Genomic DNA, 57,219 nt, shown 5'->3' on the forward strand with positions numbered 1-57,219 from the left:
TTTTATCGATTGCCTTGTCAAACGTGGGGCGGAATTCATCATCCTCCCCAATCTCCAGGTGATCTTCTCTGCCCAACATGACCACTCCGCGACCGGGGCCTCCCACGGTTGATCACCCTTTTGATGGACTCACAAAATGCACGCTTCAATAAAGCTCAAGCTGGCTTCAGCATTCGGTTTCATCATCATCATGCTGCTTGCGACCGCCACCTATGGCATTTTCAGTCTCGGCAGCCTGAACGAAACACTTGAAAATGTGTTGCGAGGGCCGGCACTGCGTCTGAAACTGGCTCAAAACCTCAACAATGAGCAGCTCCAGCAGATCCGCCAGCAAAAAAACCTGCTTTTGGCGGCAAACCCGGGGGAGATGCAGGGATATATCGCCAAGAGCGACGACGCCCGCCGAACCTTCGACGAGACGTTCAAATCGGTGGAAGCCCTCGCAACCGAGCAGGGTAAGGCCCTGTGGGCCAAGCTTGCCGGCTTCACGGCGGAATTCCGCAAGCAGGATGACCGTATCCGCAGCCTGATGCTGGGTGGAGATACCGCCGCCGCACTGCGTATCTCAACCAACGAGGCGCGCACCGTCACCAACGAGATCGACGTATTGCTCAGCGACGTGGTCAAGCTTGAGGAAGGCCGCCTCAATGATGCCGACAAGCAATCCGATCTGGACTACGCCCAGACCCGTCTGATCATGATCTCGGTCGCAGGCGCCGCCTTCCTGATCGCCGTGCTGGCCGCTCTCTGGATCGCCCTTTCGATCAACAGGGGCCTGCGCAACGCGGTGACGGCGGTCCAGAACGTTGCCGACGGCGACCTGACCAGGTTTGCCACGATCACCAGCAAGGACGAGATCGGCGAACTGCTCGGCTACGTCAACACCATGATCGAGCGCCTGCGCGGCGTGGTCGGCGACGCTCTTGCCGCTTCCGACAACGTCTCTTCGGGCAGCCAGGAACTTTCGGCAAGCTCCGAACAGCTGTCCCAGGGCGCCACCGAACAGGCTTCCGCCGCCGAAGAAGCTTCCGCCTCGATGGAGCAGATGGCCGCCAATATCAAGCAGAACGCCGACAACGCCGCCCAGACGGAAAAGATCGCCCGCCAGTCGTCCCGTGATGCGGAGAACTCCGGCCAGGCCGTCGGCCGCGCGGTCCATGCGATGCGCACGATTGCCGAGAAGATCTCGATCGTCCAGGAAATCGCCCGCCAGACCGACCTTCTCGCGCTGAACGCTGCGGTGGAAGCCGCCCGCGCCGGCGAACACGGCAAGGGTTTTGCGGTCGTCGCCTCGGAAGTCCGCAAGCTCGCCGAACGCTCCCAGGCTGCCGCCGCCGAAATCAGCGCTCTCTCGGGCGATACGGTGCAGGTCGCGACCGAAGCCGGCGAAATGCTCAACAAGCTGGTGCCGGATATCCAGAAGACGGCCGAACTGGTCTCGGAAATCTCCGCCGCCTGCCGCGAGCAGGATATCGGCGCCAGCCAGATCAACGAGGCGATCCAGCAGCTCGACAAGGTGACCCAGCAGAATGCCGGCGCCTCGGAAGAAATGTCGGCGACATCGGAAGAACTTGCTTCGCAGGCCGAAGAACTGCAGGCCTCGATCGCCTTCTTCCGGGTCGACCAGGCCGGCGGCAAAAAGCCGGCCAAGCGGGCTCCGGCCGCCGTTGTCGCCCACAAGCCGATGGCCCGGCCAGCACAGATGCACCGCCCGGCGGCACATCAGGCTCACAAGGGCGACCATTCGGTACTCAGCCAGCAGGCCCGCGCCAAGGGCTTTGCCCTCGACATGTCGATGGGCGGGCCGGATGCAGACGACGCGGACTTCCGCGAAAGCGCCTGAAGGAATTGAAGCGTTCCCGGATTGACAGGAATCCGGGAACGTCTCCCGCATGCAGGCGGGAGAATATCCGGGCAACCGGACGATCGCAGAAGGGTGAATGTATCGGTCTTCTCGTTTTTCAAACGCTCCCTGCCCACCGGCAGGGGAGCACTGACTGATGCACTTTATTGCCTTGAGGGGATAGGGCTATGCGATTTACGATTAAGCTAAAACTCGGACTGGCTTTCGGTCTGATGATCTGCCTTCTGGCAGTTACTGCCGGCTATGGAATTTACAGCCTCGCCAATCTCAATTCGGCCATCAGCGCGTTGATCGCCGGCCCGGCATTTCGGCTCGAAGCGGCCGAGAACCTCTCGGCTACGCAGTTGCGTCTCGCCCGCGCGCAGATGAACCTGGCGACGTCGGAAACGGCGGAGGAGATTGACAAGTACATCCAGGCCAGCGACCGTAACCGGGGCCTTTTCAGCGAGACGCTGAAGAAACTCCAGGATGCTTCCGTCACGGACGAGGCTCGCAAGGCCTGGGTAGATGTCGCGACGAAGGCCGAACGGCTCTTCCGTATCGACGATGCAATCCGCTCGGCGGTACGCAACGGGAAGACCGATCAGGCCCTCGTCCTTGCAAAAGGCGACGGTCGCGCCGTCATCGACGACATCGAAAAGACGATCCAGTCGCGCGTGGACGCCAACAAGGACCTGATGGAACAGGCCGACCGCGATACGGACGAGCAATACCAGACGACCCGAAACTTCATAATCGGCCTGACGGTTATTGCGCTGGTGATTGCGATCGTCGCCGCCCTGTGGATTGCACTCGGCATCGGCAAAGGCCTGCGCAAGATCATGGATGCCGTCAATGCGGTGGCCATCGGCGATCTCAACCAGGAGGTCGAGATCAAGACGAACGATGAAATCAAGGATCTGGTCAACACCCTCAACGTGATGACCGGCAACCTGCGCAACACCGCAAACATCGCCGACCAGATTTCGAACGGCGATCTTACCGTCTCGCCGAAGCCGCTGTCCGACAAGGATACCTTGGGCCTCGCCCTCGAAAGCATGGTCGAGCGTCTGCGCGGTGTGGTTGCGGATGCGCTTGCGGCAGCCAACAACGTCTCTTCGGGCAGCCAGGAACTTTCGGCAAGCTCGGAACAGCTTTCCCAGGGTGCCACCGAACAGGCTTCCTCGGCCGAAGAGGCCTCCGCTTCGATGGAGCAGATGGCCGCCAACATCAAGCAGAACGCCGACAACGCCGCTCAGACGGAAAAGATTGCCCGCCAGTCGTCGAAGGACGCGGAAGCGAGTGGCGAAGCCGTCTCCCGCGCCGTCGGTGCCATGCGCACGATCGCCGAGAAGATCTCGATCGTCCAGGAAATCGCCCGCCAGACCGACCTTCTCGCGCTGAACGCCGCGGTGGAAGCCGCCCGCGCCGGCGAACATGGCAAGGGTTTTGCGGTCGTCGCTTCGGAAGTCCGCAAGCTGGCCGAACGCTCCCAGGCGGCCGCCGCCGAAATCAGCTCGCTTTCGGGCGAAACGGTACAGGTCGCGACCGAAGCCGGCGAAATGCTCAACAAGCTGGTACCGGACATCCACAAGACGGCCGAGCTGGTCTCGGAAATCTCCGCCGCCTGCCGCGAGCAGGATATCGGTGCGGCTCAGATCAACGAGGCGATCCAGCAGCTCGACAAGGTGACCCAGCAGAATGCCGGCGCCTCCGAGCAGATGTCGGCCACCTCCGAAGAGCTCGCCGCCCAGGCCGAAGAACTGCAGGCCTCGATCGCCTTCTTCAAGGTCGACCGCGGCAATGCCAAGGCCCGGCTTCAGCCAGGCGCCAAGGCTCCGGCAACATCGAAGCTCGGTGCAAGACAGCCCCAGAAGGGTCCTGCGCCTCGTCCGGTCGGCCATTCCGTCGCATCCCAGCAGGCACGCGCCAAGGGATTTGCCCTCGACCTGTCGATGGGCGGCCCCGATCAGGACGACGACGATTTCCGGGAAAGTGCCTGAGCATTTCCTGACCAATGCGCGGGGCCGCCGGCCGGCCCCGCGACAGCCAGCGTGATTGCGTTGGTGCGAACAACGAAGAGGCTCCTGCCGCCGGGTTATCGGCCTTACTGTCAGGCTTTTTTCGATCGCATCTCAGAAATGTAAGCAGCTTTGTCGGCTTTTTGAACGAATTCGGAGATATAAGATGCGGTTTACAATCAAACTGAAATTGGGATTGGCTTTCGCCCTCCTGACCCTGTTGCTGGTCGGCATCGCCGTCTATGGCAGCCTGAGCCTCGGCAACCTCAACGAGGCGAGCACGAAGATGGTCGATGGACCCGTGCGCCGTCTGGAACTTGCGCTCACTGCCAATGTGGCCGAGGTCGATGCGATACGCGCCCAGAAGAACGCGCTTCTCTCCGCCAACCTGGCGGATGCGGCGAAGTTCCACAAGGAAGCGGACGACAACGCCGAACTGATGTTCAAGGCCGTTCAGGAAGGGCTTTCGATCGCCTCTGCGGAAGGCAAGCCCTATTGGGAAAAGCTGCTGACGATCGGCAAGCAGTTCCAGCAGAAATCCGACCAGTTGCAGGCTATTCAGGCACGCGGCGACCAGGCAGGCGCGATGGCGCTTTCCATGGGCGATCTGCGCACCATGACCGTCGATATGGGCGAGGCCATCAAGGTTCTCCTCGATATCCAGCGCCGGGGCATGGCAAATACCGAAAAGGCGAACCAGGAACTGTTCTCTACGACGATGATGGTATTGAGCGTGGCCTCCGTTGTCGCCGTCCTGCTCGCCATCGGCGCGGCTTTCTGGATCACGCTCGGCATCAACAACGGCCTCAAGAAGATTGCGGCCGTCGCCAATGCCGTGGCCATCGGCGATCTCAACCAGAAGGTTGAAGTCAGGACGAATGATGAGGTCAAGGACCTGATCGATACCGTCAACGTGATGACCGGCAACCTGCGCAATACGGCAGCGATCGCCGAACGCATCTCCGAAGGCGACCTTTCCGTCGACGCCAAGCCGCTTTCCGATAAGGATACGCTGGGCATCGCCATGCAGAGCATGGTCACAAACCTGCGCACGACCGCGCATGTCGCCGACCAGATCGCCAACGGCGACCTGACCATTTCGCCGAAGCCGCTCTCCGACAAGGACATTCTCGGGCTTGCGCTGCAGAGCATGGTGGAACGCCTTCGCGGCGTCGTCGCCGATGCGCTTGCGGCATCGAACAACGTCTCGTCCGGCAGCCAGGAACTTTCGGCAAGCTCCGAACAGCTTTCCCAGGGTGCCACCGAACAGGCTTCCTCGGCCGAAGAAGCCTCCGCTTCGATGGAGCAGATGGCGGCCAACATCAAGCAGAACGCCGACAACGCCGCCCAGACCGAAAAGATCGCCCGCCAGTCGTCCCGCGACGCCGAAACATCCGGCCAGGCCGTGGGCCGCGCCGTCGGCGCGATGCGCACGATCGCCGAGAAGATCTCGATCGTCCAGGAAATCGCCCGCCAGACCGACCTTCTCGCCTTGAACGCCGCGGTGGAAGCCGCCCGCGCCGGCGAACACGGCAAGGGTTTTGCGGTCGTCGCCTCGGAAGTCCGCAAGCTCGCCGAACGCTCCCAGGCGGCCGCTGCGGAAATCAGTGCTCTCTCGGGCGAAACGGTGCAGGTTGCGACCGAAGCCGGCGAAATGCTCAACAAGCTGGTACCGGACATCCACAAGACGGCCGAGCTGGTCTCGGAAATCTCCGCCGCCTGCCGCGAGCAGGATATCGGCGCCAGCCAGATCAACGAGGCGATCCAGCAGCTCGACAAGGTGACCCAGCAGAATGCCGGTGCCTCCGAACAGATGTCGGCAACCTCCGAGGAGCTCGCCGCCCAGGCCGAAGAACTGCAGGCCTCGATCGCCTTCTTCAAGGTCGATCGCGCCGGATCCAAGCAGCGGAGCCAGCCGGCACCGGCCGCCAAGCCCGCACCGGCAAAATCCAGGCCCCAGCCGGCATCCAAGGCCTATCCGGCCGGGCATTCGGTCACGGCACAACAGGCCCGCGCGAAAGGCTTTGCTCTCGACCTCTCGATGGGCGGCCCGGATGCGGACGATGACGATTTCAGGGAGAGCGCGTAATGGCAGGAACATCCTCCGAATCCCAGTTCGTAACCTTCAGCCTCGGCGACGAGATTTTCGCGGTCCCCGTCGAGGTGGTCCGCGAGATCCTCGACCACGAGGAGCCGTTCAAGATCCCGCACGGCCCGGAATACCTGCTCGGCCTGCGCGATGTGCGCGGACAAGGCGTGCCGGTGATCGACCTTCGTCTTCGCCTGGGCATGACGAGAACCGTCAGGACGCCGCATACGCGTATCCTGGTGCTCGACGTGCCGGTCGCCGATCGTGTCCTGGTGCTCGGCCTGGTGGCCGACCGGGTCTTCGAGGTCGTGCCGTTCCGCCGGGAACAGATCGAGACGGCGCCGGATATCGGCGTGCGCTGGCGCTCCGACTATATCGCCGGCGTGGTGCGCCGGGAGAGCGGCTTCGTCGTCGTCGTCGACCTTGCGCGGCTGTTTTCGGATTCCGGATCGGCGCTCGCCGATATGGGGCAGCAGCCCCAGGTGGCATGAGCGACCAAAGAGGTCAGTTCGTTGAATAGGTTCGTTGTACGGGGGTATGCGTGAGTGTAGCATTGAGGAGCCAGCCGCTCGATGACAGGCTGAGCAAGCGCAACTTCGACCTTCTGGCCAAGTACATCTACGACTATAGCGGCATCAAGATGCCGCACAGCAAGATGACCATGCTGGAAGGCCGGCTTCGCCGTCGCCTGCGCGTCACGGCGATGCCGACCTTCGACAGTTATTGCGACTATCTGTTCAAGCACGGCGGCATCGAGGCGGAATCGATCTTCCTCATCGATGCGGTGACCACCAACAAGACGGATTTCTTCCGGGAGCCGAAGCATTTCGACTACATGGTGCAGACGGCATTGCCGGACATCCTGAAAAACTATAGCGACCGGCGCATCCGCACGTGGAGTTCCGCCTGCTCGACGGGCGCCGAACCCTATACGATGGCGATGGTGCTTTCGGAGTTCCTGCGTTCGGCGGCGCCGGAAAAGGACTATTTCGTGCTTGCCACGGATCTGTCGACCGACGTTCTGCAGAAGGCCCAGCGCGGTATCTACCAGAGCGAGCTCCTGGCACCTGTTCCGACCGAGATGATGAGCAAGTACGTCATGCGACCGTCCGACAACAGGCGGCAGGAAATGCGGATTTCGCCGAAACTGCGCTCCCGCATCGGTTTTGCCCGGCTGAACCTGATGGACGATGCCTATCCGATCGGCGACCTGATGCACATGATCTTCTGCCGCAATGTGCTGATCTATTTCGACAAACCGACCCAGCAGCATGTGCTCTCACGTCTTTGCGAGGCTCTGCTTCCCGGAGGTTATCTGTTCATCGGTCATTCGGAAACCGTGACCGGCTTCGATCTGCCGATCCGGCAGGTGGCAAATACTGTGTTCAAACGGGTATGAACCATGAGCGGCAAAATCCGAGTTCTGATCATCGATGACTCCGCCAGCGTCCGCCAGACCCTGACGTCCGTCCTGTCGGCGGACCCGGATATCGAAGTCATTGGGGCGGCCAGCGATCCCTTCATGGCGGCGCGCAAGCTGCGCGAGGAAATTCCCGACGTCATCACGCTCGATGTGGAAATGCCGCAGATGGACGGCATCACCTTTCTGCGCAAGCTGATGTCGCAGCATCCCATCCCGGTGGTGATGTGCTCGTCGCTGACGGAAACCGGTTCGGAAACGTTGATGCAGGCGCTCGAAGCCGGCGCCGTGGACGTGATCCTGAAACCGAAGATCGGCGCGGCCGACCATCTCGCCGAATCCGGCGAGCGGATCCGCACCGCGGTCAAGGGAGCCGCGCGCGCACGGGTCGGCCGGCTGCGGCCGTCGCGCATCGGCGAAGGCAGCACGACAGCCAAGCTGACGGCCGATGCGGTGCTTCCGCCGCCCAAGATCGGAGCCATGGCCAAGACCACCGAAATGGTCGTCTGCGTCGGCGCCTCGACCGGCGGCACCGAAGCGCTGCGCGAGCTTCTCGAAGCCCTGCCGGCCAACTCCCCCGGCATCGTCATCGTCCAGCACATGCCGGAAAAGTTCACCGCCGCTTTCGCCAAGCGCCTCAACAGCCTCTGCGAAGTCGAGGTCAAGGAAGCAGTCGACGGCGACCCGGTGTTGCGCGGCCATGTGCTGATCGCGCCCGGCGACAAACACATGCTGCTCGAACGGCGCGGCGCGCGTTACGAGGTCTCGATCCGCTCCGGCCCGCTCGTCAGCCGCCATCGGCCCTCGGTCGACGTGCTGTTCCGGTCGGCCGCCCGCTCGGCGGGCGCCAATGCGATGGGCGTGATCATGACCGGCATGGGCGACGACGGCGCCCGCGGCATGAACGAGATGCATCAGGCCGGCGCCTATACGGTGGCCCAGGATGAAGCGTCATCGGTGGTCTTCGGCATGCCCAAGGAAGCCATCGCCCATGGCGGCGTCGAAAAGGTCGTACCGCTCGAACAGATCGCCCGGGAAATCCTCGCCGCCGACCGTCGGCGGTAAGATCTGCCATCCAAATTTTTACGCCTCGTTAACCATGTTTGGCAAGAATGGGACAACGCATCATGAGGGTGCGGTGAAAGAGCGATTTGACGCTCGTAGCCGGACAGGGACCCACGATGCCAGTCATTACCTTTGCCAACACCAAGGGCGGAGCAGGCAAGACCACCGCCGTACTCCTTCTTGCCACCGAACTCGTTGAGCAAGGCTACCGCGTCACCATCCTCGACGCCGATCCGCAATACTGGATCACCCGCTGGCACATGCTTTCGCCGCGCAACGACAAGCTCAACGTCATTTCCTACGTGACGCAGGCCTCGATCGACCGGCATATTTCCGAGAACCGCCACAAGACCGATTATTTCGTGCTCGACCTGCCGGGCGCGCAGAGCCCGCTGCTGGCCAAGGCGATCGGTCTTTCGGACCACGTGCTGATCCCGATCCAGGGCTGCGCCATGGACGCCCAGGGCGGCGCCAACGTGCTCGAACTGCTGCGCTATCTCGAAGAGAAGGCCAATCTGCGCGTGCCGCATTCGGTGGTGCTGACCCGCGTCAACTCGATGGTCACGACCCGCGCCCTGCTCGCGGTCAAGATGCTGCTCGCCGAACGCAAGGTCGAAGTGCTCGACACGCCGATCATCGAGCGCGCCGCCTTCCGCGACATCTTCGATCTCGGCGGCACGCTCTACACGATGGACGAGAATCGCATCAGCAATCTCGACAAGGCGCGGCAGAACGCCCGCCTGTTCGCGCTCGAAATGCTCCGCCGCGTGCCGCTTCACAAGCGCGCTGCGGCTTCCGGCCGCTTCATCCGCGCCGCCTGATCAGCCCTTGCCGTTCAGCACGATCTGCAGCTTGACATCCGAAGGATGTCCGGCTGCGGCGCGCTCGAAGGCCTTGATCGAATCCCCGAAATCGAAGGTGCCGGTGATCAGCGGCTTCAGGTCGACCTTGCCCGAAGCGATCAGCTCTAGCGCCCGGTCGAAGATGTTGGCGTAGCGGAACACCGTCTCGATGCGCACCTCCTTGGAGATCGCGCTCGCCACGTCGAACGGCACCGGCTCGACGGGCAGGCCGACCAGAACGAAGGCGCCGCCCGGCCGCACCAGGTCGAACATGCCGGCATAAGCCCGCGAGCTGCCGCTCGCCTCGAATACGACATCCGCACCCCAGCCGCCGGTCTGTTCCGCAATGACTTCCGCGAACGGCCGTTCGGTGATGTTGACGGGGATGATGCCCGAATAGCGCCCGGCGATCTTCAGCTTGTCGGGGCTCAGATCCGAGATGAAGACGCGGGCGCAGCCGCCGGCAAGCGCCGCCAACGCCACCATGATGCCGATCGGGCCGGCGCCGATCACCGCCCCGACATCGCCGGGCTGGATGCGGGCACGGCTCGCGGCCTGCATGCCGATCGCAAACGGCTCCACCATGGCCCCTTCCGCAAACGAGACGTTGTCGGGGAGCTTGTAGGTAAAGGCGGCGGGGTGAACGACTTCCGGCGTCAGCACGCCGTGGATCGGCGGCGTCGCCCAGAAACGGACGTCCGGATCGACGTTGTAGAGACCGAGCTTGGAGGCGCGCGAGGAAAGGTTCGGCACGCCGGGTTCCATGCAGACACGGTCGCCGACCTTCAGGCTCCTCACCTCGCTGCCTATCTCGACGACGATCCCGGCCGCCTCGTGGCCGAGCACCATCGGTTCGCGCAGCACATAGGGGCCGATCGCGCCGTGGGTGTAATAGTGCACGTCGCTGCCGCAGACGCCGACCGTATCGATGGCGATCTTCACGTCGCCCGGCCCGACCTCGGTCGGGAGATCGATCTCCCGCAGCGAGAGGACGCCTTTTTTCTCGAGCACCAGTGCCTGTTGCATGGGATGTTCCTTCATATTCCATTTTGACGCTGGCCGAGTTTCCGGGCGGGATCAAGGCGAACGCAGGCCGCGCTCTCAGCCGCGGCCTGCGTAGGGCATGCCGTTTGCCATCACCGTCATGAACAGGACATTGGCCTCCAGCGGCAAACCGTCCATGTAAAGCACGGCATCAGCCACATGTTTCGGGTCCATGACCGGCTCCACGGCGGTGGTCAGATCGGCCTGCAGAGCGCCTTCCTTCATCCGCACCGTCATCGGCGTGTCGGCATTGCCGATATCCACCTGGCCGCAGACGATGTTCATCGCGCGCCCGTCGAGCGCGATTTGGCGGGTCAGGCCGGTGATGGCGTGTTTGGTGGCGGTGTAGGCGGCCTGGTACGGGCGCGGCACATGCGCCGAGATCGAACCGTTGTTGATGATCCGTCCGCCGCCCGGGGTCTGCCGCCGCATCATTCCGAAGGCAGCGCGGGCGCAATAGAAGGCGCCGTTGAGGTTCAGATCGATGACCTCCCGCCAGGTCTCGAGCGGCAATTCGTCGATCGGAACGGCCGGCGTGCCGCGGCCGGCATTGTTGAACAGAAGGTCAAGCCGGCCATAGGCCTCTTGCGTCGCCGCAAACAGAGCATCCACGGCCGCCGGATCGGTAACGTCGGTCGGAACGACCAGCGATTCGCCGCCGGCAAGATCCGCCGTACCCCGCAATTCGCTCTCGCGCCGGCCGGCAAGCACGGTTCTATAGCCTGCTTTCAAAAGCCCGATGGCGACGGCCCTGCCAACGCCCGAACCGGCACCGGTTACGATTGCCACTTTCGACATGTCCACTCCTCCTACCTTGGTGGTGGACGTTATAGTCGGCTATCGGCGCGGGCGTCGAGTGGCATGTCCGAGAGAGAACGTCACTTGAGGGATTTCTTGGTGACGGTCACCGTGCCGGCATCGGCATCGACCACGACCCAGTCGCCGGTCTCGATCACATCGAGCGGGTCCTGGTCCAGCTCGGTGATCGCCGGAACGCGGGTGACCACGGCGCCGAGCGCGATCTTGGTCGTCATCCGCGTAAAAATCATCGCCGCCGGCTGGACGCCATTCAATCGCGTCATGTGGAAATAGGCCGACCAGCCGGAAGAGCCCTTGGCGCCGGGGAAAACCAGGATCTTGCCGGCAAACGAGACGCCGCGCATCTCGTGCCGCCGCTCGATCACCGTGCCGGTGCGCTCGTTGATGCCGCCCCAGCCGGAGATCGTCTCGGTCGTGACAAGCGCCTCGCCCTCGGCGCGGCCGGCCACCACTTTGCGGCCCTTGAGTTCGATGATTTCGGGTTTTGCGTCGGTCGAAATATCCATCAGGCCCTCCCGTTCCACTGGCCGGTCAGGGCCGCATCGACGCAATCGCTGACCGAGCCGAACCAGCCCTGCACGCCGGTGATCGCCGGCAGGTAATGCGCCTGCTTGGCGGAATCGGTGGCGATCACCTTGGTTCCCGCCGGCAGGCGGCGGGAAATGGCGGGACAGGTGTCGCTCATGACGACGCCGCCCGCTTCGCGGATGGCGTCGATATAACCGTTGCGCTCGGCGACCTGCTTGATCGCCCGCGGCGTGTGCACCCAGAGCTGCACGTCCGAATGGATCCTCTTGTTCTCCAGCATATGGGCGATCAGCGCCATCTGGTCGATGGAATTGTGCGGACAGCCGAGCATGATGAAATCGACCTTCTTTTCGGTCGAGCTCTGCAGCTTCTCATAGGTCTCGCGCCGTTCCCTGGCGCCGTAGCGGAACGTGCCCTTGACCTTGCGGCCGCCGAAGGCTTCCTCGATCGAATCCGCTTCCGGGGTGATGCCCGGAATATGGTACATCTCGACCCCGCCCGACGAAGCCGCGGCTGCGCCAAAATGCTTGAGCTTGATCAGGTCGGGCTGGCGGCCGATACCCTTCAGCACCGGGATCTCCTCGCCGATCACTTCGCCGATGTAATAACCGAGCAGGCCCCAGTCCATCATGTCGTCGACCTCGATATCGAGCTCGACCAGATGGGTGCCGCGGCGGTTTTCGGTGATGTGGAAACCCCAATAGGGAATGCGGCCGGTCAGCGCGGCCGCCCCGGTGCTTTCCTTGCCCTCGACATTGGTGCGGGCACCGAGAACCGAATTGCAGTAAATGACGGCCGACGATTCCATCCAGGCGCAATGCTCGCCCTTCACCGGCACGTTGCCCACCTGATAGGGCGTGCAGGTGGCGAACATATTGACACCGCGCCGCCCCAGGTACTTTTCATTGGCGCGCTGCATATCGACCAGCGCCTTGTCGACGCCCTGCAGTTCCCAATTGTCGTTGTCGATGCCGGTGATCAGCTGGCAGGTATGCGCCACCATGTGCGGCACCTCGACCACTTCGTCGCTGTCGAGGTTCAGCTCGGAATAGACGTGCTCCATGCCCTTTTCGGCAATCGCCTGCACCGAGGGCGTCGAGGCGTTGAAGGCGCCGGCGACATTGTTGGTCTCGACCAGCCGCTCGGCGCCGAGCGCCTCGCCGTAGCGGACGAGCAGGTCCATGGCCCGCGCCTTGGCGCGGCCGTGTTCGCCGTCATACATAGCCTTTTCGTGATCTGTCAGGTTCATCGCGTCCTCCTCACGATGCGGCACGCATCTCTTCGTCCGTCCATCGATAATGCTTCTTTTCGACATTGTCGGAAACCCGTTCGCGCAATGCCGCGAGATCGATCTGGTGCACGCTGCCGGTTCCGGCGAGGTCGAGCGCGTTGGCGGCGGCCATGCCCATGGCGATGCAGGGACCCATGACCCGGATGCTCGAAAGGGCAGCGGAATCCGCATCGACGCAGCGGCCGGCGGCGGCGATGTTGTCGCATTCGTCCGGCGTCAGGCTGCCGAGCGGGATGTAATGGGCATGCTGTTCGTCGAAGGTGATCCAGTGGTGGCCGTCGCCGTGGTCGTGCAGTTCGATCGGCCAGGCGGTGCGCGCGACTGCATCGTCGAACCTGGTGCCGGCCTTGATCTCGTCAACGGTGAGGTGATGACTGCCGGCGATCCAGCGGGTCTGGCGGATGCCCGGCAGGCCGAAGGAGCGGATGCGGGCATTGCCGAAACATTCCGGGAATTCCGTCTTCAGGAACTCCACGGCGCGCGCCGCCTGATCCTTGCCTTCGAGCGCCTTTTTCGACGCCTCGACCGGATCGAGCGGCGTTTCCACATGGGTCATGTTCATGGCGGCGATGCCGCGGCCGGGAATGGTGAAACCTAGGCCTTCGCGGCGCAGCAGGCCATAATTTGCCGCCTTTTCCTTCATCCGGTCGGCGATCTCATAACGGGTCGGCTGCCTGGCTTCGTCGATGTTTTCCAACACCACCATCTGGGTGCCGAAGACGCCGCCCTTTTCCGGCTGGCGGCAAGCGAAACCGGCCTGCCAGACGAGCGCGGCATCGCCGCTCGCCTCCACCCATCCGGTCGCCTCGATCGAGACGCCGCCGTAGCGGGTCATGAAATCGGTCTGGACGACGCGCCGGCCTTCCACATGCACGTCGAGGATCTGCGCGCCAAGCACGACCTCGATACCGGCTTCGAGAATGCTCTGTTCCATCCAGCGGCCGAGGACGACCTCGTCGTAATAAACGACCGTCGTGTTCGGCCCGTGGCGGTAATAGATCGACCGGTCCTGGCTTTCGAGATGGGCGAGCAGCTTGTCGGCGACACCGTAGGTGAACTGGTAGCCATGCGTACCGTTCGAAAACAGGCCGCAGAAGGTGGCGATGATCGAGTTGACGGCCTGCCCGCCGAGCGCCGCCTGGCCATCGACGATCACCACCTTGCGGCCGAGCCGGGCTGCCTCGAGCGCGGCGGAAATCCCGGCGATGCCGGCGCCGACGACGCAGATATCCGCCTTGAGCTTGCGGAACGGCGCCGACTTCTCGCGCCTGACGATCCGCGTCTCCCTGCTCAGCGTTTCCGCCATCAAAGCCTCCCACAACAATGCCGCGCCCTCCAGGCGCTTCGGCAATGATCGTAACCCAAGCCGCATCGCCTTGAACCCGGCAAGTGATGCGATCAGCTTTCTTGTTTTGAGAAAGATAACGGCCGGGAATCTCGGTGGCATGGCGTCAAACAGAACGGTCGGCACGGGCGAGGAAGCTGCCGACGCTTTCGGGGACGTTCTCAGAACGCCGGAATGACCTGATCCGGCACCCCTTCGGCGAACCGTTTCTGCACGTAGGATACGAACTCCGACACCACGACCTTGTTCATCTTGATCCTGGGCACGGAGGCCTTCACCCAGAGCGGCTCGACCGGGAATTCCGGCATGACCTCCTGGAGCAGGCCGCTATCGAGATCCGATTGCGCGAGGAACCTCGGCAGGATCGCCAGGCCCAGCCCCTGACGGGCGGCGGCGAGCAGGACGCGGCTGTCATTGGCGGTGAAATTCGAGGTGATTTCGACGTTGAGCGTGCTCGTCTCCATCTGAAAGGTCCAGGTCGTGCCGATCGTATGGAAGGTGATGCATGCGTGGCCGACGAGTTCGGTCGGCATCTTTGGTCGCTTTCGGCTGGCGAGATAACCGGACGAGGCACAGAGAACACGTGGATAGGGACAAAGCGGGTGGTCTATCACATAGGCATAGGATTGCGGCAGCGCACCGATCGCCACGTCGAACCCCTCTTCCAGCGGATTGACCGAGCGGTCGATCAGCACGACCTCCATCTTTACCCGCGGATTGGCGGCCTGGAATGCGGCGCAGATATCCCCGAAGAACATCGAGGTGAGCGTCGTCGGCGCCTTGATGCGCAACGATCCGGTCAGCCCGAGCTCATGCGTATTGGGCGTCGCCAGCGTCTCCTCGATCTCGCCGACCAGAAGCTGCAGGCGCGGCCGCAGCCGCTCGCCGTCGAGGGTGAGCGCCAGCCGCCTGGTGGTGCGTACGAAAAGCTGGGTGTTCAGATGCTCTTCGAGCCGCTTGACGCGCTTGGTGATGACCGAGGTCGCGACGCCCAAGTCACGGCCGGCGGCGGAAAAACTGCCGGCGCGGGCGGTTGCCAGGAATGCGCCGATGTCGAGAAGTATGTTCACTGTCTTTCTCGTTTCGAGAAAAAGTCCTGACCGGCATCACGCACATATTTTCCGCGGTTTCGCAACTCCCGCCGCATGGCGCGCAAGCGGTCGGCTCAGCCGCAGCGGGCGCTATGGAATGCGAACTGCGCGGAAAGGCTTTCCACCGCCCTCGTCTCGGACATGCGCAGCGCCATCCAGGCCGAAACCGCCGCCCAGGCGGCCCGCATGTAGCTGTCGGCGCGGTAGAGGGCCGCATCCGGATCGGCCTGCATGGCGCTCATCCTGTCGCTCAACAGCTCGAACCCGTCGAGGATGGCGAGGACGGTATCCGACGCCTGCGGGTGCTCGGCGGAATAGGCGTCGATCTCGTCGCGGGCCTTCTGCAGGAAAAGCGCGAGCCCCCTGCCCTCGTCGCGCCAGAGGCGGCGGGTCAGGAAATCCAGCGCCTGCATGCCCGTGGTGCCCTCGTAGATGGTCATGATGCGGGCGTCGCGCAGATATTGTTCGAGCGGCCAGTCGCGGGTGTAACCGACGCCGCCCAGCACCTGGATCGCCGCATTCGCCGTCTCGAAGCCCGCCGCCGCGCCAAAATTCTTGATCAGCGGCAGCATCCAGCCGGTGAAATCGTCGAGCCCGGATTCGGGCTCCAGCCTGGCGATATCCATGGTCGTGGCAAGTTCGAGAATGGCGGCGCGCAGGATTTCGGTGGAGCTGCGGATTTCATATAGCTGGCGCTGCACATCCGGATGGCTGGAAATCGGCACCGGCGGCTGGTCCGGCCGGCCGCCCTGGCGGCGTTCCCTGGCATAGTCCTCGGCGACATCGGCGGCCGCGGACGCGATGCCCAGCCCCTGGCAGCCCGTCAGCAGCCGCATCAGCTCGATCATGGTGAAAAGCTGCGGCAGGCCGCGACCTTCGCGGCCGAGCATGATGCCACGCGCGTCTTCGAACCGCATGGCGCAGGTGGGCGAGCCGTGCAGACCCATCTTTTCTTCGATCCGATCGACCGAAACGCCGTTCGGCCCGCCATCGACGAGGTTCGGCACCAGAAATAGGCTGATGCCTCGCGTGCCCGGCTCTCCGTTGGTACGGGCAAGCAGGCAATGGCCGATGCGATCGGCCATGTCGTGGTCGCCGAAGGAAATCCAGATCTTCTGGCCGGTGACCAGCCATTCGCCATCGCGCAACTCGGCTTTGGTGCGCAGCCGGCCGACATCGGACCCCGCTTCGGGTTCGGAAATGCAGATCGTCGCCGCCCATTCGCCGGTGGCGAGCTTCGGTACCCATTCGTTTGCGGTCGCCTCGTCGGCCGCTTCGGCCAGAAGATGGGCTGCCGCACGGGTCGAACCCGCCGCCATCATCAGCGCCACGCAGCCCCGCTCGAACAACGGCGAGCAGGCGGCATGCAGCGTGAGCGGAACAGACTGTCCGCCAAATTTTTCGGGGACGTCCATGCCGAGCCAGCCGGCCTGCGCATACTGCCGGAACGCATCGGCAAACCCGTCCGGCGTCTTGACCCGGCCGCCGACGACCTGCGCGCCGATCCGGTCGCCCACCGCATTCAGCGGCGCGAGCACGCCCTCGGCAAAGCTGGCGGCCTCGTCGAGGATCGCCGCGAGGGTCTCGTCGTCGCAATCCTCCCGAAGTTCCTTGAGCCGATGCCAGCCCGGCGTCAGGGCGAGAAGTTCCAGTGTCCGGTCTGCCTGATCCGCAAACGACATGATCGTCACCGCGGCTGCATGCGCAGCGCGCCGTCGAGCCGGATCACCTCGCCATTGATATATTGGTTCTCGATCACGAACCGCACCGCGTCGGCGAATTCACCGGGATCGCCGAGACGCGAAGGATAGGGGATGGCTGCTGCAAGGCTATCCTGCGCTTCCTGCGGCAGCTCGTATAGCAGCGGCGTCAGGAAGATGCCGGGAGCAACCGTGTTGACGCGGATGCCGAAGCGGGAGAACTCGCGTGCCGCCGGCAAAGCCAGCGAAACGATGCCGCCCTTGGAGGCCGCATAGGCTGCCTGACCGACCTGCCCCTCGAATGCCGCGACCGAGGCCGTGTTGACGATCACGCCGCGCGCCTTGTCGTCGCGCTCGGGCAGGCCTGTCATGCGCTCGGCGGCAAGCCGCATCATGTTGAACGTGCCGATCAGGTTGACGCGGATCACCCGCTCGAAATCGGCAAGCGGCATAGGACCGTTCTTGCCGACAATGCGCCCCGCCGTGCCGATGCCGGCGCAGTTGACCAGGATGCGCAAGCCGTCACCGGCCTTGGCGGCAACGTCGAGCGCTCTTGCCGCATCATCCTCGCTGGTCACGTCGCCCGAAAGCGCCACGCCGCCGATCTCGCCCGCGACCTTTTCGGCCGCCGCCTGGTTGCGGTCGAAGACATGCACCAGGGCACCGAGCTTCGCGAGCAGCCGTGCCGTCGCTTCGCCCAGCCCCGATCCGCCGCCGGTGACGACAGCGCTGGTTCCGTCGATCCTCATGCCGCCCGCTCCTTGCTAACCTTGATCACGCCTGGCGCATCCGCATACAGTTCCTCGACGAGATCGCCGCGATGGGCGAGCACGGCGCGCTGGTTGATCGACCCCTTGTCGGTTACTTCGCCCTTTTCGAAGCGCAGCGGCTGGGTCATCAGCATGATGCGCATCACCCGCGTCGCCGAACCGCTCGACTGGCGCTGGTGATCCTTCAGCCGCTCGGCAATCGCTGCCCTCACCTTCGGATGGGCAACCACCGCCTCGTCGGAAAGATCGGTTTCACCGCCGATCAGTTCGCGCAGGGCCGGCATGAAGGGAACCGCAAGCGCCCCGAGCTCGGCCCGGTTCTCGCCGGTGATGACCGCATCGCGGATCAGCCCGCCGAACTGGTTGACGAGCTGGGCGCGCAGGACCCCGACCGCCACCCAGGTGCCGGTCTGCAGCTTGAAGTTCTCCGCCGTGCGTCCGTCGAAGTAGAAACCCTGGCGCGGATCGCCGGGGACGGCAAATTTCACCGCATCGCCGATCCGGTAGAAACCTTCCTCGTCGAAGGCTTCCCTGGTCAGCTTCTCGTTGCGCCAGTAACCCGGGGTTACGTTCGGGCCCTTGAGGCGCAGTTCATACTTGTCGTCGATCGGCACCAGCTTCATGGTAACGCCCTGGCCGGGAACGCCGATATTGCCGGGCTTTTCCTGCGGGTCGGTGCAGAAGATCGCGAACGGCGCGGTCTCGGTGGAGCCGATGCCGGTGCCGAGCGGCACCTGTTCGCCGATCGTCATTTCGGAAAGCTCGATCAGCGCGTCCCAGGTATGCTGCGCCATGCCGGCGCCGGCATACATGAGCAGTTTCAGGTCCTTGAAGAAGGTTTTTCGAAGCCCCTCGTCCTCACGCATCGCCTGGATCAGCATCTCGTAACCGGCCGGCACGTTGAAATACCAGGTCGGAGAGATTTCCTTGAGGTTGGCGATCGTCTGGGCCATCAGCGCCGGGCTCGGCTTGCCGCGGTCGATGTAATAGGTGCCGCCGTTATAGATGGCGATGTTGAACACCTTGTTGCCGCTGGCGGTGTGGTTCCAGGGCGCCCAGTCGACCAGAACCGGCGGCTCGTCCCGGAAATAGGAATAGCAGTCGGTCACCATTTCCTGATTGGAGCAGAGCATGCGCTGGGTCTGGATGACCGCCTTGGGCGAGCCGGTGGTGCCCGAGGTGAACAGGAATTTCGCCACCGTATCCGGCCCGACCGCATCGAAGGCCCGGTCCACGGCTTCGGTCGGCTCGGTCTTGAGAATATCGTCGAGGAGATAGGTATTGGGCCGGTCTTCGGGCAGGTTGTGCATCCCGGCAAAGGGAATATCCGCTCCGAAAGCCGTATCGACGGCCTTGCGGAAGGCCCCCGCATCGTCGGCGAAGATCAGGCCGGGGGTGATCTGTTTTGCGATATCGTACAGCTTCGAAAAATCGGAGGAGATCGTCGCATAGGCCGGCGCGATCGCTGCGGACGGGATACCGACATGCTGGGCGCCGAGCGCCATCAGCGCATGTTCGATGGAGTTTTCCGAAAGGATGACCAGCGGGTTTTCGGCCGAAAGCTTCATGTCCAGCAGGAACTGGCCGATGCGCCGCACCTGATCGAGCGCTTCCGCAAAGCTCACCCTGCGCCACTCGCCCGCCCCCTCGCGATCGGCCATCCAGGTACGGTCGGGCGCGGTTTTCGCCCAATGGACCAGCCGCTCGTTGATTTTGTCGGGATAGGGACCGAGCGGATCCTCCCGCCAGACCACGAATTCGCCGTTCGGCCGCTCTTCCCAGCCGACCACGGGCGACCACAGCTTTACGTCACGCACAGGTTTGGCGCTCATGACTTCTCCTCCCAGACGTCAATGCTCCCTCTCGGGCTCCCAAAATTTGTTTACAAAGAAACAATCTCCATGTAAACGATCAAAAACTGATGACGGGCTATGGGAGTGTCCGTTGCTGGAGGAGAATGCATAAAATGGCCGATCAGACGGCAACCAGCTTCGTAACCTATGAGCTCAAGGGCAACATTGCCCATATAGGTCTCAACCGACCGGAAAAGCGTAACGCGATCAGCGACCGCTTTGTCGAGACGATCGCGGAAAACATCGCGCGTGCCGAAAGCGAGGCGAAGGCCGTCGTGCTCTTCGGACATGGCGATCATTTCTGCGCGGGGCTTGACCTTGCCGAACACGTCAAGAAAACGCCGATCCAGGGCGTACACGGTTCGCGCCGGTGGCATGCGGTATTTGCCGGCATCGAGCACGGCACGATCCCGTGGATCTCCGCCCTGCATGGCGCGGTCGTCGGCGGCGGCCTGGAACTGGCGTCTTCCACCCATATCCGCGTGGCCGACAAGTCCGCCTTCTTCGCGCTGCCGGAAGGCCAGCGCGGCATTTTCGTCGGCGGCGGCGGTTCGGTGCGCGCCGCGCGGCTGATGGGCGTCGCCCGTATGACCGACATGATGCTGACCGGACGGGTCGCCTCGGCTGAAGAGGCCGAGCGCTGGAACCTTGCGCAATACGTCGTCGAAAAGGGCATGGCCCGGCAGAAGGCGCACGAACTTGCCGAAGCGGCCGCGAGCAATGCGGAAATCTCCAATTACGCGGTCATCAACGCACTGCCGCGCATTCAGGACATGGCGAAGGAAGACGGGCTTTTCGTCGAGTCCTTCATTGCCTCGTTTACTGCCACCAGCCCGGAAGCAGAGGAGCGTCTGCGCGCGTTCCTCGAAAAACGCGCCGCAAGGCTGAAGGCGCCGGGTTCGGCATAAGGGGACTGCTCGATGGACATGCCGATCCGCACGGCAGACGAGGTCGATCTCGACCGGCTCAATTCGGCGCTCGGCTTCCTGATGCGGCTGGCGCAGCTCAAGATCTACGAGCGGTTTTTCGAAGAGGTCGGCGAGCACAACCTGAAGCCCGGAGAATTCTCCGTGCTTTGGGTCATCCTGCACAATCCCGGCATCCGCCAGAGCGTGCTCGGCCAAAGGCTGATGATCAAGCGCGCCCATATGACCAAGCTCATCCGGGCGCTGGAGGATCAGAACCTCGTTTCCAGACGAATCCCGGATGGAGACCGCCGGGCCGTGGAGATCACACTGACCCCGGAAGCGGTCACCAGGGTCGAGCAGGCGAGCCAGTGGTTCTTTACCTATGAAGCTTCGGTCGGCGCCAATCTTACCGCCGACGAGCGCCGGCAACTGACGGCCCTCCTGCAGAAATTCGTGGGCCTGGACTGAATTTAAGGATCGGGAGGAGCTGACCTTGAACATCGACGAGCTGATCGCCATCGACATCCACACCCATGCGGAAGAGCCCTGCTGCAGCCCGCGTGACGATGGTTACGACGAATTTCAGGCCGGCATGGCCAAATATTTCAAGAACCCGGCCGGCCACAAGGGCATGCTGCCGACGGTCAACGAAACCGCCGTCTATTATCGCGAGCGCAAGATCGGCTGCGTGATATTCCCGGTCGATGCAGAGCGCGAGACCGGTTTCCGGCGTTACAACAACGAAGAAGTGGCGATGATCGCCGCCGAGAACAGCGACATCATGATCCCGTTCGCCTCGATCGACCCCGCCAAGGGCAAGATGGGCGCCCGCGAGGCGCGCCGGCTGGTGCGGGAATTCGGCGTCAAGGGCTTCAAGTTCCACCCGACCATGCAGGCCTTCTATCCGAACGACCGGATGGCCTATCCGCTCTACGAGGCGATTGCCGAAGAAGGCGCGATCACGCTGTTCCATACCGGCCAGACGGGCGTCGGCGCCGGCATGCGCGGCGGCATGAACATGCGGCTCAAATATTCCAATCCGATCTATCTGGACGACGTGGCGGCTGACTTCCCCGACATGCCGATCATCCTGGCGCATCCCTCCTTCCCCTGGCAGGAAGAGGCGCTGTCGGTCGCCACCCACAAGCCGAACGTCTATATCGACATGTCCGGCTGGTCGCCAAAGTACTTCCCGCAGATCCTGGTGCAGTACGCCAACTCGATCCTGAAGCATAAAATGCTGTTCGGCTCGGACTGGCCGGCGATCACGCCCGACCGCTGGATGGCGGACTTTGCGGCGATCTCGATCAAGGAGGAAGTGCGGCCGCTGATCCTCAAGGAAAACGCCCGCAAGCTTTTGAAGATCTGACTTTTTCGTCATGCTCGGGCCTGTCCCGAGCATCCGCAAACGTTCAATTCATGGGCGTGGATAGATCCTCGGCACAAGGCCGAGGATGACGGTGGGTATGCATTGGGAGCTTGTAACTCAAGCAGGGACGAAGCTCTTCCGCACCACCAGTTCAGGGATGACCCGTTCGTAACCCGGCGACGCATCCGGGTTTTCCAGCCGCCGCTCCAGAAGCTCGACCGCCCGCAGCGCCATGGTGATCGGGTCCTGGCGGAAGGTGGTGAGGCCGTAGCTCAGCCAGGCCGCTTCCGGCACGTCGTCGAAGCCGATCACCGCCACGTCTTGCGGAATGCTAAGCTTCGCCTCGATGCGGATGAAATCCATGACGCCAAAGGCGATCTGGTCGTTGGCGCAGAAGATGGCGTCGGGGTGTTCGCTGCCGGCAAACAGTTCGCGCGCGGCCGCAATGCCGCTGTCATAGTCGGAATCCGGCCCGCCGGCAGACCGGACTTCGGCGCCGAGCGACCGCGCAGCCGACAGGAAAGCGGTTTCACGCTCGGCGATGCTCGGCGTTCCCGATTGCGAACCGACCACGGCCAGACGGCGCCGGCCGGCATCGAAAAAGGCATTGGCGGCATTGCGCGAGGCCTCGGAATTGCCGGCGCGAACGTGATCGGCATCGGGCTCCGAGCGGCCGATCACCACCAGAGGCTGGCCGTTGCGCTGCGCAAGTTCGAAGAAGCTTGCCGGCGGCGAGCCGGACAGGATGATCGTCGCCTCGGCGCGGTGGCCGATCAGCATCTTCTGGGCGGCCAGCAATTCCTCTTCCGCCTGCCCGGTATTGATGAGGATCGGGATGCTGCCGCGCTGGATGAGCGCTTTCGCAAGCGCCGCCGTCAGGTGGGCGCGAAAGCCGAGTTCCGGCTTGGTCGCAACGATGCCGACCAGCCGGCTCTGGTTGGCGAGCACGCCGCGGGCGAGGTCGTTGACGTGATAACCGAGTTCTTCGGCCGCCCGCAGCACCTTTTCGCGCGTCGCCGGCGCGACGCTTGCGCCCGGCGTGAACGTGCGGGAGACAGCCGAGCGGGAGACGCCGGCGAGCCGGGCGACCTGTTCGGCGCTGACGAAGCGCATCCGTTTTTCGTCCTTCATGCTCTCCTCAATGTCCCACGCGCGAAAGGACGTCCGCCTTCAGGAATCGCTCCACGATCAACATGAACACCAAGGAGGGAACGAGCAGCAAGAGGGCAGTGATGGATGCGATCTGATAATTACCGCCGGCAGCGGTCGTATAGAGCAGCAGCGGCAGCATGTTGACATCAGGCGCGCCGACGAAATAGCTGCCGGTGAATTCGTCGAGCGATTCAAGGAAAACGAAGATGGCGCTCGCCATCAGCCCGGGAGCTGCGAGCGGCAGCGTCACGTCGAGGAAGGCCCGGAAGGCGCCGGCACCGAGATTGCGCGCCGCCTGTTCGAGCTCCGCGTCGATGGCCGAAAAGGCGGCCGTCGCGATCCACACCGCATAGACCAGGCCATGCGAGACGTGGACCAGCACGACGCCCGGAATGGTGCCGTTGAGCCTGATCTCGTAAAAGATACGAGCGATGTTGACGTAGACCGTCAGGTTCGGAAAGGCCTGCGGAATGAGGAAGGCGAGCAGGATGAGGCCGCGCAGCGGCAGTTTCAACCGCGCCAGCGCATAACCGGCCGGGATCGCCAGAGCCAGCGAGACGAAGACGGTGAGCAGTGCCACGATCAGCGAATTGGTCAGCGATTCCATCGCCCCGCCGCGGGGAGCAAACACTTTTGCCCAGGAGCTGAATCCGTATTCCAGCGGCAGGCTGTAGGGGAAATACCACTTCTCCGCCACCGTCCAGAGCAGGAGGTTGAAGAGCGGCCCGAAGATGAAGAAGGCCATCAGCCCGAAGACGATGCCGCGCGGCACCCACCACAGGGCGGCAAGAGGATTGCGCGGTGCGGAATTGGGGGCGGCGGTCATGCGCGCTCCTTGAGGCTGGCGCGGAGATAGATCCATGCGACGGAGGAAGCGAGCACGAGCGAGATCAGGCCGAGCGCATTGGCGACGCCGTAGTCCCCGTAGGAATTGACCCGGAAGGCGATGTCGGCGGTCAGCATGGTCGGCGACTGAGCGTTGATCATCAGCGGCACGGAGAGAACCGACATCATGGTGACGAAGGAGAGGATCAGGCCGACCGTCAGCGTCATCGCCACCTGCGGCACGACGATCTCGACGAGAAGCCGCAGCCGCGAGGCGCCGAGATTGCGGGCCGCCTCGATCGTGTCGCGGTTGATCGAGGCCATGGCGCCGGCGACCAGCAGCGCCACGAACGGCGTCTGCTTCCAGACAAAGGCGATGACGATGCCGCGCCAGTCGAGGAAACTCACCGCATCCAGCGGCGTCAGCAGGCCGAGGTTGATGAAAGTGTTGTTCATCATGCCGTTCTTGGCAAGGAACGTGCGCAGGATCTGGCCGACGACGATGAAGGGAATGAACATCGGCCAGCGATAGAGCCAGCGCAGGATGGCGACCGCGACCGGATGTTCGCCGAGCGTCAGGTAACCGCCGATGGCGATCGAAGCCAGCCCGATCAGCACGGTCGACAGGCTGACGATCACCACGGTGAAGATGATGTCCTTGGTATAGAGGTCGAATGTCTTGGTGAAATTGCCCCAGCCGAAAGCCCCCTCCACCTGGAAGGCGCCGACCGCCGACATGATGAGCGGCAGGATGAAGAGGAAGGCGATCACCGCAAGTGCCGGCAGCACGAGAAGAAGGCCGAGAAGGCGTCTGGACATGGTTCAGGCTCGATGGGGTCTCATGGGCGGCTGTCTCTTTCGTGACGGCCAATGCGGATGGAATTGCCCCTCACCCTAACCCTCTCCCCGTTCCGACGGGGAGAGGGGACGTGCCCCGCTCCACGCTTGAGAGAAACGGAGACGTTGCAGCCTGCGTCCTTCTCCCCGCGAGCGGGGAGAAGGTGGCGGCAGCCGGATGAGGGGCATTTCCTATGCGATCACAACCTCCGAAGAGGCAATACTGTGTTTACTTCACGGACTTTTCGTAGGCTTCGAGGATCGCGGTGTTGTAGGGCGCGATCGGGAAGGGCTTGCCCTTGGCGGCAAGATCAGCCGGGGAGATGTCGACGAACAGCTTGTTCCAGGTCGCGTCGTCGAGTTCTCGTCTGACGTTGTCAGCGTCGATGCCCGGATACCAGTTGAAGCGCTTGACGATGCCTTCGGCCTGGACCTTCGGGCTGGTGGCGAGAGCGATGAACTTCTCGGCCAGGGCCTTGTGGGTGGCCTTTTCCGGCATGACGTAGTGCATCGGCTGGCCCGGCATGCCCGGAGCCGGCAGGACGAGCTTCATGGTCGGCGGCAGCTGGCCGCTGGCCTGCCAGGAGTAGAACATGTCCACCCAGACCGGACCCATGGCGATTTCGCCGCGCGACAGGAGGTCGAGCGTGCCGGCATTGCCGGGCGTCAGGGTGGCGTTGGTAGTGAAGTCGGCGAGGCTCTTGAAGGCCGCATCCCACTTCTTGGTTTCTTCTTCCTTGAACGGGCCGTTCATCAGGGTGTTGGCGTCGCCGCCGCCGAAGGCGTAGATCCAGCCCATGACGAAGGAGACGCCGGAAGCGCCGCCCTTGATGCCGTTGTAACCGAACTGCTTCGGATGAGCCTTGGCCCAGTCGGCGAGCTCGGCATAGGATTTCGGCGGGTTCGGAACGAGCGCCGGGTTGTAGGCGATCGCGGTCTGGCTGTTGAACATCGGCATGACGTAGCCGTCGACATTCGAGCCGAGCGCCATCTTGGCGTTGGCGCGGGTGACCAGCTTGCCGGTGTCGATATCGCCGCGGTACTTGTCGAGGTAGTTCTTGGTGACCATCGGGCCGACGAACTTCTCATGCACGACGGCGACGTCGACATCCCATTTTTCAGCCTTTGCCGCGGCCTGAGCGTCGAAGCGCTCGAGGATCTTCTGCGAGCCGGCGTCGCCGGGGCCGGTGCCGACGGCGCGAACCGTGTTGCCCGGATAGGTCTTTTCGAAAAGCGGGCCGAGATACTGGTTGATGTAATCGACCATGTTCTGGTCGCCGGCGGTCGCAACCGTCAGCTCTTCGGCATGAACCGGCAGGGCTGCGAAAGCGACGGCGAAGGCTGCGTAGGACATCTTCTTCATGGGTGCTTCTCCGTGAGTTGAAAAGGCAGAGGTATCTAAAGATCAGGCGTGGACTTTCCCGGACGCGGCCCGGGAAATGGATGAGACCGAAGCAGCCTCCGGCGAATTGAACAGGAACAGCGCCTCGGCCGGCACGAACACACAGACGCTGGCGCCCGGCGCGAAAGCCTGGTCCGCATCGGCCATGATCTCGTTCTCACCGAGCCGCACCACGTGGCGCCAATGGCCGCCGGGATAACTGACGGCAGCGACCTCGCCCCGGAAGGTGATGCCCGGGCCGATCACAGCGAGTTCGTCGGCGGCAAACAGGCGGGCGGCCTCGGGACGGAAGCGAGCCTCGACCCGGCCGGCAGCCAGCGGACGGCCGGCAATCGGCACATTGCCCGCGGCATTGGCGAAGCCGGCAGCGATCATGAATTGATCGCCCTGCGGCATGCCATTCAGGAACACCACATTCTCGGCGCCCATGAAGGCGGCGACAAAGGCCGAGGCGGGACGGTTATAGACATCTTCCGGCGTGCCCTGCTGGGCGATCCGGCCGGCATTGAGGATAACGATCCGGTCGGCCATCACCATCGCCTCCTCGCGATCATGGGTGACGTGGATCGCGGTGATGCCGAGGCGCTTCTGCAACGCCCGCAGCTCGTGGCGCACAGTCAGGCGGATGCGGGCGTCGAGGTTGGACAGCGGCTCGTCGAGCAGCAGGATTTCCGGATCGATGGCGAGCGCCCGGCCGAGCGCGACGCGCTGGCGCTGGCCGCCCGACAAAGCCTGCGGCTTGCGCGCCTCCAACCCGTCGAGGCCGAGCAGCGACTGCATGGCGGCGACGCGGGTGGCGATCTCCTGGCGCGCGACACCCTTCAGCTTCAGGCCGTAGCCGATGTTCTGCGCCACGGTCATATGCGGCCAGAGCGCGTAGGACTGGAAGACCAGCGCCATGCCGCGCTTGTCCGGCGGCAGATGGGTCACGTCCCGATGGCGCACCTTCACTTCGCCGGCCGATGGGCCGATGAAGCCGGCAATCAGGCGCAGAAGCGTGGTCTTGCCGCAGCCGGACGAACCGAGCAGCGCCACGAACTCACCCTTGGCGATCGACAGGTCGATATCGGTCAGAACCTGCGTGGCGCCATAACGGCTGGCGACCCCGCGCAATTCCAGAAAACCGTCCCGTTCCATCGAACCCCCTTTTGCACAGCCGTGCAACATTGCTGGGGGTTTCTTAGGGCCGGAATTTTACAGGCGGATGACACCGGCGATTTTTTATCGAGGAACCGACGGAGCGTTTCGTTCAGGCTTCGACCGTGAGCGGGGCTTCCAGGCGGGCAAGCGCTTCCGCAAGTTCTACGGCGCCGGTGGCCACGAAAACGGCGCCTGCCTCGCCAAGGGTTTTCACCCGGCCGGGCCGCGGGTCTGCGGGATCGACAAAGCCGATCGCGGTCATGCCCGCCGCCCGCGCCCCGGTGATCCCGTGGGCGCTGTCGTCGATCACCACGCAACGGGCCGGATCGGCGGCGAGCGTTTCGGCGCAGAGATGGAAGAGATCCGGCGCCGGTTTCGGCCGCACCACCATGTCGGCGCTGAAGATCAAAGGCGCGAAGACATTCCAGAGAGGCAGCAGGCCGAGGCTTTTCGACAGCCGGTCCGTCGAGCTGTTGGAGGCGACGCATTTGCGGTGCGGCAGCGACCGGACAAGGCTTTCGATGCCGGGCATCGGTTCCAGCGAGCGGGCGAATTCCGGATAGATATCGAGATGCCATGCCTCGAAGACCGCATCCAGATCGGTGATGCCCAGTTCTTCGGTGCAGATGCGGCGGATGGCGCCTGCCGAATTGCCGGTGAAGCGAACCAGCACTTCTTCGGCGGTGATCGTTGCGCCGGCATTCTGCAGAGCCTTGGCAAGCGTGCGGCTGGCGATCGGCTCGCTGTTGATCAGGACGCCGTCACAATCGAAAATCAGGAGATCTATCTGCATGAAAATCCAACTCGGGTGATGCGTCAGAGCCGATTGACGCCGGCCAAACCGTCGGCGACGGCAAAGCTCTGGAAAACGGCAGCGGGGGAGTTCCGCTGTTTACGGTCAGCGATGCCGATGAAATCCACCTCGGCCGACCGATCGCTCAGGCGCATGATCGCATAACCATGCTTGTCCGAGGCAAACTTGAGATGCGGGTTTTCGGCAAGCGCCGTCGCAAGGCTCGCGGCCGACGGAGCGTCGGAGGTAATCGAGCCGCAGACGAATTCGCTGGCGATCGCCCGAGCCTTCTCGTCGGCGAAATCGCGCTTCACATTGGCCGCGTAGAAGGCATGCAGGTCGCCGCCGATGATCAGCGGGTTCTCGATCGCCGAAGTCTGTACCGCTTCCAGCAGGCGGGTGCGGGCGGCGCGATAACCATCCCAACCGTCGAGGTTATAGCCGGTGGCCGGCCCGGCCTTGGTGTCGCGCTCTGCTAGCAGCGTCTGCTGGGCGATGATGTTCCACTTTGCCCGGCTAGAAGCCAGCGTATTGCCGAGCCATTGTTCCTGCGCGGGGCCAAGCATGGTCCGCTCCGGCTGGTCGTCGCCGGCGGAACCTTCGAGTTCGGGCGAACGATATTGCCGCGTGTCGAGCAGCGTCACGCCGGCCAGATTGCCGAAACGGTAGTGATCGTAGATGCGCAAAGCATCAAAGCCGGCGGCGAGGCTTGGGCGGACGGGCATATGCTCGAACCAGGCCTGATAAGCGGCGCGACGGCGGGCGAGGAATTCGGCCGGGTTCGGTGCATCCGGCGCCCGGTCATTGACATAGTTGTTGGTGACCTCGTGGTCGTCCCAGACCGCGAGCCAGGGAAACGCGGCGTGCGCCGCCTGCAATTGCGGGTCGGACTTGTAGAGCGCATAGCGGTCGCGGAACTCGTAGAGCATGGACGGTATGCCGGCCTCGTGCTTGCGCACCAGCTGCGCGCCGTAACTGCGCTCGTAGATGTAATCGCCGAGATGGATCACCAGATCGAGGTCGCGGCCTGCCATATCCGCATAGGCGCTGTAGAAACCCTGCTCATATTGCTGGCAGGAGGCGAAGGCGAGGCGAAGCGAATCGACGTTATCCGCCGGCGCGGTGCGGGTGCGGCCGACCGGACTTTCCGCATTGCCGGAGCGGAATCGGTAGAAATACCAGCGGCCGGGTAATAGGCCCGTCACCTCGACATGCACCGAATGGGCGAATTCCGGCACGGCGCGGAAAAGGCCGGACCGGACTGGCTTGGAAAAGGCCTCGTCCTCGGCGAGCATCCATTCCACATCGATCGGATCGAGGATGGGTTTCGGCGCCGGGGCGAAGGGATCGGCGGAGGCGGCAGCGGATGTGTCCTCCAGGATCAGCCTTGTCCAGAGCACGAGGCTGTCGGCCTTCGGCGCGCCGGAGGCGACGCCGAGAGCGAAGGGATCGGTCTTGAAGTTTTCCGCACGTGCGGACCCCAGCGGCCGCCAGATCGCAGCCGCCGCCAGTCCGGCCGTCAGAAAACCTCGTCGATCAATGAGCGGCATCGAACAGTCCTTCGCGTGCCTTGACGGCGAGGTCCGGCCGGTCGGTGGTGATCTGGCGCAGCGGCCGCTTCAGCCAGAAGGACAGGTCCTCCAGCTCGTTCGGCACCCAGACGCCGAGCTTTTCGGCCGGGACGAGCGCGGAGAGCAGTTCCCATTCCTCCAGCAGCAGCGCCTTTTCGATCGCCAGCACGTCGGAGACCTGCAGCATGGCTTCGACCGACTGGCGCAGGCCGAGCGGCTGGACGGATCTGTGGTTGAGCGACGACAGCCGGCGGATATGCGGCGCGACTTCGCCGATGGTCTTGAGGACCTCGCTGCTGAAGCTGGTCAGGAACGAATTGTCGGCGACGCCGAAACGATCGATCATGGCCGCGGCCTTGGCTTCCAGGCCTTCATAGGGCTTGCCGTCGGCATCGGCCTTCAGCTCGACATGCAGTTCGAGGCCGGTCGGCGCATAGATTTCGAGCACGTCCTCGAGGGTCGGGATATGTTCGTCGGTGCCCTTGAGGATGACAGAACGGTATTCGCCGGCGGCAAGCTCGCTGACCCGGCCGGAGCGCTCGGTAGTGCGGTCCAGCGTCGCGTCATGAATGACGAGGAGCTCGCCGGTGGCGCTCAGATGCACGTCGAACTCGACCGATTCGACGGAAAGGTCGAGCAGGTTGCGGAAGCCTGTGATGCTGTTTTCGGCCCAGAGATTGCGGGCGCCGCGATGGCCGACGATGATGGGATTGTTCATTGGAAATACCTCTTTTCTATTTGCTGGAATCCACCAGGCCCTTGGTGAACCAGCGTTGCATCAGCAGGATGACGAGAGCGGGCGGCGCCATCACAAAAAAGGAAGCGGCCATGGCGATGTTCCACGCCGGCTGGGCGTCGGCGACCGGGATCAGGTCCTTCAGCCCGATCATCGCCGTCGCCATCGCCTTCTCGGTGGTGAAGAGAAGCGGCCAGAGATACTGGTTCCAGCCGTAGAGGAAGAGGATGATCGACAGCGCCGCGATATTGGCGCGCGACAGCGGCAGCAGTACGTCCCAGAAAAATTTCAGCGGGCCTGCGCCATCCAGCTTGGCCGCTTCGCACAGTTCGTCCGGCACGGTCAGGAAAAACTGGCGGAACAGGAAGGTCGCGGAGGCGGAGGCGATCAGCGGCAGGATGAGGCCGCCATAGCTGTTGATCATGTTCCATTGCAGCGCCGCGTCGAGCTGGTAGCCGGTCCTGTCGGCGATGAAGCCCGTCAGGCCTATCGTATCGAACAGCGACCGCAGCGGCCCGCCGGCATCGGCGACGGCCTCGTAGGTCGGGATGATACGCACCTCGACCGGCAGCATCAGCGAAATGAAGATCAGCCAGAAGGCGGTCATGCGGAAGGGAAAGCGGAAATAGGTGACCGCGAAACCGGCTATCAGCGAGACCGCCAGCTTGCCGGTGACGATGCCGACCGTGACGATGAGGGAATTGACGTAGAGCCGGCTGAATTGGCCTTCGTTCCAGGCCAGCACGGTGTTCTCGACAAAGTGGCTGCCGGGAACCAGCGGGAACGGCACCTGCTGCACCTCGCCGACCGTCAGCGAACCCGCCACGAAGGCGAAGTAGAGCGGCATGCAGACGGCGGCGGCGCCGATCAGCAGAACGACGTGGCAGAAGATCGAAAGGCCGATGTGGCGCTCCACCATGATCACACCTGATAGTTGACTTTGCGCTCGACGGCGCGGAACTGCAGGAAGGTGAAGAGCACGGCGATCGCCATCAGGATCACAGACTGGGCGGCCGACGAGCCGAGATCGAGCTGGCGGAAGCCGTCCTGGTAGACCTTGTAGACCAGGGTGTTGGTACTGCCGGCCGGACCGCCGCGGGTGACCGTGTCGATGATGCCGAAGGTCTCGAACAGGCCGTAGACGAAATTCATGACGATCAGGAAGAAGATGGTGGGCGCGGCCATGGGCAGCGTCACCGTCAGGAAGCGGCGGACCGGCCGGGCGCCGTCGATCGCGGCTGCCTCCATTACCGAAGGCGGCACCGCCAGAAAGGCCGCGACGAGAAAGATGTAGTCGTAGCAGACATGTTTCCAGATCGCCGCGACCGAAACCAGCAGCAGTGCGTCGAACGGCCGGCGGTTCGGGTCCCAGGCAAAGCCCAGTTCATGCAGCATCTGGGCGAGCGGACCGACGGTCGGATTGAAGAGGAAGGCCCAGAGCACGCCCGAGATTGCCGGCGCGATCGCGTAGGGCAGAAGGATGACGCCCTTGTAGATCGCCCTGCCGCGCAAGACGTTGTCGGTGGCAAACGCCAGCAGCCCGGCGATGGCGAGCGTGGCGAGGCATTGCACGACCGTGAACCACAGGGTGAGGATGGCGCTGTCGCGATATTCCGGGCTCGAAAACAAGGTGGTGAAATTGTCCAGCCCGACGAAGATCATCGTGCCGCCGAACGGGTCCACCTGCACGAAGGCGAGCGACAGCGCCTTCCAGGTGGGGATGAAGAAGAAGAACAGCAGGATCAGCAGCTGCGGCGCGACAAGACCGCCGGCCAGCCAGGGCCGCCGGAAATGCGAGGCCTTGAGCCCCGCTTCCGACGACCTGACCAGGGAGCCCAGGCTCCGCCGCAACGGAAAACGGGGGCGCGTCGCCGCGCCCTCGCGGTCGATCATGATGGCATTACTTGCCGGCATGGAGTTTCTCGTACTGGCGCAGGATTTCGTTGCCGCGCTTGACGGAGTTGTCGAGCGCTTCCTGCGGCGTCTTCTTGCCGGTCCAGACCGCCTGGATCTCCTCGATCAGGATGGCGGTCGACTGGTTGTGGTTGCCGAAGCGGAAGCCGCGGGAATTGTCTGTGGGCTCACCGCGCGACAATTGTTCGATGGCGATCTCGCGGGTCGGATGATCCTTGAAATAGCCCTCGGCCTTCATCTTCCGATAGGCGGTGTTGGTGACCGGAACGTAGCCGGTCGCCTTGCTCCACCATTCCTGGGTATCCGGCTGGGCGACGAAGTTGAAGAAGGCCGCGACACCGGCCTGGACCTCTTCCGACTTGCCCTTGACGGCCCAGAGCGAGGCGCCACCGATCGTGCCGTTCCTGACGTCGGCGCCCTCCTCATGCGGCATGACCGCGGCGCTCCACTTGAACTTGGCATCGGCCTCGACGCCGGAATGGCTGGCGGTGGAGTTGATGATCGTGGCGCAGGTGCCCGAGGTGAAGAGGCTGATCGGGGCGACGCCCTGGCCGGCGATCTTCAGCACGCCGTCGTCGACCCATTTCTTCAGCCGGGCGACCTGGCCGACGACACCGGTCTTGTTGTAGACGAATTCGGTATCGAGGCCGGCATAGCCGTTAGCCTTGGTAGCGAAGGGGTAATTGTTGATCGCCGAATAGTTCTCGATCAGGCTCCACTGGAAATCGCCCGGCAGCGCCATCGAACAATCGGTGATCTTCTTTTCCTTCAGCGCATAAAGCTGCTTTTCGAGGCCCTGCCAGGTATCGGACGGAGCGTCGAAACCGGCAGCCTTGAAGGCATCGGCATTGTACCAGAGGATCGGCGTCGAGGAATTGAAAGGGAGTGCGGCCGGCTTGCCGTTGACGATGTAGAAGCCGGCGACCGGTTTGATGAAGTCGTTCCAGTCGGTCTTGTAACCCTGCTTCGCCATCAGCTGATCGACCGGGATGACCGCGCCGGAATTCAGCATGGTCATGAAACCGCGCTCGGCCGACTGAAGGATGGCCGGCTGCTGATTGACGCGGTATGCGGCGACCATGGCCGCCATGGTCTCTTCGTAATTGCCCTTGAACGTGCCGACGACCTCGTATTTGTCCTGCGACTTGTTGAAGTCGGAGATCAGCTGCTGGACGGTATCGCCGAGCTTGCCGGAAATCGCGTACCACCATTCGATCTTGACGCGGTCGGCGGCGTCAGCGCCCGTCGCGCCCATCAGCAGCGCGCCGGCGGCGAAAAGGCCGGTTATCGATTTCACATATGTCGAAGCCATGATTCGGATCCCTCAATATTCGGGTCTTTCACACGACCCGCGCCGTTTCAGTTCTGGCCATCTCCATCTGTCTGGGTTAGCCATACACGGACGGGTTACGTTACATATGTTACGCCGATGTGACATTTGATATTTTGATGGTGAGGTTTATGGAGCAGCATGATTTGATGGTGCGGGCCGCATGGCTCTATCATGTCGAAGGCCTCACCCAGCAGCAGATCGCCGAGCGGATGAATATTACCCGGCGGCGGGTCAACGAGATTCTCTCGGAAGCGCTGGAAGCAGGCGTGGTGCGGATCAGCTTCGATTCGGTGCTGGCGGAAAGCGTCGAGCTGGAAACCAGGCTGCGCAAGCGATTCGAGCTCATGGACGCGGTGGTCGTCCCCACGCCGGCCGACGCGGCGCTCCTGCATTCGGTACTCGGGCGCGGCGCGGCCGGATTTCTCGGGAGGCTGATCCAGACGCAGAAACCGGCCTCGATCGGCGTCGGCTGGGGCTCGACGCTGCGCGAGACGATCCAGCATATCCCCTCGCTCAACGAGCCGCAGATCAAGGTGCGCTCGATGATGGGCGGGCTGACGCAGGGTTCGGAGATCAACACGTTCGAGATCGTGCGCGGCTTCGCGCAGGTGCTGAACGGCCAGTGCCGTTATTTCGTGGCGCCGATCTATGCCGAAAGCCCGGAATCCCGCGACGCGATCATTTCGCAGGCGGTGTTCCAGAGGACGTTCAAGCAGATCTGCGAGGTGGATGTCGCTTACTTGAGCGTCGGAGACGTGTCGCAGCAGTCGCTGCAGGTGCGCTACGGCCTGCCGGAAGGCATGAACGAGCAGATCCTCAGGAAGGCCGGTGCGGTGGGCGACCTGATGGGCCGTTATCTCGACGCGTCAGGCAAGGAGATCGATCATCCGCTGAACCGCCAGGTGCTGGCGCCTCAGATGGAGGATTTCCGCCGGATCGGCTGCCGCATCGTCGCATCGGGCGGGCCGCACAAGCACAAGATCCTGCAGGCCGTGGCGCAGAGCGGGCTGATCAACGTGCTGATCACCGATGCCGATAGCGCCAAGGCGATGCTTTCGGCAAAGTAAGCACCGCCTTGGCGCCTGCCTCGGGAGGCCGAGGATCGATTTGGCGGCGTATTCACGACGAAAACGGCACCACGCCCGATAGGCCGCTCAGAGCGCCGTTTCCTCGGAATTCGTCTTGATGATGTTGATGAAGGCTTCGGCGGTCCAGGAGAGCGGCGCGCCGGGCATGGTGATGATGCCGTAATCGGCCACCTTGTCCGGCAGAAAGGGTCGCATGGCGATCGCGTCGCTGCGGAAAAACTCGGCGATCAGCGACGGCACGATGGCGATGCCGAGCCCCTGGGCGGCGCAGGCGCAGGCGGTTTCGACCGAATGGACTTCCAGGCTGCAGCGATAGGTCGGCACCATGCGGCGCAGTTCGTGTTCCAGTTCGTTGCGGTTGACGCGCTGCCGGCCGAGCAGGATCAGGTCGTTGCGGGCAAGATCGTTGACGTCGATCGCCTGCTTGGCGGCCAGCGGATGGCCGGCCGGCATGACGCAGGTCGTGCCGCTGGTAAAAAGCGGCCGCGTTTCGAAGGAATGTTCCTCCGGCGGCAGGCGGACGAAGCCGAGATCGGCGACGCGGCCGCGCACCATCCGCTCGATCGCATCATAGGGGCCGCTCAAGATTTCCACCGTCACCCGCGGATGATCCGCCTTGAAGCGGGCAAGGATCGGCGGCAGCATGGTGGTCGCCAGGCTGTGCGGGAAAGCGACACGGATCAGCGCCTCTCCAAAAGCTCCCGAGCGAACGTCGCCGACCTTGATGCGCAGACGGGCGACGCTCTGGGCGACGTCGTCCACCTCGTCGACCAGCAGATGCGCTTCCGGCCGCGGGATGAGCCGGCCCTTGTCGCGCAGGAAAAGCTCGCGGCCGATTTCCTCTTCCAGCGAGGCCAGCTGGCGGCTGATCGCCGACTGTGACAGGCCGAGCTGGGCGGCCGCCGCCATGGTCGAGCCGGTGTCCATGATCGTCTTGAAGATTTCGAGCTGCTTGAAATTCATGCCGCGATCCTACGGAAGGCGGCGGCGAACACAAGCAAAGACATCGAACAGGGTTTCTACGCGCAAAACGCATAGGACAATGCATTCCACGCATAATATTGCGCATCCTCCCCGGCTCGCTATCGTTGGTCACAACAAAGAGAAAAAGGGAACGTCTTTCATGAGAATTCTCTGTCCCTGCGGGACAAAGGGTAAGCAGGAGCGCACGTCATGACGGTTTTCGTCATCCGCCGCTTCCTCCAGAGCATCGCCGTCCTCATCGTGACGGCGGTCATCGTCTTCATCGGCATCTATGCGATCGGCGATCCGGCAGAAATGCTGATCGCCCCGGATGCAAGCCCCGCGGAACGCGCCCAGGTGGTCGCCTCGCTCGGCCTAGACAAGCCGCTCTGGGAACAGTTCTTCACCTTCGCCTGGAACGCGCTTCACGGCGATCTCGGCCGTTCCTTCGTCTTCAACCGCCCGTCGATCGCGCTCATCTTCGAACGCCTGCCGGCAACACTGGAGCTGACGCTGACCGGTCTCGTCTTTGCGCTGGTTCTCGGCATTCCGCTTGGCCTTCTCTCCGGCCTGAAGCCGAACAGCGCCACCGACGAAGTGATCATGACCGGCTCGATCTTCGGTTTTTCGCTGCCGAGCTTCTGGCAGGGCATGATGCTGATCATGATCTTTTCCGTCTGGCTCGGCTGGCTGCCCTCCACGGGGCGCGGGCAGATGGGCGAGTTCCTCGGCATCCATTCGAGCCTGTTCACGCTGGACGGCCTGACGCATCTCATCCTGCCGGCGATCAACCTGTCGCTGTTCAAGCTGTCGCTGGTAATCCGCCTGACCCGCACCGGCGTGCGCGAGACCATGCCGCTCGATTTCGTGAAATTCGCACGCGCCAAGGGCATTTCAGAACGCCGCATCGTCTTCGTGCATGTGTTCAAGAACATCCTGATCCCGCTGATCACCGTGATCGGGCTGGAACTCGGCAGCATGCTCGCCTTTGCGGTCGTCACCGAGACGATCTTCGCCTGGCCGGGCATCGGCAAGCTGTTGATCGACTCGATCATGCGGCTCGACCGGCCGGTCGTGGTCGCCTACCTGCTGGTCATCGTCAGCCTGTTCATCTTTATCAATTTCGTGGTCGATGTGCTCTATTCGCTGGTCGATCCGCGGGTTCGTCTGGGAGGCGCCCAATGAGCGCGCGCGCCCTTTTCGCAGAAGATATGCTGCTCGGCCGGCTGGTTACCGGCATTGGCCGCAGCCCGAAGGCCGTCATCGCCGCCGTCGTCTGCATCATCCTGCTGTTTGCCGCGATCGTCGGCCCCTATCTGACGCCGCAGAACCCTTATGACCTCGCGGTTCTCGACATCCTCGATTCCAAGCTGCCGCCCGGCTCGCAGAGCATGGACGGCCTGAACTATTGGCTCGGCACCGACGGACAGGGCCGCGACATGTTTTCCGCGATGATCTACGGGTTGCGAACCAGCCTCGGCGTCGGCGTGTTTTCCGGCATCGTCGCACTTCTGGTCGGCACCGTGCTTGGCCTGATCGCCGCCTATTTCGGCGGACGGATCGACACGCTGATCATGCGCGTGGTCGACCTGATGCTCGGTTTTCCGACCATTCTCGTGGCGCTGATGCTGCTCGCGCTTCTCGGCCAGGGGCTGTGGAAGGTGATCTTCGCGCTGATCCTGGTGCAATGGGCGACGTTTGCCCGCGCCGTCAGGAGCGCGGCACTGGTCGAGAAGAACAAGGATTATGTCGAGGCGGCGGTAACGCTCGGGATCGGCACGCCGCGCATCCTGCTTGGCCATATCCTGCCGAACTGCCTGCCGCCGCTGATCGTCATCGGCATGCTTCAGGTGGCGAACGCGATTTCGGCAGAAGCGACGCTGTCCTTCCTCGGCATCGGCCTGCCGATCACCGAGCCGTCGCTCGGGCTGCTGATCGCCAACGGCTACCAGCTTCTGATGTCCGGCGAATACTGGATCAGCGTCTATCCGGGCGTGCTGCTGCTCGTGCTGGTGTTCTCGATCAACATCGTCGGCGACCGGCTGCGCGAAGTTCTCAACCCTCGTCTGGGCGAAAGGTGAGCGCGATGACACCCGTCCTCGAAGTCAAAAACCTTTCCACCCATTTCATGACCCGCCGCGGCGCCTTGAAGGCCGTCGACGACGTGAGCTTCACGGTCGGTCAGCGCGAGATCGTCGGCCTTGTCGGAGAATCCGGCTCCGGCAAATCGATCACCGGTTTCTCGATCCTCGGTCTCGTCGATCCGCCCGGCCGGGTGGTGAACGGCCAGATCCTGTTCAACGGCGACGACCTTTTGAAGATGTCGCCGGCCGCCATGCGGACGATCCGGGGCAAGCGCATCGCGATGATCTTCCAGGATCCGATGATGACGCTCAATCCGGTTCTTTCGGTCGGTACCCAGATGATCGAGACCGTGCAGGCGCATGACCGGGTTTCGCGCGTGGAGGCACGGCAGCGTTCCCGGGATGCGCTCGGCCTTGTCGGCATTCCCTCGCCGGAAGAGCGGCTGGATTCCTATCCGCATCAGTTTTCCGGCGGCATGCGTCAGCGCGTGGCGATCGCCATCGCGCTCTTGCACCGGCCGGACCTGATCATCGCCGACGAGCCGACGACCGCGCTCGACGTGACGATCCAGTCGCAGATCCTGTTCGAGATCAAGCGGCTCGCCGGCGAGTTCGGCATGGCGCTGATCTGGATCAGCCACGATCTCGGCGTTGTCGCCGCGCTCGCCGACCGGATCATGGTCATGTATGCGGGCCGGATCGTCGAAGCGGGCCGGGTCGATGGCGTGCTCACCGAACCGCGGCATCCCTATACGTCCGGCCTGCTCAGCGCCGTGCCCGCGGCCGTGCCGCGTGGCGAGCCGCTGCGGCCGATCCCGGGCTTCGCCCCCTCGCCGCTGTCGCGTCCTTCCGGCTGCGCCTTCCGCGACCGCTGCGCCCGCGCCACCGATATCTGCGCCACCGAACCGATGCTCGAGATCGCCGCCGGCCGCGAGTTCCGCTGTTTCCACCCCCATCTCTGGAGCGCCGCATGACGAACATGCTCGCGGAAACCATGCCGCTCGTAGAGGCCCTGAATGTCAGCCGGCGGTTTTCCCGCAAACTCGACTATGCGGAAAAGATCGCCAACCTGTTCGGAGCGGGCCTCGAGGAAAAGACCGTGCATGCGGTCGACGACGTCAATCTCGCCGTCTATCCGGGCGAGGTGGTCGGTCTCGTCGGCGAATCCGGCTGCGGGAAATCGACGCTCGGGCGCGTCATGGCGGGCATTATGCCCGCGAGCGGCGGCGAGGTGCGCTGGAAGGGCCAGCCGCTGACCTCCCTGCAGGGCGAGGACAAGCGCGCCATGCGGCTTTCCGCCCAGATGATCTTCCAGGACCCGATGTCGACGCTCAATCCGCGCAAGCGGGTGATCGACCTGATCGGCGAGGCGCCGAAGGTGCACGGCATCGTCAGCGGTGGGGAAATGCGGGACTATGTCGCCGCGTTGGCCGAGCGGGTCGGCCTCGACCCGTCCTATCTCGACCGGTATCCGCACCAGTTTTCCGGCGGCCAGCGGCAGCGTATCGGCATCGCCCGGGCGCTTGCGGTGAAGCCGAAGCTGCTCGTCTGCGACGAATCGGTCGCCGCGCTCGACGTGTCGATCCAGGCGCAGATCCTCAACCTGTTCATGGATCTGAGACAAGAATTCGGGCTGACCTACCTGTTCATCAGCCACGATCTCGGCGTCGTGAAACATATCTGCGACCGGGTGGTCGTCATGTATCTCGGTCGCGTCGTGGAAAGTGCGACGCCGGACGAGCTCTTCGACAATCCGAAACATCCCTACACGCAGGCGCTGATCCGCGAGCTGCCATCGGTCGCCGACCGCCGCCGGGTGTTCACGCCGATCAAGGGCGAGATCCCCTCGCCGCTCCATCCGCCGCCGGGATGCCATTTCCATCCCCGCTGTCCGAAGGCCTTCGACCGTTGCCGCGTGGAACGGCCGGTCCTGAAGGAAAACGCGGCAGGCCATGTGAGCGCCTGCCACCTGAACGATCTTGCCGTCCACCAGACAACGAATGCCACGGCCGAGCCGGCCATCTAAAAAGAAGGGAACAGATATATGAAACCGATGAAATTCCTCCTGGCCGGAGTTGCGGCCTCGGTCATCGCACTGAGCTCGGCTCAGGCGGCCGACCTGATCCTCGGCAGCGCCACGGAGCCGTCGGCGATCGATCCGCAGTTCTCCCGCACCGGCAACAACCAGAACATCGCCATGCAGGTCTTCGACCGCCTGGTGCAGACCGATCCGGCGATCAATATCGAGCCGGCGCTTGCCGTGTCCTGGACCAATGTCGATCCGGTCACGTGGCAGATCAAGCTGCGCGACGGCGTCAAGTTCCACGACGGCAACCCGCTGACGGCCGAGGACGTGATCTTCTCGCTCACCCGCGCCAAGGACATTCCCAATAGCCCGGCACCCTTCTCCGGCAACGTGGCCGTGATCGACAGCATGAAGGCGATCGACAACCTGACGATCGAGATCAAGACCAAGAAGCCGGCACCCGACTTCATCGAGCAGGTCGGTTTCGTTTACATCGTCGAGAAGAAGGTCGCCCAGGGTGCCTCGATCGAGGACTTCAACAGCGGCAAGGCGGCGATCGGCACCGGCGCCTACAAGTTCAAGTCCTGGACGCCGGGCGACAACCTGCAGCTCACCCGCAACGACGCCTTCTGGGGCAAGAAGCAGGACTTCGACAACGTCACGATCAAGTTCATCTCCAACGATGCATCGCGCGTTGCGGCCCTTCGCTCCGGCGCCGTCGATCTGATCGACGCCGTGCCGCCGGGCGACGTCAAGACCCTGCAGGGCATTTCCGGCCTCAAGGTCTTCTCGATCGCCTCCTCGCGCATGATCTACCTCGCGCTCGACAGCGCCCGCGACAAGACCCCCTTCATCACCGACAAGGAGGGCAAGCCGCTCGACAAGAACCCGCTGAAGGACATCAAGGTCCGTACGGCGCTCTCCGAGCTGGTCAACCGCCAGCTGATCATCGACCGCATCCTCGACGGTTCGGCGGAAGCGGCCGGCCAGCTGGTGCCGAACGGCGTTGCCGGCAACGATCCGTCGATCAAGGCGCCCGCCATGAACGCCGAGGACGCCAAGAAGCTGCTGGCGGAAGCCGGCTACAAGGACGGTTTTGGCATCACCATCCACACTTCGAACGACCGTTTCCCCGGCGATGCGGAAGTGGCGCAGGCGCTCGGCCAGATGTTCGCCCGTGGCGGCCTGAAGGTGAACGGCGTCGTTGCCCAACCTTATAACGTCTATACCAAGGGTGCCGGTGCCGGCGAATTCTCCGCCTTCATCTTCTCGCTCGGCAACTCGACGCCGACCTCGGCAACGGGCCTTCGCAACCTGCTGATGACCGTCAACAAGGATGCCGGCACCGGCTCGTTCAACCGGACGAAATATTCGAACCCGGCCTTCGACCAGGCCATGCAGGCCGCGACTTCGGAGTTCGACGCCAAGAAGCGGGTGGAACTGCTGCAGAAGGCGACCAAGCTCGTCTTCGCCGACGTGCCGGTCATCCCGCTCTACTGGCAGAAGGTTCACTGGGCCGGCAAGGCTAACCTCTTCTATGTCGCCAACATGACGGAAGACACGAGCGCAACGCTTGCAGGCATTGCCAAATAGGCTCTCTGCCGAGGAGAGTGCCGGCCTGTCCACACGGGTCGAAACCCTCTCTGCCGTCATCCTCGGGCTTGGGCTTGTCCCGAGGATCTGCAAACGGCTGATTTCTGACGTGGTTAGATCCTCGGGACAAGCCCGAGGATGAGGCGGAGTACGGGGCGAAGGTTTGTCATCAAACCGGTTCCTCCCAATATTTTTGAGGATATGGACATGGATACCCTGACGCCATCGCGCTTCGAGGCGATAACCGACGACGTGATCGTCGAGCGCGATGTGATGGTGACGATGCGCGACGGCGTAAAGCTCGCGACGGACATCTACCGCCCGGCCAAGGACGGCAAGGTGATCGAGGGGCGGCTGCCCGCGATCATGGAACGCACGCCCTACGGCAAGGCGGAGCGCTCGCGTTCCGAGATCGAAGTCGGCATGGCGGAGCCGATGAAACGTCACGAGGTGGCGAGCTATTTCGTCCGGGCGGGATATGCGGTGATCTACCAGGACTGCCGCGGCCGCCACAATTCCGAGGGCCAGTTCAGCAAGTACATTTCCGAGGCCGCGGACGGCTACGATGCCGCGCGCTGGCTGGTGGAACAGGACTGGTCGAACGGCCAGTTCGGGACGATGGGCCTTTCCTATGCGGCCCATACGCAGGCGGCACTCGCCTGCCTCAACCCGCCGGGGCTCGCCTGCATGGTGATGGATTCGGGCGGCTTTTCGAACGCCTACCAATGCGGCATCCGCCAGGGTGGCGCATTCGAGCTGAAGCAGGCGACCTGGGCTTACAACCAGGCGATCGGCGAGGGTGATGACCTGGCGCGCGCCGCGATCGAGGCGGAGGATATCCGCGCCTGGTTCGGCGTCATGCCGTGGAGCGAAGGCAATTCCCCAGTGCGCTGGATGCCGGAATACGAGAGCTACCTGCTCGACCAGTGGCGCAGCGGCACGTTCGACGAAAGCTGGCGCCGAGTCGGACTTTACATGGAAGGGTTCTACGAGACCTTCCCGGAAGTGCCGATCGTGCTGATGTCGAGCTGGTACGACGCCTATGTGAAATCGACGCTCGACAACTACCGTGGTCTTTCCGGCAAGGACAGCCGGCCACTGCAGCTGATCATGGGGCCGTGGTTGCACGGCAATCGCAACACGACGCTTGCCGGCGACACCTCCTTCGGGCCGACTGCACCGCTTGGCGGCAATGTCACGGAAAGCTGGCTCGCGTTTCGCCGCAACTGGTTCGACCACTGGCTGAAGGGCAAGGACAACACGGTTTCCCAGGAGCCGGCGGTGCGCGCCTTCGTGATGGGCGGCGGATCCGGCACGCGAAATGCCGATGGCCGGCTGGACCACGGCGGGCGGTGGATCGAGGCGGCGGACTGGCCGCTGCCGGAAACGGAATTCCGAAACTACTACATCCACGAAAACGGCTCGCTTTCGTGCGACAAGCCGACGGCGGACGCCGCGCCCTTCACTTACGACTTCGACCCGAGGAACCCGGTGCCGACCATCGGCGGTTCGCTGACCAGCGGCCAGCCGATCTTCGAAGGCGGCGGTTTCGACCAGCGCGAGGGTGAGAAGTTCTACGGCTCGAAACATCCGGGCCTGCCGCTTTCGGCACGCGCCGACGTACTTTCGTTCGAGACGGAACCCCTGAGCGAGGACGTGGCTGTGGTCGGGCCGATCACGGTCGAGCTCTACGTCTCCTCCGATGCGCCGGACACGGATTTCACTGCAAAACTCGTCGACGTCTACCCACCGAGCACGGATTACCCCACCGGCTATGCACTCAACGTTACCGACGGGATCATCCGCTGCCGCTACCGGAAGTCGTTCGAGAAGCCGGAGCCGATCGCCAAGGGCGAGGTGTTCAAGGTCACGATCGAGCCGTTCGCGACCGCCAACCTCTTCGCCAAGGGCCACCGCATCCGGCTGGACATCTCCTCGTCCAACTTTCCGAAGTACGACATCAATCCAAATAGCTATGCTCCGGAAGGCCGTGGACGCACAAGCCAAGTGGCCCGCAACACGGTTTTCTGCGATGGTACGCGGCCATCTGCCATCCGCCTGCCGATCGTCGGCGAAGCGGCGATGGTGGCGCTGAAGCCCGTCGCGAAATGAACTGAACCATGCTCACCGTCGCCGTTACCGGCCAGATCCTGATCCACGGCCCCCTCGACCTCTGCGGCGAGGGGCAGGCCGAGGTGCGGGATTTCCTGGAGGCGGATGTCGCCTTCGGCAATCTCGAGGCGACGGTGGAGACGGCGGAAGCATGGCCGACCAAGACGAAGACGCTGCACCTGGCGACGCCGGAGGCGCTCGTCTCGGTGCGGGAACTCGGCCTTCACGCGGTGACGCATGCCAACAACCACGCCTTCGATCTCGGTCCGCCGGGCATCGCCTCGACGCGCGCCGCGGTGGAAACGGCGGGCTTGAAGCTCGCCGGCAGCGGAGCGGATATCGAGCAGGCCGCGGCACCCGCGATCGTGCCGGGACCTCACAAATCGCTTGCCATATTCTCCGTCGACCTCGGGCCGCAGCCGGACATCAACTATGCCTCGGCGGAGCGCGCCGGCATCGCACCGCTGCGAATGAAACGGACCGTGAGCGTGCCGGCCGACGAATTCGAGACTCTGAAGCGGATCGTCGTGACGCTCGGCGACGACAAGCGCGGCGCCGCGCGTGCCGCTGTCGGTTATGACGCAGGCGAACGCCCGGATCTCGACGTCTTCGGCACGCCCGTCGTTTCCGGCGAGGCGATCGCAGCCCGCTGGGCGGCCGACGGGAAGGACATGCAGAGGCTTGTCGACGGCATCGAGGCCGCAAAGACGATAGGGGATCTGGTGGCGGTGGCGATCCACGGCCATCACTGGGATGCGAACTGGAAAACGACGCCCGACTGGCTCATCGATCTCTGCCGCAGCCTGATCGACAGGGGTGCGGACCTGGTGCTCGGTACCGGCGCGCCCGTCATGCAGCCGATCGCATTTCACCGGGGACGGGCGATCATCGCCGGACTGGGCAATTTCGTCTTCCACACCGGACGGCCCGCGACCTATGACGAAAAGGGTGTCGATGTCTGGCGCAGCGCCGCAATCCGGCTGACGCTTGCCGATGACGGCGCGTGCGAAAAACTCGAACTGCTGCCGGTTTCGGTCGGCAGGCCGGCGGATCACGGCTTGCCTGTGGGGCCGGTTCCGCTGCGAGGGCCGGACGCAGACGATATCAGGGAAAGAGCCCTTTCCGGGCTTTCGGCTGCAGACCGGCAGCGCGTCGCCTGATCAGCCGAGCTTGCCGGTAAAAATGTAACCGACGCCGCGGACGGCCTTGATGAGCTGCGGATGTTTGACATCCGCCTCGATCTTGCGGCGCAGCCGGACGATCTGGGCGTCGATCGTGCGGTCGAACGCGTCGAGCTGCCGTCCCCTCGTAACGTCCATCAGGAAATCGCGCGTCAGCACGCGGCCCGCATGCTGGACGAAGGCCGCCAGCATGTCGAATTCGCCGGTCGTCAGCTCCACCTCGCCATCTTCGGCCGACAAGAGCTGGCGCCTCGAAAGATTGAGCGTCCATCCTTCGAAGCGGACGATCTTCTCCTCGTTTTCCTCCTGCTTCGGCTGGGCCGGCTGGCGGCGCCGCAGGATGGATTTCAGCCGTGCGTGCACTTCACGCAGGTGGAAGGGCTTTGCGATGTAATCGTCCGCGCCGATTTCGATGCCGAGGATCCGGTCGACCACGTCGTCGCGGCCGGTCAGCATCATGATCGGGATGTCCGACTGCATCCGGATTTCCCGGGCCAGATCGAAGCCGTCCTGGCCGCCGGGAAGCGAAAGATCGAGAAGGATGATGTCGATTTCCTGCTTCTTCAGCTGCGCGCGCATTTCCTGCCCGTCGGATACCGCGTTCACGGCATATCCTTCGCCCTCGAAATACCGCGTCAGCATCTGGCGGATTCGGGGGTCGTCGTCGACGACGAGGATATTGGCGGAGCTGGCAGGAGATGACATCAACAGGGAACCGGCGTGTTACAGATTGTTACCAATTAGAACCGTCTTTCACAGAACTAGCATTCGCGCGTTACCAGGATTCGGTCAACTGCCTCAACCAAACGGATAGGGGCAGTTTCATGTTTGTCACGGATTATGCGAAGACCTTCAACGCCGCAGCAGCAAGGCCGCTGGACGAGCCGGACTGCCTGCATTCGCTGTTTGCAAAACAGCCGGTCGAATATCTTGCGGCTGGCCAGGCCCTCTTTTTCGAGGGCGACGAGGCCAAACATATTTTCGAAGTCATGGATGGCACATTGCGGGTTTTCCGGATCATTTCGGACGGAAGGCGGGTAATCACAGGGTTCCTGCATGCCGGCGATGTCATCGGCGTCTCGTTCCGCGACAATTACATCTACACGGCGGAAGCCATCACCACGGCGAAGATCCGCCGGCTGGCACGCCGGCAGTTCGAGGCCGCCGTCATCAATTCCGAGAGCCTTCGGCCCAAGGTTTTCGCCCGGGTATGCGACGAAATGGCCGCAGCCCAGGACCAGATGGTGCTCCTGTCGAGCAAGAGCGCCGAAGAGCGGCTCTGCACTTTCCTCCTGAGATACCTGAGACGCGCCATGGCCGAAGGCAATGCGCAGCCGGTCGTCGAACTCTCGATGAGCCGGCAGGACATGGCCGATTATCTCGGCCTGACGATCGAGACTGTTTCGCGTACTATCACCAGGCTCATCGGCAAGGGCGTGTTGAATGTTCTGGACCCGGCCGCCCGTCATTCCATAAGAATCGAACGGCCGGGAATGCTTGCGCAACTCGCCGGAGACGACGATGACTGTGGAGACATGCGGCGCGACCTGATCGCTCTCGGTGAGCGACGGCGCCATTAGACGGAATGGATATGACCGGGAATACAGGATCCGAAGCCACGACGGAAAGCCAGCTCGATGCCGTCACTTTTCTTCTCGACGATGCCAACCTTATCGTCCACGGCGTTGACGGCATCATCAGCCGCTGGACGACCGGCTGCGAGGAGCTTTACGGCTGGCGTCGGGAAGAGGCTCTCGGCAAGGTCGTCCATGATCTTCTGGCGACACAGTTTCCTGAACCGCTCGACGAGATCCGCCGTCACGTCCAGGCTCATCATGCGTGGCAAGGCGAAGTCGTCCATCGACACCGACACGGCCACAAGGTCTTCGTGGCAACCCGCTGGGTGGCCGTCAATCCATCGAGCGACGGGCCTTCGATCATCATTCAAACCAACAACGATATCACCGAGATGAAAAGGGTGCAGAACGATCTTGCCGAACGCGAAGCGCACCTGCGCTCCATTCTGGACACCGTTCCGGAATCGATGATCGTCATCGACGAAGTCGGCTGCATTTCGTCCTTCAGCGCCGCCGCCGAACAATTGTTCGGCTATTCGGCCGAGGAAGTCTGCGGACAGAACGTCAAGATGCTGATGCCATCGCCCGACCGCGACGCCCATGACGGATATATCTCCCGCTATCTTACCACCGGCGAGCGCCGGATCATCGGTTACGGCCGCGTGGTGACCGGACAGCGCAAGGACAAAAGCGTCTTTCCGATGGAACTTGCGGTCGGCGAGGCCGTCACCAACGGAAAACGCATCTTCACCGGCTTCGTCCGCGACTTGACCAGCCGTCACAAGATCGAAGAAGAGCTGCGCCAGGCCCAGAAGATGGAAGCGATCGGCCAGCTGACCGGCGGGCTGGCGCACGATTTCAACAATCTTCTGACCATCATCAGCGGCAATCTCGAAATGATCGAGAACAAGCTCGCGGATGCTGGCCTGCTCGAACTGCTGCATGAAGCGCAGGGCGCGGCAGAAGACGGCGCCAAGCTTACCGGCCAGCTTCTCGCCTTCGGGCGCCGCCAGCCGCTCAATCCGAAGCTGGCGGACGTCGGCAATCTCGTATCCGGTTTTTCGGAGCTCCTCAGGCGTACGCTCGGCGAAACGATCGAGCTTCGCACCACGGTGACCGGCGTCTCTAACGAAGCGCTGGTCGACGGATCGCAGCTTCAGAACGCGCTTCTCAACCTGACGCTCAATGCCCGCGACGCGATGCCGCGCGGCGGCAAGCTGTCGATCGAGATCTCCCGCGTCCGGCTGGATGTCGATTATGCGCAGATGTATCCCGATGTCCGCACCGGCGATTTCGTGCTGATCTCGGTGACTGACACGGGCGTCGGCATGTCTCCCGAGGTCAAGGACAAGGCCTTCGAGCCTTTCTTCACCACCAAGGGCCTCGGCGCCGGAACGGGCCTCGGCCTCAGCATGGTCTATGGTTTCGCCAAACAGTCCGGCGGACATATCCAGCTTTATAGCGAGCCGGGACAGGGCACGAGCGTCAGGATCTTCCTGCCGGTGGCGCACAAGGCCGAGACGGCGGATCCGTCGGCCGCCGAGACCGGCTCGAAGGCCGCTTCCATCCCCGGCGGCACCGAAAAGATCCTCGTCGTCGAGGACGATCCGCGGGTCCGGCGTATCGCCGTCTCCCGGCTGACGCAACTGGGTTATCGCGTTATCGAAGCCGCGAACGGCCAGGAAGCCCTGGACCAGCTCGGCCAGCACGACGGCATCCATCTGCTTTTCACGGACATCGTGATGCCGGGCGGGATGACCGGCGACGAACTGGCGGCCGAAGTGCGTGCGAGGCGGCCCGGCATGAAGGTGCTGTTCACCTCCGGTTATGCCGAGCCGGCGATCGCAGGACGGGAGCTCGCCCAATCCGGCAGCTGGCTCAAAAAGCCCTATACCGCAAGGGAACTCGCGGTGCGGCTTCGCGAACTGCTCGACTGAAAAGGATGAAAAAGGGCTGCATCTGCAGCCCTTTTTTCATCGAGAGACATTCCCCGAAATCCCCAGGCAGCCGTCCGTTGGGGTTGCGCCCGCACTGGTCCTGCGTTTGTCCGAAATTCCCGATCATTCCGGCGGGTCGTCCTGAAGCACGCGCCAGGAGGCGCCCTCGAGGTCGTCGTACTGGCCGCTCTTCAGCGACCAGAGAAAGGCGAAGAGGCCGAGACCGCCGAGGAAAAGCGCGATCGGAATGAGGTAGATGAGCATGTTCATGCGACGCGAGCCTCGCCTGGATGAGCCGTGGTCGTGCCGTTGCTCGCTGTCACGTCAACCTCGCCGACGCTCCCCGGTCGGCTGAGCCGAAGCGCATTGGCGACGACGATGATCGATGAGGTCGACATGGCAACGGCGGCAATCAGCGGCGTTGCATAACCGGCAAGCGCGATCGGCACGGCAATGACATTGTAGCCGATGGCGAGCGCGAAATTTTCGCGGATCAGCCGCCCTGCCCGGCGCGAGATATCGATCGCCAGCGGCACGGCTTCCAGGCTGTCGCGCATGAAGACGAAATCCGCAGCCTGGCGGCCGACATCCGCCGCCGTCGCCGGCGCGATCGAGACATGGGCTGCGGCGAGCGCGGGCGCGTCGTTGATGCCGTCGCCGACCATCAGCACCTTGCGGCCGCTGGCTCCGAGCGAGGTGCAGAACTCGGCCTTCTGTTTCGGCGAAAGTTCCGCCTGCCAGTGTTCGAGGCCGAGGCGGATGGCGAGATCGGCAACCACCCGGCGTCGGTCGCCCGACAGGATGCCGGTCTCGAAACCGCTGGCGCCAAGCGACGCCGTGGCAGCCAGGGCACCGGGGCGGAGCGAATCGTCGAAGCGGAAGGTGGCAATTTCCCGAGCGTCGAGCGAAAGGACCGTTTCCGTCACGGTATTGCCGGGACTTCCGTCATCCGGCACGGACAAGGCGAAGCGGCGGTTGCCGAGCCGGTAGATACCGGCCGGCGTTGCCGCTTCCAGCCCCTGGCCCGGGATTTCGGTGACCGTTTCAAAGATTGCAACGGGGCCGGATACCGCCAACGCCAGGGTCTGCGAAAGCGGGTGGCGCGAATGGACGGCAAGCCCGGCGGCCAGAGCGAGCTGCTTCCTGTCGAACCGCTCGATATCCAGCAGCCGGGGGCGGCCCAGGGTCAGGGTGCCGGTCTTGTCGAAAAGCACCGTGTCGATTTCGGCAAGGCGCTCCATGGCCGAACCGTCCTTGACCATGATGCCGTTTTTGAACAGCCGGCCGGCCGCGACCACCTGCACCACCGGCACGGCAAGGCCGAGCGCGCAGGGGCAGGTGATGATCAGGACGGCGATGGCGATCAGCATCGCCTGTTTCCAGTCACCGCCGATGAAACCCCAGGAGAGGAAGGCGGCGAGCGCCAGGAAGTGGACGGCAGGCGAATAATATTGCGCAGCGCGATCGGCGATCCGGCGATAACGCGCCCGCCCGCCCTCGGCCGCTTCCATCAGCGAAATGACTTCGGACAGGAAGGAATCCTTGGCGGCAGCCGTCGCCTTCAGCACCAGCGAACCGGTGAGGCTGAGCGTCCCGGCCTGTATCATGTCGCCGACCCGGACGGGCCTTGGAGCGCTTTCGCCGTTGACGATCGAGACGTCGATATCGCTTGCACCGCTTTCGACGAAGCCGTCGACCGGCACCCGCTCTCCGGCGGCGATCGCCACCCGGTCGCCCGGGCGGATCTCGTCCACCGGGCGATATTCGCGCGCGCCGTCCGCACTGACGATCGTGGCGCCGCGGGGAGACAGTCGCGCAAGGCCGCTGATCGCGGCGCGCGCCCGGTCGCGCATGACGTGGTCCAGCGTGCGGCCGATCAGCAGGAAGAAGAGGAGCGAGACGGTCGCATCGAACCAGGCGTGTTCGCCGTGATGCATGGTTTCCCAGAGCGACACCGCATAGGAGAGCGTGATGGCGAGCGCGATCGGCACGTCCATGTTGGTGCGGCCGCGGCGAAGCGCATTCCAGGCCGACTGATAGAAGAAACGGCCTCCGTAGATCAGCGCCGGTGCCGCGATCAGCGCCGAAATCCAATGGAACATGTCACGCGTCGAGGCATCGGCGCCCGACCAGACCGAAACCGAGAGCAGCATGATGTTGGCTGCCGCAAAACCGCACAGGGCAACGGCGCGGATCAGGTCGCGCTGCAGTTTCTCGCCGACTTCCTCGGCATTCGAGAAGAGATGCGCATCGTAGCCGGTGGCGTCGACGATGGCCCTGACCAGCTCGACCGGATCGGTGGCGCCGTCTTCGACCTTCTCCCGCCAGACAATCGAAACGCGTTTGGTGGAAAGATTGACGCGCGCCCGCTCCACGGACGGCAAGGCATTGAGCGCCTTCTCGATCGTCGCGATGCAGGTGCCGCAATGGACCTGCGGAACGCTGAGATCGGTCTGGCGCAGCCCGGGCGCAACCGCCCGGCTGGACAGCGTCAATTCTTCCGAGGATGGAAGCGGGTGGTCCGGATATCCTTCCGTTCCCGGCGCGCAGCAGCTCATTCTGCCCTCCTCAGAACAGCGATCCGTTCGGCCTGATGCAGGATGCGCTTGCCGTTCCGGATGGCGCTCGCATCGACGATCCAGTGGCCGGGCAGGATTTCGTGGGTGGCCGTGAAGACGCCCTTGCCGACGGGAACGAGGTCGAGTTCGAAATCCTGGTGTTCGCCGACCGGCCGCTTGAACTTGAGCGTCAGCGTATCAGCGGTTACCGGCCCGTCCTTGGGGTGGAAGACCTCGTAACGGATATCGGATCCGTTGACGGTGATGCGACCCGTGATGCCGCTTGCCGTCAGTGTCCGCGCTTCGGCCGCCTTGCCGTTGAACTGCTGGCTGGCGACATAGGTGTTTTCCGCCACCAGCCCGCTCCAGCTGGTGACCGCGTTATAGGCCATGTAGAAATTCACCGAGATGATGGTGCCGAAAAAAAGCACCAGCACGCCGACCATGTGCCAGCCAGTGAAAACGAAGGATTTTGCAGGCACCGTATTCATTTTCGTCATGCTCACTTTCTGGCTCCCGGCGTGTTGAAGACCGCTGAATAGCTGTCCTTTTCGTGGCTCGACCGGTCCTCGGCGATGAAATGGAAATCGACGGTCTCGGCGGAAACGGCTCCCTTGGGCAAGGTCACGAAGACCTTCAGGGCCAGCGTCTTGTCAGGCTCGACCTGTACGGCGAAGAGTCGGCCCGGCACATCGGTGACCCCGGTGATCTTCATCGTCGCTTCGGGCAAGCCTTCCATCGAGACCAGGATCGTGCGCGGCTCGGGGATCATGTTGAGCAGGCGGATCGTGTAGCCGTTGCGGATGGAACCGTCCGATTCCAGCACGAATTGCGGGTTGCGATCATGGAGCACATTGACCTCCAGCCGATCGCGCGACAGCAACGCGAACACGAGCCCAAGGCCGACGGCCGACCAGACGCCGAAATAGATCAGCGTGCGCAGCCTAAAGATCACCCTCCAGTCGAAGTGGCGAACCTTGTCGACGAAGGAACCATCCGGATTGCGCACCCGCGCCGGGTCGATTGCCGTCGTGCCGCCGCTCGTCGCCAGCGCCATGTTCGTCTCGTACTCGTCGAGCGTCGCATAGGCGATGAGGCCGCGCGGCTTGCCGATCTTGTCCATCACTCCGTCGCAGGCATCGATGCAGAGCGCGCAGGTGATGCAGGCCATCTGCTGCCCCTCGCGGATATCGATGCCCATGGGACAGACCGCCACGCAGGCATTGCAATCGACGCAATCGCCGACCGGCTGCCCGGCTGCCGCCGCCTTCTTGGCGTGGCGGCTGCGCGGCTCGCCGCGCCAGTCGTTATAGGTGACGACCAGCGAGCTCTCGTCGAGCATGGCGGCCTGGATGCGCGGCCAGGGGCACATGTAGATGCAGACCTGTTCGCGCAGCAGCCCGCCGAGCACATAGGTCGTGGCGGTCAGGAACGCGACGGTCGAGTAGGCAACCACGGCGGCATGGCCCGTGACGAAATCGAAGGCGAGCGAGGGCGCATCGGCAAAATAGAAGATCCAGGCACCGCCCGTCGCAACCGCGATCGCCAGCCATGTGGCGTGTTTGGCAACCCGCTTCCAGAGCTTGTCGAAGCTCCAGGGCGCAGCATCCAGCTTGATGCGGGCATTGCGGTCGCCCTCGATGAAGCGCTCGACGACCAGGAAAAGATCGACCCAGACCGTCTGCGGACAGGCATAACCGCACCAGGCGCGGCCGACGGCCGAGGTCACGAGGAAAAGGCCGAAACCTGCCATGACCAACAGCCCGGCGACGTAGAAGAATTCCTGCGGCCAGATTTCGATGAAGAAGAAATAGAACCGACGGCTCGCGAGATCGACGAGCACCGCCTGGTCGGGCGCGAACGGACCGCGATCCCATCGGATCCAGGGGGTCAGGTAATAGATGCCGAGGGTTATCAGCATCACTAGCCACTTGAAGCGGCGAAAACGCCCTTCGGCCCTTTTCGGAAAGATCTTCTTGCGCTTCTCGTAGAGCGGCTTGTTCGGTTCACCCGGCGAATGCACGGGCCGGACATCGATCCGCTCGACGGACGATCCATTCTGTTCCAGATGCGGGGCGGTATAGAGATTCATGAGCCAATCCTTTGGCTCTTATTCTTGCATCGTACTGCGCGGCGCTCCTTGACCAAAGTCAACTGGCAAAATCGATGGGATTGCGGCTTTCTGTCGGAACCTCCCGTCTCGGGCAGGGGAGAAACCACGGGCTGCAAAAGACAGACGGCCGGAGCAGTCGCGCCCCGGCCGGTATTACCCCGATTATCCTCGGAAACGCAGTTATTCCCCGCCGCCAAGCGAGTGGATGTAGACGGCGAGCTGCTTGACGGCGACGTCACCGAGACGACCCTCCCAGGCGGGCATGACGCCGTGCTTCGGAGAGCGTATCTGGGCCGCGATCTCCGCCTCCCCCTGCACCTTCAGCCAGATGGCGTCGGCAAGGCTGGGCGCGCCGAGGTCGCGGTTGCCCTCGGCCTTCTCGCCATGGCAGGAGACGCAATTGTCGGCGAAGAGCTGTTTTCCGGGCTCGACCATCGAGGGATCGCGCGGGGTTCCGGTGAGGCTCACCACATAGGCGGCAACCTGGCGCACTTCGTCCGGCTTCAGCATATCCGTAAAGGCCGGCATTTCGGAGATGCGGGTCTCCCCGTCGGCGGGATCGCGGACGCCATGAGCAATCGTCTGATAGAGGGCGTTGATATCGCCGCCCCACAGCCAGTCGTCGTCGTTGAGGTTGGGATAACCCCGCCCACCCGTTGCACCCGTGCCGTGGCATGGGGTGCAGTTGACGCGGAAGGCCGCGGCGCCGCCGGCGGTCGCGAACTGGTTGAGCTGCGGATCGGCGACGATCGCTTCCAGCGACGATGCCGAGATCTTTTCAAGGATGCCGCCTTGAGCAGCCTTAGCGCCATCGAGATCCGCCGCGAGTTCGGCGCGGCTCGAATATCCGAGCAGGCCCTTCGTCGCGTCGGTCAGAAGCGGGATGGACGGATACGCGATTGCGTAACCGATTGCCCACAGGATGCAGGCGTAGAACGACCAGAGCCACCAGCGCGGCAAAGGATTGTTGAGTTCGCGGATGCCGTCCCACTCGTGGCCGGTGGTTTCGATGCCGCTCAGATCGTCGATATGTTTTTCCGCCATATGTTTTTCTGGCATGTTCAATCCTCCTTCAGAGGGATCCGGGCGGCCTCGTCTGCAGAGGCTTTCGCGCCGGGGCGCAAGGTGAAGACGAGAACGCCGAGAAAGAACAGGGTCATGGCAAGCAGACCCCAGCTATCGGCGAAGTGGCGCATGGCCGTATAGAATTCCATGACCCTATCTCCTCAGCGGTAACCGGCGGCATCGTCATAGGTCGAGAAATCGACCAGCGTGCCGAGCATCTGCAGGTAGGCGACCAGCGCATCCATCTCCGTCAGGCTCTGCGCATTGCCGTCGAAATCGCCGACCTTGGCCTTGGGATAGCGGGCAAGCAGGCCGGACGTGTCGGCATTCGGATCCGCCTGGGCGGAAAGATCCGCCTTGGCGCTGGCGATCATTTCGTCCGAATAGGGGACGCCGACCGCGCGGTTCGCCTTCAGCGACATCGAAACGTCGGTGACCTTGAGCGGCGTCTCCTTGAGGAAGGCGTAGCTCGGCATCACCGATTCCGGCACGACGTCGCGCGGTTCGGTCAGGTGCTGGACGTGCCATTCGTTCGAATAGCGGTCGCCGACACGGGCGAGATCCGGGCCTGTGCGTTTCGATCCCCACTGGAACGGGTGGTCGTACATGGATTCGGCCGCCAGGCTGTAGTGACCGTAGCGCTCCACCTCGTCGCGGAAGGGGCGGATCATCTGGCTATGGCAGACATAGCAGCCTTCGCGGATGTAGATGTCGCGCCCGGCAAGCTCGAGCGGCGAATAGGGCCGCATGCCTTCCACCTTCTCGATGGTGTTTTCGAGATAGAAGAGCGGTGCGATTTCCACGATGCCGCCGATCGAGACGACGAGCAGCGAGCCGACCAGAAGCAGGGTCGCGTTTCGTTCGATGAACTGGTGTTTGTCGAGAATGGACATGGATATCCCTCCTTATTCGGCCGGCTGGAGAGCGGCGGGGGAAGCGCCACCCCGAACCCGCTCCTGCCGTTGATGGCCGAGGATGGTCATTGTGACGTTGAAGGCCATGATGAGCCCGCCGGCGAGGTACATGGCGCCACCCACCGCACGCAGCAGGTAGTAGGGGAACATGGCCGCGACCGTTTCGGCGAAGGAATAGACGAGGAAGCCCTGATTGTCGTATTCGCGCCACATCAGGCCCTGCTGGACGCCGGCGACCCACATGACGGCGGCATAGACGACGATGCCGAGGGTGGCGAGCCAGAAGTGCCAGTTGACCAGGTCGAGACTGTAGAGGCGCTCGCGGTTCCAGAGCTTGGGCGTCATGTAGTAGACGGCGCCGAAGCTGATCATGCCCACCCAGCCGAGCGCGCCTGAATGCACGTGGCCGATCGTCCAGTCCGTATAGTGGCTGAGCGAGTTGACGGCCTTGATCGACATCATCGGGCCTTCGAAGGTCGACATGCCGTAGAAGGCGATGGCGATGATCATCATCCGGACGATCGGATCGGTGCGGATCTTGTCCCAGGCGCCCGAGAGCGTCATCAGGCCGTTGATCATGCCGCCCCAGGAGGGCATCCAGAGCATGATCGAGAAGACCATGCCGAGCGTCTGCGCCCAGTCGGGCAGCGCCGTGTAGTGCAGGTGGTGCGGGCCGGCCCAGATATAAAGGAAGATCAGCGCCCAGAAGTGAATGATCGACAGCCGGTAGGAATAGACCGGCCGGTTGACCTGTTTCGGCACGAAATAATACATCATGCCGAGGAAGCCGGCGGTCAGGAAGAAGCCGACCGCGTTATGCCCGTACCACCACTGGGTCAGCGCATCCTGCACGCCGGAGAAGGCCGAATAGCTCTTGACACCGAGGAAGGAGACCGGCACCGCCAGGTTGTTGACCACATGCAGCATGGCGATGGTCACGATGAAGGCGAGATAGAACCAGTTCGCCACATAGATATGCGGCTCCTTGCGGATGAGGATCGTGCCGAGGAAGACAGCGAGATAGGCGACCCAGACGACCGTCAGGAAAAGGTCCACATACCATTCCGGCTCGGCGTATTCGCGCCCTTGCGTAATGCCCAGCAGATAGCCGGTTGCAGCCATGACGATGAAGAGCTGGTAGCCCCAGAACACGTACCAGGCGAGATTGCCGCCGAAAAGGCGTGCCCGACAGGTGCGCTGGACCACATAAAAGGACGTGGCGATCAGCGCGTTGCCGCCGAAGGCGAAGACGACGCCTGACGTGTGCAACGGGCGCATGCGGCCGAAATTGAACCAGGGTTCGATGTTCAGGTCGGGAAAGGCAAGCTGGAGAGCGATGACGACGCCGACCAGGAAGCCGACGACGCCCCAGAAGACCGTGGCGATGGTGCCGTATTTGACCACCTCGTCGAAATATTCGGATTTTGCCGGCGCGCTCGCCGCGAGCTTCGGCGGCGCGAAGGAAACCTTGCGCAGCAGAAGGACCGTGCTGATGAGCAGCACGAAGAACAGGACCCACATATGCGCCGCAAACAGGCTATCATGGGTATAGGCGGCTGCGAGCAACGCCAGGAAGGTGCCGATCGCCAGCCAGATTGTTTCTGAGACGTAATTCATGGTCTTTGGCCTCACAGCGCAGATACGCTGCCGGTTGAAGGATTGTGACCATGATGGACTGACATACGGACCGCTTCGGGGGTTTGACTTGCGTCAAAGCTCCCCCGAGTAAACCGCCTCGCAGGTAATTGTACGGATCTATTCCCGGATCAATCTTCCGGATCGAGGATGCAGCACTGTTCCGGCAGCGGGGTGAGGACAGCCCGCGCGCCGGCATCCAGCGGATCCGAAAGTGGGCCGTTGGCCGTGATTTCGCCCGCGGCGGTTTCGCATTTGTACTGATAGGCGCGGCCGAGATAGGTGCGCGTCCCGAGCAGAGCCGGGATGCCCTCGCCGTCGCGGCGGACCGCGAGCCCGTCGGCGCGGCAGGCCAGGATGAAATCGTCCTTGATCGGGCCGAACAGATCCTGGGAAAGATGAAGCCGCGTGCCGCCGGCGGCTTCAGCCGTGACGATTGCCGCCTGGCGTTCGACGACCTTCATGCGGATCAGGTTCTCGAAACCGACGAAGCGGGCGACGAAGGCGCTGGCCGGCTTCTGGTAGAGAACTTCCGGCGTATCGAGCTGCAGGATGCGGCCGGCATTCATGATCGCGACACGGTCGGAGATCGAAAACGCCTCTTCCTGGTCGTGGGTGACGTAGAGCGAGGTCGTGCCGTTGGCGCGTTGGAGCTGGCGGATCTCGACGCGC

Annotated in this window: 52 protein-coding genes (2 of these 52 running past the window's edge); 21 read left to right on the forward strand and 31 right to left on the reverse strand. The window is 63.3% G+C overall.

Features of this window, described 5'->3' with window-relative positions:
- The 8 genes from J2X76_RS07485 to J2X76_RS07520 form a co-directional block, all read left to right on the forward strand.
- Positions 1-112 carry the end of a chemotaxis protein CheW gene (locus J2X76_RS07485; protein ID WP_113130168.1) on the forward strand. 404 nt of this gene lie to the left of the window's left edge, so only the last 112 of its 516 coding nucleotides appear in the window; its start codon lies off the left edge, out of view; it ends in the stop codon at positions 110-112.
- 24 nt (positions 113-136) lie between these two features.
- A complete protein-coding gene (locus tag J2X76_RS07490) occupies positions 137-1,843 on the forward strand; it encodes a methyl-accepting chemotaxis protein (protein WP_113130169.1) in 1,707 nt (568 codons plus the stop codon).
- Positions 1,844-2,031: 188 nt separating this feature from the next.
- The gene (locus tag J2X76_RS07495; RefSeq protein ID WP_310214446.1) at positions 2,032-3,846 is read left to right on the forward strand and encodes a methyl-accepting chemotaxis protein; all 1,815 of its coding nucleotides are present in this window, start codon (positions 2,032-2,034) and stop codon (positions 3,844-3,846) included.
- Between the two features lie 184 nt (positions 3,847-4,030).
- A complete protein-coding gene (locus J2X76_RS07500) occupies positions 4,031-5,953 on the forward strand; it encodes a methyl-accepting chemotaxis protein (RefSeq protein WP_113130171.1) in 1,923 nt (640 codons plus the stop codon).
- Positions 5,953-6,444, forward strand: coding sequence for a chemotaxis protein CheW (locus J2X76_RS07505; RefSeq protein WP_113130172.1), 492 nt, complete (start codon positions 5,953-5,955; stop codon positions 6,442-6,444). Before J2X76_RS07500 ends, J2X76_RS07505 begins: the two co-directional genes overlap by 1 nt.
- 50 nt (positions 6,445-6,494) lie before the next feature.
- A complete protein-coding gene (locus J2X76_RS07510; RefSeq protein ID WP_113282799.1) occupies positions 6,495-7,352 on the forward strand; it encodes a CheR family methyltransferase in 858 nt (285 codons plus the stop codon).
- Positions 7,353-7,355: 3 nt separating this feature from the next.
- Positions 7,356-8,438, forward strand: a complete 1,083-nt coding sequence (locus tag J2X76_RS07515; protein ID WP_310214450.1) for a chemotaxis response regulator protein-glutamate methylesterase — start codon at positions 7,356-7,358, stop codon at positions 8,436-8,438.
- Positions 8,439-8,554: 116 nt separating this feature from the next.
- On the forward strand, positions 8,555-9,259 hold the full coding sequence (locus J2X76_RS07520; RefSeq protein ID WP_310214453.1) for a ParA family protein: 705 nt from the start codon (positions 8,555-8,557) through the stop codon (positions 9,257-9,259).
- On the opposite strand, the gene J2X76_RS07525 is transcribed toward J2X76_RS07520, so the two are convergent.
- The 9 genes from J2X76_RS07525 to J2X76_RS07565 all read right to left on the reverse strand — a co-directional run bounded on the left by J2X76_RS07525 (position 9,260) and on the right by J2X76_RS07565 (position 19,700).
- Positions 9,260-10,306: an NAD(P)-dependent alcohol dehydrogenase gene (locus J2X76_RS07525; protein ID WP_310214456.1), complete on the reverse strand. Its 1,047-nt coding sequence runs from the start codon at positions 10,304-10,306 to the stop codon at positions 9,260-9,262.
- A gap of 75 nt (positions 10,307-10,381) precedes the next feature.
- Positions 10,382-11,122 (reverse strand): SDR family oxidoreductase, encoded by a 741-nt coding sequence (locus J2X76_RS07530; RefSeq protein ID WP_310214459.1) that lies wholly within the window; start codon positions 11,120-11,122, stop codon positions 10,382-10,384.
- Positions 11,123-11,202: 80 nt separating this feature from the next.
- Entirely contained in the window at positions 11,203-11,649 is a 447-nt protein-coding gene (locus tag J2X76_RS07535; RefSeq protein WP_310214462.1) for an aconitase X swivel domain-containing protein, read from the reverse strand.
- The gene (locus tag J2X76_RS07540; RefSeq protein ID WP_310214465.1) at positions 11,649-12,920 is read right to left on the reverse strand and encodes an aconitase X catalytic domain-containing protein; all 1,272 of its coding nucleotides are present in this window, start codon (positions 12,918-12,920) and stop codon (positions 11,649-11,651) included. The genes J2X76_RS07535 and J2X76_RS07540 overlap by 1 nt, the downstream gene beginning before the upstream one ends.
- A gap of 10 nt (positions 12,921-12,930) precedes the next feature.
- A complete protein-coding gene (locus J2X76_RS07545; RefSeq protein WP_310214467.1) occupies positions 12,931-14,268 on the reverse strand; it encodes an FAD-dependent oxidoreductase in 1,338 nt (445 codons plus the stop codon).
- Between the two features lie 200 nt (positions 14,269-14,468).
- On the reverse strand, positions 14,469-15,377 hold the full coding sequence (locus J2X76_RS07550) for a LysR family transcriptional regulator (protein ID WP_113130180.1): 909 nt from the start codon (positions 15,375-15,377) through the stop codon (positions 14,469-14,471).
- Between the two features lie 95 nt (positions 15,378-15,472).
- Positions 15,473-17,080 carry an acyl-CoA dehydrogenase family protein gene (locus J2X76_RS07555; RefSeq protein ID WP_310214470.1) on the reverse strand — a complete coding sequence of 536 codons (1,608 nt, stop codon included), beginning with the start codon at positions 17,078-17,080 and terminating at the stop codon, positions 15,473-15,475.
- Between the two features lie 5 nt (positions 17,081-17,085).
- Entirely contained in the window at positions 17,086-17,847 is a 762-nt protein-coding gene (locus tag J2X76_RS07560; protein WP_310214473.1) for an SDR family NAD(P)-dependent oxidoreductase, read from the reverse strand.
- Positions 17,844-19,700, reverse strand: coding sequence for a feruloyl-CoA synthase (locus J2X76_RS07565; protein WP_310214477.1), 1,857 nt, complete (start codon positions 19,698-19,700; stop codon positions 17,844-17,846). The genes J2X76_RS07560 and J2X76_RS07565 overlap by 4 nt, the downstream gene beginning before the upstream one ends.
- 134 nt (positions 19,701-19,834) lie before the next feature.
- Here J2X76_RS07565 and J2X76_RS07570 point away from each other — a divergent pair, with 134 nt between their 5' ends.
- Genes J2X76_RS07570 through J2X76_RS07580 form a run of 3 tightly spaced genes read left to right on the forward strand, consistent with a single transcriptional unit; the run spans position 19,835 to position 21,998 of the window.
- Positions 19,835-20,629, forward strand: a complete 795-nt coding sequence (locus J2X76_RS07570; RefSeq protein WP_113282791.1) for a crotonase/enoyl-CoA hydratase family protein — start codon at positions 19,835-19,837, stop codon at positions 20,627-20,629.
- Positions 20,630-20,641: 12 nt separating this feature from the next.
- Complete coding sequence (locus J2X76_RS07575; RefSeq protein WP_113130184.1) at positions 20,642-21,097, forward strand: MarR family winged helix-turn-helix transcriptional regulator; 456 nt, start codon at positions 20,642-20,644, stop codon at positions 21,095-21,097.
- Positions 21,098-21,122: 25 nt separating this feature from the next.
- Entirely contained in the window at positions 21,123-21,998 is an 876-nt protein-coding gene (locus J2X76_RS07580) for an amidohydrolase family protein (RefSeq protein ID WP_310214481.1), read from the forward strand.
- A gap of 117 nt (positions 21,999-22,115) precedes the next feature.
- Here the strand turns inward: J2X76_RS07580 and J2X76_RS07585 are convergent, their stop codons facing one another.
- From J2X76_RS07585 to J2X76_RS07635, 11 genes are all read right to left on the reverse strand, one after another.
- The gene (locus tag J2X76_RS07585; protein WP_310214483.1) at positions 22,116-23,129 is read right to left on the reverse strand and encodes a LacI family DNA-binding transcriptional regulator; all 1,014 of its coding nucleotides are present in this window, start codon (positions 23,127-23,129) and stop codon (positions 22,116-22,118) included.
- A gap of 7 nt (positions 23,130-23,136) precedes the next feature.
- Positions 23,137-23,976: an ABC transporter permease subunit gene (locus J2X76_RS07590; RefSeq protein ID WP_310214485.1), complete on the reverse strand. Its 840-nt coding sequence runs from the start codon at positions 23,974-23,976 to the stop codon at positions 23,137-23,139.
- Positions 23,973-24,794: an ABC transporter permease subunit gene (locus tag J2X76_RS07595; protein ID WP_310214488.1), complete on the reverse strand. Its 822-nt coding sequence runs from the start codon at positions 24,792-24,794 to the stop codon at positions 23,973-23,975. The genes J2X76_RS07590 and J2X76_RS07595 overlap by 4 nt, the downstream gene beginning before the upstream one ends.
- A gap of 247 nt (positions 24,795-25,041) precedes the next feature.
- Entirely contained in the window at positions 25,042-26,175 is a 1,134-nt protein-coding gene (locus J2X76_RS07600) for an extracellular solute-binding protein (RefSeq protein WP_113130188.1), read from the reverse strand.
- Positions 26,176-26,217: 42 nt separating this feature from the next.
- Positions 26,218-27,351, reverse strand: coding sequence for an ABC transporter ATP-binding protein (locus J2X76_RS07605; RefSeq protein ID WP_310214490.1), 1,134 nt, complete (start codon positions 27,349-27,351; stop codon positions 26,218-26,220).
- Between the two features lie 112 nt (positions 27,352-27,463).
- Complete coding sequence (locus J2X76_RS07610) at positions 27,464-28,147, reverse strand: HAD-IA family hydrolase (RefSeq protein WP_310214492.1); 684 nt, start codon at positions 28,145-28,147, stop codon at positions 27,464-27,466.
- 23 nt (positions 28,148-28,170) lie between these two features.
- A complete protein-coding gene (locus J2X76_RS07615) occupies positions 28,171-29,697 on the reverse strand; it encodes an alkaline phosphatase D family protein (protein WP_310214494.1) in 1,527 nt (508 codons plus the stop codon).
- Complete coding sequence (locus J2X76_RS07620) at positions 29,684-30,436, reverse strand: glycerophosphodiester phosphodiesterase family protein (RefSeq protein ID WP_310214496.1); 753 nt, start codon at positions 30,434-30,436, stop codon at positions 29,684-29,686. The genes J2X76_RS07615 and J2X76_RS07620 overlap by 14 nt, the downstream gene beginning before the upstream one ends.
- A gap of 16 nt (positions 30,437-30,452) precedes the next feature.
- On the reverse strand, positions 30,453-31,373 hold the full coding sequence (locus J2X76_RS07625; protein ID WP_310214498.1) for an ABC transporter permease subunit: 921 nt from the start codon (positions 31,371-31,373) through the stop codon (positions 30,453-30,455).
- 2 nt (positions 31,374-31,375) lie between these two features.
- Positions 31,376-32,368, reverse strand: coding sequence for an ABC transporter permease subunit (locus tag J2X76_RS07630; RefSeq protein ID WP_405029988.1), 993 nt, complete (start codon positions 32,366-32,368; stop codon positions 31,376-31,378).
- Positions 32,355-33,680, reverse strand: a complete 1,326-nt coding sequence (locus tag J2X76_RS07635; RefSeq protein WP_405029989.1) for an extracellular solute-binding protein — start codon at positions 33,678-33,680, stop codon at positions 32,355-32,357. Before J2X76_RS07635 ends, J2X76_RS07630 begins: the two co-directional genes overlap by 14 nt.
- 149 nt (positions 33,681-33,829) lie before the next feature.
- Here J2X76_RS07635 and J2X76_RS07640 point away from each other — a divergent pair, with 149 nt between their 5' ends.
- Complete coding sequence (locus J2X76_RS07640; protein ID WP_113130194.1) at positions 33,830-34,768, forward strand: sugar-binding transcriptional regulator; 939 nt, start codon at positions 33,830-33,832, stop codon at positions 34,766-34,768.
- Positions 34,769-34,855: 87 nt separating this feature from the next.
- Here the strand turns inward: J2X76_RS07640 and J2X76_RS07645 are convergent, their stop codons facing one another.
- A complete protein-coding gene (locus J2X76_RS07645) occupies positions 34,856-35,752 on the reverse strand; it encodes a LysR family transcriptional regulator (RefSeq protein WP_113130195.1) in 897 nt (298 codons plus the stop codon).
- Positions 35,753-35,962: 210 nt separating this feature from the next.
- Between J2X76_RS07645 and J2X76_RS07650 the strand changes: the two genes are divergently transcribed.
- The 7 genes from J2X76_RS07650 to J2X76_RS07680 all read left to right on the forward strand — a co-directional run bounded on the left by J2X76_RS07650 (position 35,963) and on the right by J2X76_RS07680 (position 44,727).
- Positions 35,963-36,937: an ABC transporter permease gene (locus J2X76_RS07650; RefSeq protein ID WP_113130196.1), complete on the forward strand. Its 975-nt coding sequence runs from the start codon at positions 35,963-35,965 to the stop codon at positions 36,935-36,937.
- Positions 36,934-37,833 carry an ABC transporter permease gene (locus tag J2X76_RS07655; protein ID WP_113130197.1) on the forward strand — a complete coding sequence of 300 codons (900 nt, stop codon included), beginning with the start codon at positions 36,934-36,936 and terminating at the stop codon, positions 37,831-37,833. The genes J2X76_RS07650 and J2X76_RS07655 overlap by 4 nt, the downstream gene beginning before the upstream one ends.
- A gap of 5 nt (positions 37,834-37,838) precedes the next feature.
- A complete protein-coding gene (locus J2X76_RS07660; protein ID WP_310214504.1) occupies positions 37,839-38,810 on the forward strand; it encodes an ABC transporter ATP-binding protein in 972 nt (323 codons plus the stop codon).
- Positions 38,811-38,815: 5 nt separating this feature from the next.
- The gene (locus tag J2X76_RS07665; protein WP_405030002.1) at positions 38,816-39,862 is read left to right on the forward strand and encodes an ABC transporter ATP-binding protein; all 1,047 of its coding nucleotides are present in this window, start codon (positions 38,816-38,818) and stop codon (positions 39,860-39,862) included.
- Positions 39,863-39,880: 18 nt separating this feature from the next.
- Positions 39,881-41,455: an ABC transporter substrate-binding protein gene (locus tag J2X76_RS07670; RefSeq protein WP_113130200.1), complete on the forward strand. Its 1,575-nt coding sequence runs from the start codon at positions 39,881-39,883 to the stop codon at positions 41,453-41,455.
- A gap of 207 nt (positions 41,456-41,662) precedes the next feature.
- Complete coding sequence (locus tag J2X76_RS07675) at positions 41,663-43,567, forward strand: CocE/NonD family hydrolase (protein ID WP_310214510.1); 1,905 nt, start codon at positions 41,663-41,665, stop codon at positions 43,565-43,567.
- Between the two features lie 8 nt (positions 43,568-43,575).
- Complete coding sequence (locus tag J2X76_RS07680; RefSeq protein ID WP_310214512.1) at positions 43,576-44,727, forward strand: CapA family protein; 1,152 nt, start codon at positions 43,576-43,578, stop codon at positions 44,725-44,727.
- Here the strand turns inward: J2X76_RS07680 and J2X76_RS07685 are convergent, their stop codons facing one another.
- On the reverse strand, positions 44,728-45,453 hold the full coding sequence (locus J2X76_RS07685; protein ID WP_113130202.1) for a response regulator: 726 nt from the start codon (positions 45,451-45,453) through the stop codon (positions 44,728-44,730). It abuts the gene before it with no gap.
- Positions 45,454-45,572: 119 nt separating this feature from the next.
- Here J2X76_RS07685 and J2X76_RS07690 point away from each other — a divergent pair, with 119 nt between their 5' ends.
- On the forward strand, positions 45,573-46,328 hold the full coding sequence (locus J2X76_RS07690; RefSeq protein ID WP_113130203.1) for a helix-turn-helix domain-containing protein: 756 nt from the start codon (positions 45,573-45,575) through the stop codon (positions 46,326-46,328).
- Positions 46,329-46,339: 11 nt separating this feature from the next.
- Complete coding sequence (locus J2X76_RS07695; protein WP_113130248.1) at positions 46,340-48,262, forward strand: PAS domain-containing sensor histidine kinase; 1,923 nt, start codon at positions 46,340-46,342, stop codon at positions 48,260-48,262.
- A gap of 123 nt (positions 48,263-48,385) precedes the next feature.
- On the opposite strand, the gene ccoS is transcribed toward J2X76_RS07695, so the two are convergent.
- From ccoS to J2X76_RS07740, 9 genes are all read right to left on the reverse strand, one after another.
- Positions 48,386-48,532, reverse strand: a complete 147-nt coding sequence (gene ccoS, locus J2X76_RS07700; RefSeq protein ID WP_007757373.1) for a cbb3-type cytochrome oxidase assembly protein CcoS — start codon at positions 48,530-48,532, stop codon at positions 48,386-48,388.
- Entirely contained in the window at positions 48,529-50,820 is a 2,292-nt protein-coding gene (locus J2X76_RS07705; protein ID WP_310214524.1) for a cation-translocating P-type ATPase, read from the reverse strand. Before J2X76_RS07705 ends, ccoS begins: the two co-directional genes overlap by 4 nt.
- Positions 50,817-51,311: a FixH family protein gene (locus tag J2X76_RS07710; RefSeq protein WP_310214778.1), complete on the reverse strand. Its 495-nt coding sequence runs from the start codon at positions 51,309-51,311 to the stop codon at positions 50,817-50,819. The genes J2X76_RS07705 and J2X76_RS07710 overlap by 4 nt, the downstream gene beginning before the upstream one ends.
- An 11-nt stretch (positions 51,312-51,322) precedes the next feature.
- Positions 51,323-52,912, reverse strand: coding sequence for a cytochrome c oxidase accessory protein CcoG (gene ccoG / locus J2X76_RS07715; RefSeq protein WP_310214526.1), 1,590 nt, complete (start codon positions 52,910-52,912; stop codon positions 51,323-51,325).
- A gap of 201 nt (positions 52,913-53,113) precedes the next feature.
- Complete coding sequence (ccoP, locus tag J2X76_RS07720) at positions 53,114-53,977, reverse strand: cytochrome-c oxidase, cbb3-type subunit III (protein WP_310214781.1); 864 nt, start codon at positions 53,975-53,977, stop codon at positions 53,114-53,116.
- 17 nt (positions 53,978-53,994) lie between these two features.
- Positions 53,995-54,147, reverse strand: a complete 153-nt coding sequence (locus J2X76_RS07725) for a CcoQ/FixQ family Cbb3-type cytochrome c oxidase assembly chaperone (RefSeq protein ID WP_007762698.1) — start codon at positions 54,145-54,147, stop codon at positions 53,995-53,997.
- A 12-nt stretch (positions 54,148-54,159) separates the two neighbouring features.
- Complete coding sequence (gene ccoO / locus J2X76_RS07730; RefSeq protein ID WP_113130208.1) at positions 54,160-54,891, reverse strand: cytochrome-c oxidase, cbb3-type subunit II; 732 nt, start codon at positions 54,889-54,891, stop codon at positions 54,160-54,162.
- Between the two features lie 12 nt (positions 54,892-54,903).
- The gene (gene ccoN, locus J2X76_RS07735) at positions 54,904-56,529 is read right to left on the reverse strand and encodes a cytochrome-c oxidase, cbb3-type subunit I (protein WP_113130209.1); all 1,626 of its coding nucleotides are present in this window, start codon (positions 56,527-56,529) and stop codon (positions 54,904-54,906) included.
- Between the two features lie 149 nt (positions 56,530-56,678).
- Positions 56,679-57,219, reverse strand: the 3' portion of a protein-coding gene (locus tag J2X76_RS07740; RefSeq protein ID WP_310214531.1) for an ABC transporter ATP-binding protein. The gene runs 518 nt beyond the window's last position; the window shows 541 of its 1,059 coding nt (coding positions 519-1,059); the start codon falls outside the window, past its right edge; it ends in the stop codon at positions 56,679-56,681.

It is taken from the genome of Neorhizobium sp. 2083 (genome assembly GCF_031455615.1).
Lineage (GTDB): Bacteria > Pseudomonadota > Alphaproteobacteria > Rhizobiales > Rhizobiaceae > Neorhizobium.

Excerpts from the sequence above, each read along its gene's own strand:
- J2X76_RS07615 (WP_310214494.1), bottom strand. The coding sequence starts at position 29,697 with ATGCCGCTCATTGATCGACGAGGTTTTCTGACGGCCGGACTGGCGGCG.
- ccoO (WP_113130208.1), bottom strand. The coding sequence starts at position 54,891 with ATGTCCATTCTCGACAAACACCAGTTCATCGAACGAAACGCGACCCTG.
- J2X76_RS07640 (WP_113130194.1), top strand. The coding sequence starts at position 33,830 with ATGGAGCAGCATGATTTGATGGTGCGGGCCGCATGGCTCTATCATGTC.
- J2X76_RS07500 (WP_113130171.1), top strand. The coding sequence starts at position 4,031 with ATGCGGTTTACAATCAAACTGAAATTGGGATTGGCTTTCGCCCTCCTG.
- J2X76_RS07520 (WP_310214453.1), top strand. The coding sequence starts at position 8,555 with ATGCCAGTCATTACCTTTGCCAACACCAAGGGCGGAGCAGGCAAGACC.
- ccoS (WP_007757373.1), bottom strand. The coding sequence starts at position 48,532 with ATGAACATGCTCATCTACCTCATTCCGATCGCGCTTTTCCTCGGCGGT.
- J2X76_RS07680 (WP_310214512.1), top strand. The coding sequence starts at position 43,576 with ATGCTCACCGTCGCCGTTACCGGCCAGATCCTGATCCACGGCCCCCTC.
- J2X76_RS07630 (WP_405029988.1), bottom strand. The coding sequence starts at position 32,368 with ATGCCGGCAAGTAATGCCATCATGATCGACCGCGAGGGCGCGGCGACG.
- J2X76_RS07620 (WP_310214496.1), bottom strand. The coding sequence starts at position 30,436 with ATGAACAATCCCATCATCGTCGGCCATCGCGGCGCCCGCAATCTCTGG.
- J2X76_RS07650 (WP_113130196.1), top strand. The coding sequence starts at position 35,963 with ATGACGGTTTTCGTCATCCGCCGCTTCCTCCAGAGCATCGCCGTCCTC.
- J2X76_RS07595 (WP_310214488.1), bottom strand. The coding sequence starts at position 24,794 with ATGTCCAGACGCCTTCTCGGCCTTCTTCTCGTGCTGCCGGCACTTGCG.
- J2X76_RS07655 (WP_113130197.1), top strand. The coding sequence starts at position 36,934 with ATGAGCGCGCGCGCCCTTTTCGCAGAAGATATGCTGCTCGGCCGGCTG.
- ccoN (WP_113130209.1), bottom strand. The coding sequence starts at position 56,529 with ATGAATTACGTCTCAGAAACAATCTGGCTGGCGATCGGCACCTTCCTG.
- J2X76_RS07675 (WP_310214510.1), top strand. The coding sequence starts at position 41,663 with ATGGATACCCTGACGCCATCGCGCTTCGAGGCGATAACCGACGACGTG.
- J2X76_RS07665 (WP_405030002.1), top strand. The coding sequence starts at position 38,816 with ATGCTCGCGGAAACCATGCCGCTCGTAGAGGCCCTGAATGTCAGCCGG.
- J2X76_RS07560 (WP_310214473.1), bottom strand. The coding sequence starts at position 17,847 with ATGAGGATCGACGGAACCAGCGCTGTCGTCACCGGCGGCGGATCGGGG.
- J2X76_RS07570 (WP_113282791.1), top strand. The coding sequence starts at position 19,835 with ATGGCCGATCAGACGGCAACCAGCTTCGTAACCTATGAGCTCAAGGGC.
- J2X76_RS07505 (WP_113130172.1), top strand. The coding sequence starts at position 5,953 with ATGGCAGGAACATCCTCCGAATCCCAGTTCGTAACCTTCAGCCTCGGC.
- J2X76_RS07585 (WP_310214483.1), bottom strand. The coding sequence starts at position 23,129 with ATGAAGGACGAAAAACGGATGCGCTTCGTCAGCGCCGAACAGGTCGCC.
- J2X76_RS07705 (WP_310214524.1), bottom strand. The coding sequence starts at position 50,820 with ATGAGCTGCTGCGCGCCGGGAACGGAAGGATATCCGGACCACCCGCTT.
- J2X76_RS07625 (WP_310214498.1), bottom strand. The coding sequence starts at position 31,373 with ATGGTGGAGCGCCACATCGGCCTTTCGATCTTCTGCCACGTCGTTCTG.
- J2X76_RS07670 (WP_113130200.1), top strand. The coding sequence starts at position 39,881 with ATGAAACCGATGAAATTCCTCCTGGCCGGAGTTGCGGCCTCGGTCATC.
- J2X76_RS07690 (WP_113130203.1), top strand. The coding sequence starts at position 45,573 with ATGTTTGTCACGGATTATGCGAAGACCTTCAACGCCGCAGCAGCAAGG.
- J2X76_RS07645 (WP_113130195.1), bottom strand. The coding sequence starts at position 35,752 with ATGAATTTCAAGCAGCTCGAAATCTTCAAGACGATCATGGACACCGGC.
- J2X76_RS07490 (WP_113130169.1), top strand. The coding sequence starts at position 137 with ATGCACGCTTCAATAAAGCTCAAGCTGGCTTCAGCATTCGGTTTCATC.
- J2X76_RS07660 (WP_310214504.1), top strand. The coding sequence starts at position 37,839 with ATGACACCCGTCCTCGAAGTCAAAAACCTTTCCACCCATTTCATGACC.
- J2X76_RS07635 (WP_405029989.1), bottom strand. The coding sequence starts at position 33,680 with ATGGCTTCGACATATGTGAAATCGATAACCGGCCTTTTCGCCGCCGGC.
- J2X76_RS07495 (WP_310214446.1), top strand. The coding sequence starts at position 2,032 with ATGCGATTTACGATTAAGCTAAAACTCGGACTGGCTTTCGGTCTGATG.
- J2X76_RS07575 (WP_113130184.1), top strand. The coding sequence starts at position 20,642 with ATGGACATGCCGATCCGCACGGCAGACGAGGTCGATCTCGACCGGCTC.
- J2X76_RS07540 (WP_310214465.1), bottom strand. The coding sequence starts at position 12,920 with ATGAACCTGACAGATCACGAAAAGGCTATGTATGACGGCGAACACGGC.
- J2X76_RS07545 (WP_310214467.1), bottom strand. The coding sequence starts at position 14,268 with ATGGCGGAAACGCTGAGCAGGGAGACGCGGATCGTCAGGCGCGAGAAG.
- J2X76_RS07515 (WP_310214450.1), top strand. The coding sequence starts at position 7,356 with ATGAGCGGCAAAATCCGAGTTCTGATCATCGATGACTCCGCCAGCGTC.
- J2X76_RS07695 (WP_113130248.1), top strand. The coding sequence starts at position 46,340 with ATGACCGGGAATACAGGATCCGAAGCCACGACGGAAAGCCAGCTCGAT.
- J2X76_RS07535 (WP_310214462.1), bottom strand. The coding sequence starts at position 11,649 with ATGGATATTTCGACCGACGCAAAACCCGAAATCATCGAACTCAAGGGC.
- J2X76_RS07600 (WP_113130188.1), bottom strand. The coding sequence starts at position 26,175 with ATGAAGAAGATGTCCTACGCAGCCTTCGCCGTCGCTTTCGCAGCCCTG.
- J2X76_RS07685 (WP_113130202.1), bottom strand. The coding sequence starts at position 45,453 with ATGTCATCTCCTGCCAGCTCCGCCAATATCCTCGTCGTCGACGACGAC.
- J2X76_RS07555 (WP_310214470.1), bottom strand. The coding sequence starts at position 17,080 with ATGTCGTTTGCGGATCAGGCAGACCGGACACTGGAACTTCTCGCCCTG.
- J2X76_RS07530 (WP_310214459.1), bottom strand. The coding sequence starts at position 11,122 with ATGTCGAAAGTGGCAATCGTAACCGGTGCCGGTTCGGGCGTTGGCAGG.
- J2X76_RS07525 (WP_310214456.1), bottom strand. The coding sequence starts at position 10,306 with ATGCAACAGGCACTGGTGCTCGAGAAAAAAGGCGTCCTCTCGCTGCGG.
- J2X76_RS07725 (WP_007762698.1), bottom strand. The coding sequence starts at position 54,147 with ATGGAATTCTATACGGCCATGCGCCACTTCGCCGATAGCTGGGGTCTG.
- J2X76_RS07565 (WP_310214477.1), bottom strand. The coding sequence starts at position 19,700 with ATGAGCGCCAAACCTGTGCGTGACGTAAAGCTGTGGTCGCCCGTGGTC.
- J2X76_RS07710 (WP_310214778.1), bottom strand. The coding sequence starts at position 51,311 with ATGAATACGGTGCCTGCAAAATCCTTCGTTTTCACTGGCTGGCACATG.
- J2X76_RS07610 (WP_310214492.1), bottom strand. The coding sequence starts at position 28,147 with ATGCAGATAGATCTCCTGATTTTCGATTGTGACGGCGTCCTGATCAAC.
- J2X76_RS07605 (WP_310214490.1), bottom strand. The coding sequence starts at position 27,351 with ATGGAACGGGACGGTTTTCTGGAATTGCGCGGGGTCGCCAGCCGTTAT.
- J2X76_RS07590 (WP_310214485.1), bottom strand. The coding sequence starts at position 23,976 with ATGACCGCCGCCCCCAATTCCGCACCGCGCAATCCTCTTGCCGCCCTG.
- ccoP (WP_310214781.1), bottom strand. The coding sequence starts at position 53,977 with ATGGCGGAAAAACATATCGACGATCTGAGCGGCATCGAAACCACCGGC.
- ccoG (WP_310214526.1), bottom strand. The coding sequence starts at position 52,912 with ATGAATCTCTATACCGCCCCGCATCTGGAACAGAATGGATCGTCCGTC.